This window comes from Hyphobacterium sp. (genome assembly GCF_043584775.1).
Classification (GTDB): Bacteria; Pseudomonadota; Alphaproteobacteria; order Caulobacterales; family Maricaulaceae; genus Hyphobacterium.
The window spans coordinates 1,600,179-1,650,000 of record NZ_CP121327.1 but is presented as its reverse complement, the minus strand read 5'-3'; the positions used below and the strand labels follow the sequence as shown (position 1 = coordinate 1,650,000).

43 protein-coding genes, 3 tRNA genes and 2 rRNA genes (2 of these 48 only partly in view) are annotated in these 49,822 nt (G+C 57.3%); 30 read left to right on the top strand and 18 right to left on the bottom strand.

The window, feature by feature from the left end:
• The 3 genes from P0D52_RS08190 to P0D52_RS08180 form a co-directional block, all read left to right on the top strand.
• Positions 1–2,463, top strand: a 23S ribosomal RNA gene (locus tag P0D52_RS08190) (it extends 41 nt beyond the left edge of the window).
• A gap of 91 nt (positions 2,464–2,554) precedes the next feature.
• Positions 2,555–2,669: ribosomal RNA gene (gene rrf / locus P0D52_RS08185) — 5S ribosomal RNA — on the top strand.
• 237 nt (positions 2,670–2,906) lie between these two features.
• A complete protein-coding gene (locus tag P0D52_RS08180; RefSeq protein WP_394692174.1) occupies positions 2,907–4,049 on the top strand; it encodes a hypothetical protein in 1,143 nt (380 codons plus the stop codon).
• Here P0D52_RS08180 and P0D52_RS08175 read toward each other — a convergent pair.
• Positions 4,046–5,266, bottom strand: a complete 1,221-nt coding sequence (locus tag P0D52_RS08175) for a 2OG-Fe(II) oxygenase (RefSeq protein ID WP_394692173.1) — start codon at positions 5,264–5,266, stop codon at positions 4,046–4,048. The two genes, P0D52_RS08180 and P0D52_RS08175, sit on opposite strands and share 4 nt — an antisense overlap.
• Positions 5,259–6,068 carry an FkbM family methyltransferase gene (locus P0D52_RS08170; RefSeq protein ID WP_394692172.1) on the bottom strand — a complete coding sequence of 270 codons (810 nt, stop codon included), beginning with the start codon at positions 6,066–6,068 and terminating at the stop codon, positions 5,259–5,261. The genes P0D52_RS08175 and P0D52_RS08170 overlap by 8 nt, the downstream gene beginning before the upstream one ends.
• Positions 6,069–6,188: 120 nt before the next feature.
• On the opposite strand from P0D52_RS08170, the gene P0D52_RS08165 reads away from it, so the two are divergent.
• Positions 6,189–6,265: transfer RNA gene (locus P0D52_RS08165), tRNA-Met, on the top strand.
• 48 nt (positions 6,266–6,313) lie between these two features.
• On the opposite strand, the gene P0D52_RS08160 is transcribed toward P0D52_RS08165, so the two are convergent.
• From P0D52_RS08160 to P0D52_RS08150, 3 genes are all read right to left on the bottom strand, one after another.
• Positions 6,314–6,805 carry a hypothetical protein gene (locus tag P0D52_RS08160; protein WP_187167106.1) on the bottom strand — a complete coding sequence of 164 codons (492 nt, stop codon included), beginning with the start codon at positions 6,803–6,805 and terminating at the stop codon, positions 6,314–6,316.
• Positions 6,806–6,879: 74 nt separating this feature from the next.
• Positions 6,880–8,502 carry a phosphoenolpyruvate carboxykinase gene (locus tag P0D52_RS08155; RefSeq protein ID WP_394692171.1) on the bottom strand — a complete coding sequence of 541 codons (1,623 nt, stop codon included), beginning with the start codon at positions 8,500–8,502 and terminating at the stop codon, positions 6,880–6,882.
• 142 nt (positions 8,503–8,644) lie between these two features.
• Complete coding sequence (locus P0D52_RS08150; RefSeq protein ID WP_394692170.1) at positions 8,645–9,532, bottom strand: pirin family protein; 888 nt, start codon at positions 9,530–9,532, stop codon at positions 8,645–8,647.
• A gap of 152 nt (positions 9,533–9,684) precedes the next feature.
• On the opposite strand from P0D52_RS08150, the gene P0D52_RS08145 reads away from it, so the two are divergent.
• The 4 genes from P0D52_RS08145 to P0D52_RS08130 all read left to right on the top strand — a co-directional run bounded on the left by P0D52_RS08145 (position 9,685) and on the right by P0D52_RS08130 (position 16,571).
• On the top strand, positions 9,685–11,166 hold the full coding sequence (locus P0D52_RS08145; RefSeq protein WP_394692169.1) for a M28 family peptidase: 1,482 nt from the start codon (positions 9,685–9,687) through the stop codon (positions 11,164–11,166).
• Positions 11,167–11,347: 181 nt separating this feature from the next.
• Positions 11,348–12,472 (top strand): non-hydrolyzing UDP-N-acetylglucosamine 2-epimerase, encoded by a 1,125-nt coding sequence (gene wecB, locus P0D52_RS08140; RefSeq protein WP_394692168.1) that lies wholly within the window; start codon positions 11,348–11,350, stop codon positions 12,470–12,472.
• The gene (locus P0D52_RS08135; protein WP_394692167.1) at positions 12,472–14,823 is read left to right on the top strand and encodes a glycosyl transferase family protein; all 2,352 of its coding nucleotides are present in this window, start codon (positions 12,472–12,474) and stop codon (positions 14,821–14,823) included. The genes wecB and P0D52_RS08135 overlap by 1 nt, the downstream gene beginning before the upstream one ends.
• Positions 14,823–16,571, top strand: a complete 1,749-nt coding sequence (locus P0D52_RS08130) for a hypothetical protein (RefSeq protein ID WP_394692166.1) — start codon at positions 14,823–14,825, stop codon at positions 16,569–16,571. The genes P0D52_RS08135 and P0D52_RS08130 overlap by 1 nt, the downstream gene beginning before the upstream one ends.
• A gap of 12 nt (positions 16,572–16,583) precedes the next feature.
• Here the strand turns inward: P0D52_RS08130 and P0D52_RS08125 are convergent, their stop codons facing one another.
• Positions 16,584–17,390 (bottom strand): hypothetical protein, encoded by an 807-nt coding sequence (locus P0D52_RS08125; protein ID WP_394692165.1) that lies wholly within the window; start codon positions 17,388–17,390, stop codon positions 16,584–16,586.
• A 22-nt stretch (positions 17,391–17,412) separates the two neighbouring features.
• Positions 17,413–18,342, bottom strand: a complete 930-nt coding sequence (locus tag P0D52_RS08120; RefSeq protein ID WP_394692164.1) for a hypothetical protein — start codon at positions 18,340–18,342, stop codon at positions 17,413–17,415.
• A 164-nt stretch (positions 18,343–18,506) separates the two neighbouring features.
• Here P0D52_RS08120 and P0D52_RS08115 point away from each other — a divergent pair, with 164 nt between their 5' ends.
• The 5 genes from P0D52_RS08115 (at position 18,507) to P0D52_RS08095 (ending at position 25,238) form a co-directional block, all read left to right on the top strand.
• Positions 18,507–20,216 (top strand): amidase, encoded by a 1,710-nt coding sequence (locus P0D52_RS08115; RefSeq protein WP_394692163.1) that lies wholly within the window; start codon positions 18,507–18,509, stop codon positions 20,214–20,216.
• Entirely contained in the window at positions 20,213–20,854 is a 642-nt protein-coding gene (locus P0D52_RS08110; RefSeq protein ID WP_394692162.1) for a glutathione S-transferase family protein, read from the top strand. The genes P0D52_RS08115 and P0D52_RS08110 overlap by 4 nt, the downstream gene beginning before the upstream one ends.
• A gap of 196 nt (positions 20,855–21,050) precedes the next feature.
• Positions 21,051–23,576 (top strand): TonB-dependent receptor, encoded by a 2,526-nt coding sequence (locus tag P0D52_RS08105; RefSeq protein ID WP_394692161.1) that lies wholly within the window; start codon positions 21,051–21,053, stop codon positions 23,574–23,576.
• 123 nt (positions 23,577–23,699) lie between these two features.
• Entirely contained in the window at positions 23,700–24,737 is a 1,038-nt protein-coding gene (locus P0D52_RS08100; protein ID WP_394692160.1) for an OmpA family protein, read from the top strand.
• Complete coding sequence (locus P0D52_RS08095; RefSeq protein WP_394692159.1) at positions 24,738–25,238, top strand: hypothetical protein; 501 nt, start codon at positions 24,738–24,740, stop codon at positions 25,236–25,238.
• Here P0D52_RS08095 and P0D52_RS08090 read toward each other — a convergent pair.
• The 3 genes from P0D52_RS08090 to P0D52_RS08080 are packed head-to-tail and all read right to left on the bottom strand — an operon-like array spanning position 25,235 to position 29,198.
• Positions 25,235–25,705, bottom strand: coding sequence for a CC0125/CC1285 family lipoprotein (locus P0D52_RS08090; protein ID WP_394692158.1), 471 nt, complete (start codon positions 25,703–25,705; stop codon positions 25,235–25,237). The two genes, P0D52_RS08095 and P0D52_RS08090, sit on opposite strands and share 4 nt — an antisense overlap.
• An 11-nt stretch (positions 25,706–25,716) precedes the next feature.
• Positions 25,717–27,849: a methylmalonyl-CoA mutase gene (scpA, locus tag P0D52_RS08085; protein ID WP_394692157.1), complete on the bottom strand. Its 2,133-nt coding sequence runs from the start codon at positions 27,847–27,849 to the stop codon at positions 25,717–25,719.
• Positions 27,846–29,198 carry a methylmalonyl-CoA mutase family protein gene (locus P0D52_RS08080; RefSeq protein WP_394692156.1) on the bottom strand — a complete coding sequence of 451 codons (1,353 nt, stop codon included), beginning with the start codon at positions 29,196–29,198 and terminating at the stop codon, positions 27,846–27,848. Before P0D52_RS08080 ends, scpA begins: the two co-directional genes overlap by 4 nt.
• A gap of 150 nt (positions 29,199–29,348) precedes the next feature.
• Between P0D52_RS08080 and P0D52_RS08075 the strand changes: the two genes are divergently transcribed.
• From P0D52_RS08075 to P0D52_RS08065, 3 genes are read left to right on the top strand one after another with little or no spacing between them, the layout of a single operon-like run.
• Entirely contained in the window at positions 29,349–30,989 is a 1,641-nt protein-coding gene (locus P0D52_RS08075; RefSeq protein WP_394692155.1) for a DUF2793 domain-containing protein, read from the top strand.
• A gap of 7 nt (positions 30,990–30,996) precedes the next feature.
• Positions 30,997–31,194 (top strand): hypothetical protein, encoded by a 198-nt coding sequence (locus P0D52_RS08070; RefSeq protein WP_394692154.1) that lies wholly within the window; start codon positions 30,997–30,999, stop codon positions 31,192–31,194.
• 4 nt (positions 31,195–31,198) lie between these two features.
• Entirely contained in the window at positions 31,199–31,702 is a 504-nt protein-coding gene (locus tag P0D52_RS08065; RefSeq protein ID WP_394692153.1) for a hypothetical protein, read from the top strand.
• Here the strand turns inward: P0D52_RS08065 and P0D52_RS08060 are convergent.
• Positions 31,699–32,616: an alpha/beta fold hydrolase gene (locus P0D52_RS08060; protein ID WP_394692152.1), complete on the bottom strand. Its 918-nt coding sequence runs from the start codon at positions 32,614–32,616 to the stop codon at positions 31,699–31,701. The two genes, P0D52_RS08065 and P0D52_RS08060, sit on opposite strands and share 4 nt — an antisense overlap.
• A 103-nt stretch (positions 32,617–32,719) precedes the next feature.
• A tRNA-Thr gene (locus tag P0D52_RS08055) sits at positions 32,720–32,794 on the bottom strand.
• A 283-nt stretch (positions 32,795–33,077) separates the two neighbouring features.
• On the opposite strand from P0D52_RS08055, the gene murA reads away from it, so the two are divergent.
• The 8 genes from murA (at position 33,078) to P0D52_RS08015 (ending at position 37,608) form a co-directional block, all read left to right on the top strand.
• A complete protein-coding gene (gene murA, locus P0D52_RS08050) occupies positions 33,078–34,337 on the top strand; it encodes a UDP-N-acetylglucosamine 1-carboxyvinyltransferase (protein ID WP_394692151.1) in 1,260 nt (419 codons plus the stop codon).
• A 9-nt stretch (positions 34,338–34,346) separates the two neighbouring features.
• Positions 34,347–34,787 carry a DUF2948 family protein gene (locus P0D52_RS08045; protein WP_394692150.1) on the top strand — a complete coding sequence of 147 codons (441 nt, stop codon included), beginning with the start codon at positions 34,347–34,349 and terminating at the stop codon, positions 34,785–34,787.
• Entirely contained in the window at positions 34,784–35,260 is a 477-nt protein-coding gene (locus P0D52_RS08040; RefSeq protein WP_394692149.1) for a UPF0262 family protein, read from the top strand. The genes P0D52_RS08045 and P0D52_RS08040 overlap by 4 nt, the downstream gene beginning before the upstream one ends.
• Positions 35,261–35,379: 119 nt before the next feature.
• The gene (infA, locus tag P0D52_RS08035) at positions 35,380–35,598 is read left to right on the top strand and encodes a translation initiation factor IF-1 (RefSeq protein WP_019961978.1); all 219 of its coding nucleotides are present in this window, start codon (positions 35,380–35,382) and stop codon (positions 35,596–35,598) included.
• Positions 35,599–35,618: 20 nt separating this feature from the next.
• On the top strand, positions 35,619–36,203 hold the full coding sequence (locus tag P0D52_RS08030) for a Maf family protein (protein WP_394692148.1): 585 nt from the start codon (positions 35,619–35,621) through the stop codon (positions 36,201–36,203).
• On the top strand, positions 36,200–37,276 hold the full coding sequence (locus P0D52_RS08025; protein ID WP_394692147.1) for a ribonuclease E/G: 1,077 nt from the start codon (positions 36,200–36,202) through the stop codon (positions 37,274–37,276). The genes P0D52_RS08030 and P0D52_RS08025 overlap by 4 nt, the downstream gene beginning before the upstream one ends.
• Complete coding sequence (locus tag P0D52_RS08020; RefSeq protein WP_394692146.1) at positions 37,273–37,443, top strand: DNA gyrase inhibitor YacG; 171 nt, start codon at positions 37,273–37,275, stop codon at positions 37,441–37,443. The genes P0D52_RS08025 and P0D52_RS08020 overlap by 4 nt, the downstream gene beginning before the upstream one ends.
• Before the next feature lie 89 nt (positions 37,444–37,532).
• Positions 37,533–37,608, top strand: a tRNA-Phe gene (locus P0D52_RS08015).
• A 14-nt stretch (positions 37,609–37,622) separates the two neighbouring features.
• Here P0D52_RS08015 and P0D52_RS08010 read toward each other — a convergent pair.
• Positions 37,623–37,985 (bottom strand): hypothetical protein, encoded by a 363-nt coding sequence (locus P0D52_RS08010; RefSeq protein ID WP_394692145.1) that lies wholly within the window; start codon positions 37,983–37,985, stop codon positions 37,623–37,625.
• Between the two features lie 103 nt (positions 37,986–38,088).
• Positions 38,089–38,646, bottom strand: a complete 558-nt coding sequence (locus tag P0D52_RS08005) for a DUF5655 domain-containing protein (RefSeq protein WP_394692144.1) — start codon at positions 38,644–38,646, stop codon at positions 38,089–38,091.
• Between the two features lie 146 nt (positions 38,647–38,792).
• Here P0D52_RS08005 and P0D52_RS08000 point away from each other — a divergent pair, with 146 nt between their 5' ends.
• The 4 genes from P0D52_RS08000 to P0D52_RS07985 are packed head-to-tail and all read left to right on the top strand — an operon-like array spanning position 38,793 to position 43,836.
• Positions 38,793–40,238 carry an MBOAT family O-acyltransferase gene (locus tag P0D52_RS08000; RefSeq protein WP_394692143.1) on the top strand — a complete coding sequence of 482 codons (1,446 nt, stop codon included), beginning with the start codon at positions 38,793–38,795 and terminating at the stop codon, positions 40,236–40,238.
• A gap of 34 nt (positions 40,239–40,272) precedes the next feature.
• Entirely contained in the window at positions 40,273–41,541 is a 1,269-nt protein-coding gene (locus P0D52_RS07995; protein WP_394692142.1) for a hypothetical protein, read from the top strand.
• A 28-nt stretch (positions 41,542–41,569) separates the two neighbouring features.
• Complete coding sequence (locus tag P0D52_RS07990) at positions 41,570–42,862, top strand: TAXI family TRAP transporter solute-binding subunit (protein ID WP_394692141.1); 1,293 nt, start codon at positions 41,570–41,572, stop codon at positions 42,860–42,862.
• Positions 42,862–43,836: an NADPH:quinone oxidoreductase family protein gene (locus tag P0D52_RS07985; RefSeq protein ID WP_394692140.1), complete on the top strand. Its 975-nt coding sequence runs from the start codon at positions 42,862–42,864 to the stop codon at positions 43,834–43,836. The genes P0D52_RS07990 and P0D52_RS07985 overlap by 1 nt, the downstream gene beginning before the upstream one ends.
• 2 nt (positions 43,837–43,838) lie before the next feature.
• Here the strand turns inward: P0D52_RS07985 and P0D52_RS07980 are convergent, their stop codons facing one another.
• The 3 genes from P0D52_RS07980 to P0D52_RS07970 form a co-directional block, all read right to left on the bottom strand.
• The gene (locus tag P0D52_RS07980) at positions 43,839–45,080 is read right to left on the bottom strand and encodes a hypothetical protein (protein ID WP_394692139.1); all 1,242 of its coding nucleotides are present in this window, start codon (positions 45,078–45,080) and stop codon (positions 43,839–43,841) included.
• Between the two features lie 741 nt (positions 45,081–45,821).
• Positions 45,822–46,454: a tetratricopeptide repeat protein gene (locus P0D52_RS07975; protein WP_394692138.1), complete on the bottom strand. Its 633-nt coding sequence runs from the start codon at positions 46,452–46,454 to the stop codon at positions 45,822–45,824.
• 690 nt (positions 46,455–47,144) lie between these two features.
• Positions 47,145–47,621 (bottom strand): hypothetical protein, encoded by a 477-nt coding sequence (locus P0D52_RS07970; RefSeq protein ID WP_394692137.1) that lies wholly within the window; start codon positions 47,619–47,621, stop codon positions 47,145–47,147.
• Positions 47,622–47,850: 229 nt separating this feature from the next.
• Between P0D52_RS07970 and P0D52_RS07965 the strand changes: the two genes are divergently transcribed.
• Positions 47,851–48,078, top strand: a complete 228-nt coding sequence (locus P0D52_RS07965) for a hypothetical protein (RefSeq protein WP_394692136.1) — start codon at positions 47,851–47,853, stop codon at positions 48,076–48,078.
• A gap of 114 nt (positions 48,079–48,192) precedes the next feature.
• Here the strand turns inward: P0D52_RS07965 and P0D52_RS07960 are convergent, their stop codons facing one another.
• Positions 48,193–48,930 (bottom strand): DUF3800 domain-containing protein, encoded by a 738-nt coding sequence (locus tag P0D52_RS07960; RefSeq protein WP_394692135.1) that lies wholly within the window; start codon positions 48,928–48,930, stop codon positions 48,193–48,195.
• Positions 48,931–49,108: 178 nt separating this feature from the next.
• Here P0D52_RS07960 and P0D52_RS07955 point away from each other — a divergent pair, with 178 nt between their 5' ends.
• Positions 49,109–49,822 carry the 5' portion of an isoaspartyl peptidase/L-asparaginase family protein gene (locus tag P0D52_RS07955; RefSeq protein ID WP_394692134.1) on the top strand. It continues 369 nt past the right edge of the window, so 714 of the gene's 1,083 nt are visible here — the first part of the coding sequence; its start codon is at positions 49,109–49,111; its stop codon lies off the right edge, out of view.

The window sequence follows — 49,822 nt, the reverse complement described above, 5'->3', positions numbered from 1 at the left end:
TAGAGGCGATGAAGGACGTGGCATGCTGCGTAAAGCTGCGGTGAGGTGCAAGCAACCTTTGACCCGCAGATATCCGAATGGGGAAACCCACCCGCAAGGGTATCTTGCACTGAATACATAGGTGTAAGAGGCGAACCTGGGGAACTGAAACATCTAAGTACCCAGAGGAAAGGACATCAACCGAGACTCCGTTAGTAGTGGCGAGCGAACGCGGACCAGGCCAGTGCTCTCTCTTAGATTATCAGAACCATCTGGAAAGTTGGGCCGTAGCGGGTGATAGCCCCGTATGAAGCGTCGATGAGAGAGACTCGAGTAGGGCGGAACACGTGAAATTCTGTCTGAACGTGGGAGGACCACCCTCCAAGCCTAAGTACTCCTTAGCGACCGATAGTGTACCAGTACCGTGAGGGAAAGGTGAAAAGCACCCCGACAAGGGGAGTGAAAGAGTTCCTGAAACCGGATGCTTACAAACAGTTGGAGGGCGCAAGCCTGACAGCGTACCTTTTGTATAATGGGTCAGCGACTTAATCTGACGAGCAAGCTTAAACCGTTAGGTGTAGGCGTAGCGAAAGCGAGTCTTAATAGGGCGACGAGTTCGAGGGATAAGACCCGAAAGCAGGTGATCTAGCCATGTCCAGGCTGAAGGTGAGGTAACACTCACTGGAGGGCCGAACCCACTTCTGTTGAAAAAGACGGGGATGACGTGTGGCTAGGGGTGAAAGGCCAATCAAACTCGGAGATAGCTGGTTCTCCGCGAAATCTATTTAGGTAGAGCGTCTCGTATTACCTTCGGGGGTAGAGCACTGGATGGGCTAGGGGGTCCCAACGACTTACCAAACCTAACCAAACTCCGAATACCGAAGAGTAGAGCGAGGCAGACACACTGCGGGTGCTAAGGTCCGTAGTGGAGAGGGAAACAGCCCTGACCGCCAGCTAAGGTCCCTAAGTTATCACTAAGTGGGAAACGATGTGGGAGTGCTTAGACAACCAGGAGGTTGGCTTAGAAGCAGCCATCCTTTAAAGAAAGCGTAACAGCTCACTGGTCAAGCGTTCCTGCGCGGAAAATGTAACGGGGCTTAAGTGATACACCGAAGCTGCGGACTCGAAAGAGTGGTAGCGGAGCGTTCTGTAAGCTGATGAAGGGAGACCCGCGAGGGCTCCTGGAGGTATCAGAAGTGAGAATGCTGACATGAGTAGCGACAAAAAGTGTGAGAGACACTTTCGCCGAAAGTCCAAGGGTTCCTGCGCAATGCTAATCCGCCCAGGGTTAGTCGGACCCTAAGGCGAGGCCGAAAGGCGTAGTCGATGGGAATCAGGTTAATATTCCTGAACAGGGGCACAGACCAGGGGGTGGCGACTGTTTATTAAAAACACAGGGCTCTGCGAAGTCGCAAGACGACGTATAGGGTCTGACGCCTGCCCGGTGCCGGAAGGTTAAAGGGAGGAGTGCAAGCTCCGAACTGAAGCCCCGGTAAACGGCGGCCGTAACTATAACGGTCCTAAGGTAGCGAAATTCCTTGTCGGGTAAGTTCCGACCTGCACGAATGGCGTAACGACTTCCCCGCTGTCTCCAGCATAGGCTCAGCGAAATTGAATTCTCCGTGAAGATGCGGAGTTCCCGCGGTCAGACGGAAAGACCCCGTGCACCTTTACTACAGCTTCGCAGTGGCGTTAGCGACAATTTGTGTAGGATAGGCGGGAGACTTTGAAGCCATGGCGCCAGTCATGGTGGAGTCATCCTTGAAATACCGCCCTAATTCTTGTTGACGTCTAACCGCGATCCGTGAACCCGGATCCGGGACCCTGCGTGGTGGGTAGTTTGACTGGGGCGGTCGCCTCCCAAAGAGTAACGGAGGCGCGCGATGGTGGGCTCAGACCGGTCGGAAATCGGTCGTTGAGTGCAATGGCATAAGCCCGCCTGACTGTGAGACTGACAGGTCGAACAGAGTCGAAAGACGGCCATAGTGATCCGGTGGTCCCGAATGGAAGGGCCAGCGCTCAACGGATAAAAGGTACGCCGGGGATAACAGGCTGATGATGCCCAAGAGTCCATATCGACGGCATTGTTTGGCACCTCGATGTCGGCTCATCGCATCCTGGGGCTGGAGCAGGTCCCAAGGGTTTGGCTGTTCGCCAATTAAAGCGGTACGTGAGCTGGGTTTAGAACGTCGTGAGACAGTTCGGTCCCTATCTGCCGTGGGTGTTGAATACTTGAGAGGAGCTGTCCCTAGTACGAGAGGACCGGGATGGACGTATCTCTGGTGGACCTGTTGTCGCGCCAGCGGCATAGCAGGGTAGCTATATACGGAAGGGATAACCGCTGAATGCATCTAAGCGGGAAGCCCCCCTCAAAACCAGGTATTCCTTGAGAGTCGTGGAAGACCACCACGTTGATAGGCCAGGTGTGGAAGTGTGGCGACACATGAAGCTGACTGGTACTAATAGCTCGATTGGCTTGATCTTTTGACGGTTCATGCACGGCGAACGCCTCGTTCGCGCGTGACAGAGCGTCGGAAATCTGGATGTCTCAATGAAACTGAATCAAACGTGCCGACCGGGTGGTTATAGCGAAGGCTCCACACCCGTTCCCATCCCGAACACGGCCGTTAAGACCTTCTGCGCCAATGGTACTATGTCCTAAGGCATGGGAGAGTAGGTCGCCGCCCGGTCTGCACGTTTGATTTAGCCCTGATCTATGCAATTTACAGAAAAGCCCCGTGGTTCGCCGCGGGGCTTTTTCTGTTTCCGCTTTACCCATGTCACTTCAATGTTCTCTACAAACCGCTTTACGAGCGAGAGCGAGTGGCCCGTCCATTAACTTGCGGCTTGGGGTCAAGTCTCACGAAAACTTTCATTGCGGGCTAATTTCGGTTCGTCATGGTATGCCCAGAACCGGGAGAGAGACCATGATAATCGAATGGATGGCCGCGTCCGTATTGACCCTGCAATCGGATCCGGCGCGCGACTGGGATGATGTGCTCGGAACGGAGATCACCGAGGAATGGCAATCGCCCGTTCATCGACAATATGATTTCTGGCTGGGCGAATGGGACGCCAACTGGCGGGGGCGTGAGGAAGACGGTCTCGATCATGTCGAGGATGGCTCGCACACGCATCAATTCGTCATTCCTGTACTCGATGGTAAGGCTGTGATGGAGTTGATGGTCCCGAGTGAGTTGACGTCTGGCGTCGCTCAATGGCGTGGCTTCTCTCTTCGTTACTATGATGAAGAAAATGATCGCTGGATCATGGCTCAGCATTGGCCAGGGCCACAAAACGACGGCGTCGCCTTTCTCGATCAGCTGACCGGAAACGAACGGTTTGGCCGCATAGCTGTATACAGTCCTGACCTTCGGCGCACGACGCCCGACGGCGAGCCGCAGATCCGCCGGTATACCTTCTCGGACATCCGGGAGGATGCATTTCGTTGGGATGGCGCAAACACAGCGGATCGCGGCACCAGCTGGTTTACCTGGATGGCGGTCGACTTCCGCCGGCTTGACGCGGAAGTGGACATGCCGCCGGCCAGTGAGCCATTGCCCGGTTATAATGAGGGCCTGCTTTGCTCGGATGAACCGCACGGAGCATTGGATGGCGTGATCGGGGCCTGGTCCGGCACAGCCACCTCTCCCGACGGAACAGTGGAGGCTTCCCGGATCACGGCGGGGCAGATGCTGGACGGATGCGGAGTTATGGTGGCTTTCGAGCGTCCGGAATCCGGCTATCGCTCTTTGACCTTCTGGTCCTGGAGCCCCCAGTTGGAGCGCTGGTTTGCGCTATACCTCAATAATCAATCGGGGCAGGGGCATCGTTATTACTCCGCCGCGACCGCAAGTGAAGGTGCGTCGTTCAACCTGAATCCCGGCGTCGCGATCGTTGACGCTGAAACGCCTTATATCAACCACGCACAGGATGACCTGACCGACAGTCTTCAGCGTATTGGCTGGCTGGAAATATCGGAGACAGAACTGGTGTTTCGCGTCGACTGGCGCAGCTCAGCAAATACTGAGTGGCAAATGTCACGCGAATACCGTGTCGAGCGTGACTAGTCGGCTTTCCGGGTCCGGATCCACAGACTGGCGAGTGCTTTCCAGCCTGAAATAACCGGCTCGCCCTGATGTAGCGTCAGCGGATTGGGATTGCCGTCATCATCGGTATTCCTGAACGATAGCCCTTCGCCGATTGAACCGGTCCATGCTGTATCAAAGCGCGGGAAGCGGGTTGCGCCGCCCTCGCGGGCTGCATGGAGGCAGACAAGGCTGGTGGCCGCGCGCTGACCCGCACGCTTCAATTCACGGGCGTTGCCGGGGTCGTCCGGTGCAAAATAGTCGACATGCGGCTTGTAGTGTTCTCCCGGACGATAGAAGAGCAGGTTCAAACGCTCGGTGTTTTCTGGCGGAAGTCCGGCCATCGCCGCCATGCGGTGTTCAGCAGCGGCATGGACCAGGTCCTGTAGATTGGGCGCAAATGTCATCGACAAGGACTGCCTGTGTGGATCAGCTGTCTGCTGTCCGGTGTCAGGGTCGACGACCATGGAAGACCGCAATGCTCGCAGGCCCGTGGTCAGGATGTAATCACAGACGGGCGGCGGCAAGGCTTCGGTGTATTGTTGCGCGTGGATCGCCTCGACCAACGTGTTCGCCGCAGCAGGGACCGAAGAGAAATCCGCGCTAAGGAGGTGTTCCAGATTTTTCCAGTCAATGCCGTTGCTTGACGGCAAGGGGCGCTGCGAGGTGGCAAGTAGCTCATCTGCGAGCGGATGCTTTGACCGCTGGAGGCCTTCCGCCGTAGCTGCAGCCCAAGAGTGCGCCGCCCGATCGGCAAAGCCCATTCGCATCAACGCCATGCCGGCAGGAGGGTCGCCTTCCGACGCTGCCATGCTCAGCAATGTGCGTCCGGCTGAAAGGTCGCCGGCAATCAGACACAGCAGGCCAGCCTCACGAATTTCCGCCGGTTGGCCGGCGCGGGCGTCAGCAACCAGGGCGGCTGCGGCTTCGCCCCAGCCTGTTCCGGCGGCCCAGCCAGATGCCAACGCGACGCGATGGAGCTTGCTCGCGGCAGGGCTGGATCTGTGAATCTGCGAAATCAAGTCGGCAGCGCCTGCATGGTCAATGGGACCGCCTTGTCCATAAGCCAGCGCCATGGCATAGGCATAGGCAGCGTTTACGTCGCCAGCATCCGCCGCCTGTCTCAGCAACTGGCGCGCCGCCGCGGCATCACCGCGCGCAAACGCAGCATCTGCCGATTTGATGAGTTCATCACTCATGGCCTGCCGGCCCGAGCGTCAGGATGACATTTCTACCCAGATCCCGCTCGATGCGGTAACCGGCCGCGACCGCCAAAGCGACCGGGTCCGTTGCCGGTGTTGCCAGAAGTTGCTCGACGATCAGGCAGCGTGGCCATCTTGTCCTGGGCGCGTTCTGGAAAAAGGGTGCCAGAATGCGATGCTCCAGACCCTCAACATCAATCTTCATCGCATCAAGCCGCTCAATCGAGCGCTCTGCGAGATAGTCGGCCAATGGCAGGGCCGGAACCGTAATTGTCTCGCCTTCTCCCGCCAGTCCGCTTTCGCCCCTATTGCGGTGATTGATAGTGAAAATGATGTCGCCGCGCTCATCCGATATCGCCAGTTCATCGAGTTGAACTACCGCAGCAAAATGATTGGATGCCAGATTGAAAGCGAATCTTCGCGCCATTTCGGGCTGCGCCTCGATCGCGAACAGGCGCGCACTCTCCGGGGCCTTGGCGGCGAGATGAAGCGTATATCCGCCACAATTGGCACCCAGATCGATAAAGGTGAAACCGTCATCGATCATCGAGGATAGATAGGCCAGCTCAGCAGGGTCAAAACGGCCGGGAGTATAAAGAACCCGCTTTTCCGAGAGATTGTCTTTCGGATGCAATCGCGCGCGAAAGCCAAGCCTTTCGACATCGACCGCGTCGGTTGCAAACCAGCTGGCCAGCCGTGCCCAGACCTTGCTGTCACTGGTGCATGCGCGTTCCAGAAAACGTTCAAACAGGCCGGATGGAGCATCTGCCCCCCAGGGGCGGGGATCGGAATTTGTCATGGCTTCTGCATAGGCGAGAGAAAAGCAGTCGCCAAGCTGTCATGATAGTGTGACGGGCCTTGCATCAGCCTCCGTCATGGCCTAGATACGCCCTCCCGTCCTTGAAGGATGGGGTTTTGACGCGGGATGGAGCAGCCCGGTAGCTCGTCAGGCTCATAACCTGAAGGTCGTAGGTTCAAATCCTACTCCCGCACCCAAAAAAGCCCCTGGCACTTGCCGGGGGCTTTTCCTTTTCTGAGGGCTGGTTAGCCGGCGAATAGGCCGCTGGCGGTTTCGCCAACAACTTCCCATTCGCCCGGCGCGGTCTGACGCAGGCGCGCCGTGATCTCGAAATAGCTCTCGCCGCATTCCATATCCATGCATTCCATGCCGTCGGGGACGATCTCGAACCCGCTAACCGAGAGCATGCAGAACTGTTCCAGCGGGACATCCTCGATTTCGGTGCAATTGGCCGATCCGGACGAAACCTGCGTCACATCGTTTGCTCTCTCGCGCAAAGCCGCGATTTCGCTTTCCGGCGTCAGTTCGACTCCGCTGACAAACATGGACATCGGTCCGTAGTCGGATCCATTCTGATCAATCACAGCGACGCTATCGCCGGCGTCCTGATAGACGCCCAGAAGTTCGTTTGCGTTCGGCGATGTCCAGGACAGAGTGTCTGGGGCGGCAGTGTCTGTCGACCCACCACAACCAGCAAGGCAAACGGTTGTGGCGAGGGTGAAAATGATCCGTTGCATAATCTGTCTCCAAATAAAAAGTCCCGGTAGAGAGGCTACCGGGACTTTGTCAAAACGCTAATCGTGAAGGCGTTCTATTCCGCGACGGCCACGTTGACCTCGGCCAGGGTCGGAGCGGCTGCGCGCACATAGGGGGCAACATGATCCTCGAATTTCGTGAAATTCGAGACAAACATCTCTGCCAGTCTTGCTGCCTGGACGTCATAGGCGTTCGGATTTGTCCAGGTGGACCGCGGGTCGAGAATGCGGCTCTCAACACCCGGAACAGCGGTCGGAACCATAAAGCCGAAATTCGGGTCCTGGCGGAAGGTGGCATTGTTAAGCGAACCATCAAGGGCCGCATTCAACAGAGCGCGCGTGGCCTTGATCGGCATGCGCTGGCCTTCGCCATAGGCACCGCCCGTCCAGCCCGTATTGACCAGCCAGCAATCGACGCCGTGTTCCGCGATCAGTTCACGCAGAAGAGCGCCATACTCGGCCGGGTGGCGCGGCATGAAGGGCGCGCCAAAACAGGCTGAGAAGGTCGCTGTTGGCTCAGTGACGCCTTTTTCGGTGCCGGCGACTTTTGCGGTGTAGCCCGACAGGAAGTGGTACATGGCTTGCGCAGGCGTCAGTTTCGCGATCGGCGGCATGATACCGAAGGCGTCACACGTCAGCATGATCAGGTTTTTGGGCTGACCACAGCGACCGGTGTCGGAAGCGTTTGGAATGGCCTCGATCGGATAGGCGCCCCGGCTGTTTTCAGCCAGTGTCGCGTCGTCCAGATCAAGCTCCCGGGTGACGGGGTCCATGACAACGTTTTCCAGCACAGTGCCCCAGCGTTGTGTAGTGGCGTGAATTTCCGGCTCCGCCGTCGGGCAGAGCCGGATCATTTTTGCGTAGCAGCCACCTTCAAAATTGAAGAGGCCGTTTTCCGACCAGCCGTGCTCATCATCGCCGACCAGCGTACGGCTGGCATCTGCCGAAAGCGTGGTTTTTCCGGTACCGGACAGACCAAAGAAAATCGCTGCATTGTCGCCATCGGTGTTCACCGAGCAGTGCATTGGCATGATGCCCTTGGCCGGCAACAGATAATTGAGAATGGTGAATACCGACTTCTTCGTTTCGCCGGCATAGGACGTACCGCCGATCAATACCATTTTGCGTGCAAAATCGACGGCAATGACGGTTTCGCTGCGGCAACCATGGCGCTCGGGGTCGGCCTGGAAACTGGGAAGATTCACAATGGTGAATTCCGGGTCAAAAGTGGCCAGTTCGCTGGCTTCCGGACGACGCAGCAGGTGGCGAATGAAAAGCGAGTGCCAGGCAAATTCCGTTACCACGCGAACCGGAAGGCGATGGTCAAGGTCGGCGCCGCCAAACAGGTCCTGAACGAACAATTCCTTGTCCGCCATATGGGCCTGGAAGTCCTCCCATATCGCCGTGAACTGGTCAGGCGTAATCGAAGCGTTCGTGTCCCACCAGACCGTGTCTTCGGTGGTCTCATCGCGAACAGTAAATTTGTCTTTTGCAGATCGGCCCGTGTGTTGACCGGTCTTCACAACAAGCGCACCGCCTTTGGCGACTTCGCCTTCGCCACGCTGAACCGCTTCCTGATACAGGGCGGCTTCGTTCCAATTGTGATTTAGCGGCCCGGTTCTGGAAACTCCCAGATATGCCAATACGTTCGCATCGCGGTCATTCGCCTGCTCGAACATGATACCCCCCGGTTGCTGGATGCCGCCCGTAGCGACCGATCCATCCTGTTGCGCGTTTTGCCGGTTAAACGCCCTCACTAAGGGACGAGACGCCCGGCATCAAGTCTATTCTCCCACTGCAAGTGCAGGGCCAGATAACGAATTATGACTCAGGTAGCGGAATGTGTTCGGTTTCGCCCGGTGGCAAAGCAAAGGCGCTGTTCTCGAATTCGGCATCAGCTGACGCTTTCCAGTCGGCCTTGGCTTTCTCAAGGCGGTCCTTGTTGCTGGACACGAAATTCCAGAAAATATGCCGGTCTCCCGCCAGCTTTTCGCCGCCGCATATCATAAGGCAGGCCGTTTTCACTGTGCGTATACCGATCGACGCCTCATCATCCAGCACGATCATCTCGCCTTCACCGAACAAGCGGCCATCAATTTCGATCTCGCCGCTGACGACATACACAGCCCGTTCTTCGTGCTCGTCGGTCAGTTTGAAAACGGAGCCGGATTCAGATTCGACATGCAGATAGAAGATCGGAGAAAACACTTTCACTGGAGATGTTTTACCGTAAGCCGATCCCAGAATCAGGTGCATCTTCACGCCATCCATCTCGATTTCGGGCAATTCTCCGGAGGCATGGTGGCTGAAAAACGGGTCCGTTTCCTCGTCTTCGGTCGGCAAGGCGACCCACGTCTGGATGCCGTGCAGTTTGTGACCAGCGGCGCGCGCCGTTTCACCAGTCCGTTCTGAATGAACGATGCCGCGCCCCGCCGTCATCCAGTTCACATCGCCGGGCTTGATCGTTTTATGAACGCCGAGCGTATCGCGGTGGTCCATTTCACCATCAAAGAGGTATGTCACGGTCGCAAGACCGATATGCGGGTGTGGACGCACATCGATGCCAGTGCCGGGCTCGAATTCAGCGGGTCCGATATGGTCGAAAAATATGAACGGCCCGACGAGGCGTTTTTTGGCGACAGGAATCAGCCGCCGGACGGAAAATCCGCCGAGATCCTTTGCCCGTCCGGAAATCGTCATTTCAATCATACGGCGGTACTCCCGATTACTTTGCCCGAATATAGGGTGCTTTTCATGACTTTGCATACCGGGAGGAGGCCTGCGTCTGAGCGCCTGCCTTGAGGGGCGAGTTGAGCCGGGTTAGCTTCCCGGCGAACACGGGGTTTTGGGAGATAACCAACATGCTTATTCGCGTTGCGAGTGCCGCCTGCCTTTTGCTATCAGCCTCTGCTTTTGCGCAGGACGACGCGCTGATCAGCGAAGACGCCGCGAATACAGCCCGGGAGCTGATGCAGCGGGGGCTGGAGTCCGATACGGGATATGAAGTGGTTCGGTCGCTGACCACGGAAGTCGGGCCCCGCCTCGGAGGCTCCGAGCAGGAAGCGCGGGCTCGCGACTGGGCCGTCCAGATGTTCACTGAACTTGGTTTCGAGAACGTACGCATTGAACCTTTCGACATGCCCTACTGGGACAGAGGTGCTATCCGGGCGTCGATAGTTTCGCCTTTTCCTCAGCCACTCTACGCCTCAGCGCTGGGCGGATCGGCCGCGTCGCCACAGGGCGGAATTGAAGGCGAATTTGTTTTTTTCGACAGTTTTCAGGATCTCTATGATTTTGATGGAAGGCTGGATGGTCGCATAGCCTATGTGAATGATCGTATGGTCCGCCTCCAGAATGGTGGTGGATATAATACCGCCAATGAAAAACGCCGATTCGCTTGGCTTGAAGCTGAAGCGCGCGGTGCTCTTGGTGTCATGATCCGTTCGGTGGGAACAGATTCAAGACGTTTCCCCCATACGGGGATGATGAGCCGACCTCAGCCAAACACTATCGAGACCGGTCGCCACTCCCCGATAGTTGTCGATTATATCGAGAGCGAATATCCGGACTACGCCGAGACCGGAATATCATCTTCCATTCCCGCTGTCGCATTGTCTGCACCAGATGCTGATCAGATCGAGCGGATTCACGATACCGGTGAAACAATCATCGTCAGTCTGTCGGTTGTTGCCGGTTGGCGCGGTCAAAGACAGTCAGGAAATGTGATCGCCGAGATTCCCGGCCGCGAACTGCCAGACGAGATCGTTCTGATCGGCGCCCACCTCGATAGCTGGGACGAAGCAACCGGTGCCGTAGATGATGGTGCCGGGGTTGGAATCGTCACGGGGGCCGCTCATTTGATCAGCCAGCTGCCACGGGCTCCGCGCCGCACGATTCGGGTTGTGTTGTTTGGAGCCGAGGAAGTCGGGCTGCTGGGAGCCTTTGCCTATGCAAGGCAGAATGCTGCCGAAACCGGCAATATCGTGATGGCTTCAGAATCTGATTTCGGTGCCGGACCTGTCCTGTCATTGACATCAGGAGCGAGTGAAGAGGGTACGCTGTTCATGGATGAGGTTCAGGGCATAATTGCACCGCTCGGTATTTTGCGCGGCGACCGGGCATCGCGCGGCGGCGGCCCGGATATTATTCCTCTGGCCGCCCAGGGCGTACCTGTGTTCCGCCTGATGCAGGACGGGACGGACTATTTTGATCTTCATCATACGCCCGACGACACATTCGATAAAATCGATCCGGACGACTTTGCACAGAATGTGGCGGCGTGGGCGGCCGTTGTTTGGCTTGCCGCCGATGCGGAAATCGAATTCCGAATGCAGGATGAATAAGCCTGACACCTGATCGCCCTTATTGGACTTAACCAACACTTAACCGCCCCATTTGGGGCGGTTTTGTCTTTTCTGTCCCGGAATCGCCTTTTAGTGGCGGTTATTACTCCCTGATTCAAAGCGACTTTCCCGGTGCGAGGGATTTCCGGTGGGCGTGCTCACCATCGCACTGGGGGGCGATATGGGAATCGCGATTATAGCGGGAACGCGGCCTGAGATTCTAAAGCTCGCGCCGGTTTACCGGAGTTTGAACACAGCGGCGCTGGAGCCGTTCTGGATCGCCACGGGACAACACGGCGATCTGGCCGAGCAGGCGCTCGAAGCGGTTGGCATTTCGCCCGACATCACGCTTACCGGTGGTTGGGATGCGCGGTCGTTAACAGAGTTATCCGCAGGCTTGCTGTCTCAGCTGGGGCAGTGGGTCGAGGTGAAAAGGCCGCAAGCGGTCCTTGTTCAGGGAGATACGGCAAGTGCCTATTCCGGCGCGCTGGCAGCCCATTTGCACAAAGTGCCTGTGGGACATGTTGAAGCCGGATTGCGCAGCGGCGACACCAATAATCCGTTTCCCGAAGAGAGTTTTCGTCGCCTGATCGCGCCGATCGCCGATTTTCATTTTGCGCCGACCCGACTCGCAGAAAAGAATCTGCGTCTGGACGGCGTGCGCCGGACCCGGATCTGGATCACCGGCAACACTATTATCGATACCGTTCTGCAAATGGCAGATCAGGTCCGTGCGCCGGATGTGCTGGCACAACTCAAGCCGGAAGAACGCCTCATCCTTTTGACGGCGCATCGCCGTGAAAACTGGGGCAACGGCATTTCAGACATTTGCCGTGCCGCAAGGTCACTCGTCGAACGTCATCCTGATATCCGGATAATTTTTCCTGCTCACTCAAATCCCCGCGTTCGTGAAACGGTCGAAGCTGAATTGGGCAGGGTTGACCGCATCCATGTCGTTGCACCGCTGGCCTATCCCGAATTCATCGCTGTTCTGAAAGTCAGCCACCTTGTCTTGTCGGATTCAGGTGGCGTCCAGGAAGAGGCACCCAGTTTTGATGTGCCGGTGCTGGTTCTACGCGAAACAACAGAACGGCAAGAAGCCATAGATGCCGGTGTTGCCAAGCTGGTCGGGACCGATCCCGATGTCATCGTAAGAGAGGCCTCAAGGCTTCTCACCCGAGCCGCTGCACACCGCAAAATGGCCAGTCGCCAGAACCCGTTCGGTGATGGGACGGCGAGCGCTCGCATTACTGACATTTTGACGCGTGAATTGGGCAAGCCGAATAGCTTCAGGCAGGCCAGCTGATGGACGGGTTTGACCCATCCCTGGCGCAAATTGCCACAATAGACCCAGGCTTTCTGGTCTGGGTTGAGGCTACGCTCGGGCGTCTATTGTCCGGCGAGGCCGTTCGTTTCTACTGGGCAGTTCTCAGCGGGCTGACGGTTTATGCGGCCATCGCAATCTTCATCTCGTCTGTCGATGATGCCTTTCTCGATCTCTATTATTGGGTGCTGACCCTTCAGCGTATTGTCACGCGGCCGTTTCGATATGTTCCGACCATGAAGCAGCTCCATGAAATGGAGCAAAAGAAGCTGGCGGTAATGGTGCCCGCCTGGCACGAAGCCGACGTTATCGGCCGCATGCTGGTCAATACGCTTAACACGATAGACTATCGGAATTACGAGATTTTCGTCGGTGTTTATCCGAATGATCAGGAAACGATTGACGAGGTGAACCGGATTGTTCGCCAGAATGAGGGGATTAATATCGCGTTTGTCGGCCAAAACGGCCCGACGTGTAAGGCCGACAATCTAAACTGGATGATCGCCGGAATCGTCAAGCGTGAAAAAGAGCTGGGCGAGCGCTTTGATGGCATCCTGATGCAGGACTCCGAAGACGTTATTCATCCGATGTCCTTCAAAGTGATCAATGCGTATCTGGATCGGGCAGACATGTTGCAACTGCCGGTCCTGTCCATGCCGCGCAAATGGTCATCGCTTACAGCCTGCCACTATATGGACGAGTTTGCCGAGTGGCACGGCAAGGACCTGATTGCGAGGTCACACATGACGGATCTGGTGCCGTCCGCTGGCGTCGCAACGGCGTTCAGTCGCGACGCCATCGAGTTGCTGAGAACCGAGCGTCACAATCAGCCCTTCAACGTGGATTCGCTGACCGAAGACTATGATATCGGCCACCGCTTTTATGAGGCCGGATTGAAATCCATGTTTGTTCGTTACTGGGCGCGCATGCCGTATGGGACGCGAAAGGCCTGGTTTGCGAATCGGGACGTGACAAAATTCCGGCGCGAGCTTGTCAGCACGCGTGAATTCTTTCCCGATAACGCAACGGTTTCCGTGCGCCAGAAATCACGATGGATGCTGGGTATTTCCTATCTGGGTTGGAAGCAGCTGGGGTGGATCGGCCCGGCCTCGCATCGATACTTTCTCTACCGCGACCGGAAGGCAATCTGGACCGCACCTACGGGCATGCTGGCTTATGCAATATTGCTCCAGTGGGCGCTCTACTGGTTGATAGCAACGCTCTTTCCACAAGCTGGCGGCTTACCGCCGCTGATCGACCCGAATTCCTGGGTCTGGACAATCGTGCTCATCAATTTTGTGTTCCTCGTAAATCGCGTTGTGCACCGTTTGATTTTCACAACGGCCGCCCATGGATTGAAATACGCTGTACTCGTTCCGGTTCGAATGGTCTGGGCGAATTATATCGGCTATCTCGCATCCATGCGCGCAGCCCGGCGATATCTCTGGCACGTCATTAGCGGAAACAGGATTACCTGGGACAAGACCGCACACGCCTACCCCTCCATGGCAGAACTGGGACAGGGTGAGGGAGGGCGCCTCGGTGAAGCTCTGATTTATTGGGGTGCGATTGACGAGCGGGCCTTGCAACGCGCCCTGGCCTTGCAGGAAGACGAATATCGTCCGCTGGGCCTGCTGCTTCTCGACCTGGGCGACATCAATGATGATCAATTGGCCGATGGTGTGGCCGAGCATAAAGGGCTGGAGCGCATTCAGCTCAATCCACTCGACACCAAGCCTGATGCGCTGAAGCATTTTCCGCGTGAGCTTGCCGCAAAGTACGGCGCGTTTCCTGTCGCTCGCGACGGCCGCAGCCTGCACCTGGCCGTCGGTGAGCCTCTGAGTGAGACACAATTGTCTGACCTTCGCCACAAGGTAGGCCGGAGTTTGAAAGTTTCGGTCGCACCCTTGAGCGATGTCAGTTTTGGAATCCGCTTTGGTTATGAACCGGGCCTTCTGGAATCCGATATCAGAGCGGCTCGCGTCCTGAAGCGCCTGTCCATACTGGACAACGAGCAGATTGCGACAGTCTGGCGAAGCCTGCGCAAGGACTGGACCCGTCTAGGGGACCACCTTGTTCGTCGCGGCGCACTCAGCCATGCGCAATTGCTCACCGAACAAAAAGGTGTCGACGCGCTGGATGAGGCGGCATTGGGAAATGCCCTTGTCGCGAAACGGTTCATAAAGATGACAGATCTCGATGCGGCGCTGGCCGCTCAACCCAAGCCTCCACTAGGCTTTGTGCAACGCGCGAAAGCGCTGGGCTACCTGACCGATGTGGAATGGAGTGAAATCCAGGAGGCGCATGCTGACCTGGTGAAGGAGGATGCCTGATGTCCCGTTATTATAGTCGCGGCTGGATCACGCCGGCGAAACACAATTTGCGCCCCCGCCTCCTATTGGCGACAACCGCGTCTTTAACGGCGATCAGCTTCGCAGTGTCAGCCGGCGCGGATGACGACCCACGGCCAGTGGAGCAACGCCGGGCGGAGGCTCGCAGCCAGTTAGAACAATCAGGGTGCGCTATCGCCTTGCCTGCGCTGGAGGCCGTCGCCGACGCAAGTCGCACAGCGCTGGATTATATTGCCGCAGCGGAATGCGCGGTCGAAACCGGAAATGCGGCACAGGCCTCGGAAGCCTTCTGGCAGGCCGTTATCTATCGCCATCAGCTCGACTATGCGCAGCGAGCCTATGTTTTCCGCAGCCTGGGCTATCAGGCTGAGGCCGCCGGCGAGTTTTCGCGATCTGCCATAGGCTGGAATGAGGCCGCTGAAATCACCAATGCCCCCTTTGACGAGTTGATGGCGGCTCGGGCAGCAAGGCTGGACGGGCGCCCACAATCGGGCGCAGCTCGCCTCCAGCGGATCGAAATGGCAGAGTTGTCCGGCCCTGATCTGGCGCTTTACTTTGAGGAACGCGCGCTTGTCATGGCCGATACCCAACTCGCCGCGGCGGCCATGTATCTGGCCCGCGCAATCGAAATTGAGGATCGTCCATATCGACGCTTTCAGAGGGGCCTCTTTCTTCAGCAAGCCGGCGACGAACGCGCCGCTCTTGCGGAGTTTGGCAGCGCTTTGCAAAGCGACCCGCGCAATGTGGATATTCTTTTATCCACGGCCTATTCGGCGCAGCGGGGCGGCGACGCGAATCTTGCGGCCGATTTGTTCGAGCGGGTACTCGCTATTGATCCATCTCGTTCAGCCGTGCGTGAGGATCTTGGATACGCGCTGCTGCAGTCAGATCGCGAAGACGAGGCCGCTTCGGCTTTTCGGGCAGCAATCCTGGACCCCGCCATGCGCGAGGGTGAAACCGCGGATGAGCGCGATGCGCGTATTTACCGTCTTCGCCGCCAGGTCGAACAGCTGGAGAGATCGACATACGGTTTCGTCTTTGCGTCTTATCGCGACGGGTCTGCACCAAACTCGATCAACTTGCCGGAGACGGGGCCTAACGAAACCCAGCTCGGCGGTGAGTTTGGCTGGCGACCGGATGCGTTCAATACGTCGAACACTGGACTGACGCTTTTCGGGCGCAGCTATGTTTCTGCCGATCCCGGAACGATCACGTTGAATGAAGACACCTTGCAGTTGGGCCTCGGGGCCCGCTGGAAGCCGCTCGCTGATCATGACTTTTATCTGGCGGCTGAGCGAATGATCGCGGGCGGCGATCAGGCGCGCGATGCTTGGCTGCTACGCGCCAGTTATGGCTGGTCGGGCGGGCTTGACTGGAATCCGAATGAGAGCAGCTGGAATTACACCACGGCTTTCGCTGATCTGGCGTATATCCCCGATGATCCGGAATTCCTGTCCGCCTATGCTTCTATACGTCAGGGACGACGGTTCCGTACCGGTGATCGCTGGACCGTGACGCCTTATCTGACGGGCGTGGCGCAATGGTCGGACGATACCTTCCAGATCCGCGAACGTCTGGAAGTGGGCCCGGGTGTTGTCTTCTCACATTGGTTCGACGAGAGCGAGACGTCTGCCCCACGTCAAAGACTGGATCTGGAAATGGAATACCGCTTCGGCGTCGGCGATACGGACGATGAAGCTTTCATCGCCCGAGCGGTCTGGCACTTCTAAGAGGTTGGTGGTTCAGGAATACGAGTCAGCGGGTAGAATCTGCCAGCTGACGTTGACATCTAGTTGCCTGAACACGTTCGTCCAGTAAGCGCGGAGAGGCCCTGTTTGCTCGGTTTCCCAGCCGGGCCGTTCGATCAGGTGAATTTCCATTGTGACGCCGCCGAGCGCGAAACCGTATTGATCGCGAATGGCCTGGACTGTCTCTTCAACCGGCGGCAGGCGGTCGGGCAGCGCCCCGCGTGACCGGCCGTAGACAGAAAAAATGTCCGAGTTCTGTAACATGTCGCTGACCAGAACGATCCGGCGGCCCGGCACAGTCTGCGCCATGGACTCCTGCTGCGTCAGCTCGGCAAGCGCTTCCAGGATCGGGCTTTGCGGCGCGTCCTTCGCGATCACCAGATCCGCAAGAGCTTGCTGCAGGGGGGCATCGAACAGGGCTTCATAGCGCGCCTGAATGCGATCAGGATTGCGATAAAGCGGATTGACCTGATCTCCGCTGCCGGGATTGCAAAGCGAGAACTGATTTGTGTCGTCAAGGCGCCCGGATTCATCCAGCTCGAACAGGGACAATCGCTCGCCGACGGCCAGCGTGTCACGCTGGGTCAGGATAATCCGCTCGATCGCGGCAGCTTGTTGAGTGGAGTAGAGGTCGGTCTTGTCGATGATGACAACGCGGTGAGGGGGAACGATGCCGGCAATACAGAGCGTGTCCGCATCGTATTCAGCGGGCCGCAGCGTCAGGGCGAAATAACTGACCGCTGCCACCACTCCGGCCACGAGTAACAGGTTGAATATACCAAGCAGGTCGCGTCCGGACATCAATCACCCCCCAAAGGCGGGATCAGCGCGGGCGCGCTGATCCGAAATCTTCTGCCATATCCATAAGCAGAATCTGGGCTTCGGCAATTTGCTCTTCCGGCGAATTACGGCCACCCGCGGCTTTCTTGACCACCCGATTGAGTTCACGGGCCGAGCGCTCGGCGCGGCGTTGCACCACACCAAAGCCCGGGATCGCATCATCAAACGTGCGGCCTTTATAGGCAGCAATGATGCCAAAGGTCAGGCCCAGTGTCAGCAAGAGATACGCTTCGAGGGTCTGGAATGAGAATGGAGCGGCAATGAGATGCTGGATGGGAGCGATCAGCTCGCCGGTGACGTCCGTCCCGCCTAGGGCTAGTGACGCCGCATGGATTTCCAGGAGGTCGCGATAGTGGGCAGCCGCGAGATTGAGCACAATGATGAACGCGATCGCAATCGGCAGGCCGAGCGCGGCCGCCGCAAACGACCAGCGCTTTTGCGGATTGGTCAAGTGACGCAGGCAGAGATAGCCAATGACAAAAAAGGCCGTGATGACATTCACGAACGAAACGGTAATGGCTTGCAGCCAACCGCCGAGCAGTCCCAGGTCAGAGCTGCCGGCAAAGAAGTAGGCATTGGCCAGTCCCTCGAACAGGACAAGAGCGGCCAGAACAGAAAATGTCAGCAGATGCGAATCCGGATAAATGGCAGAGCGCTCAATCGGCTTGCCGGCGTTGCCGCTTTTTTCCTTGCCGATCGGATCATCGAAGGCCCAGCCGGACGTGCGGCGAAAGGCTCGCAAATTCTCGAAGTCGCGCCGGGCGCGGGACAGCGCAAATTGCAGGTCAAAGTCCTGAATATGAGCGCCATTGGAAAAATGTTCGCTGGCCAGAGCCCGCGACCGCTGATCGCGTTCATTTTCCGGCTTGTAAAACTGCCGCGTAGCGGTTTCGTTCAGATCATTAAGTGCCATTTTCTCCCCCAGAATTTCTTTAGACAGCCCACGTCGGGAGCGACGCAATTGATTTATTAACCATGAAATGTGGCAGATTGCGGCGGCAATGCGGGCTGAATTAGGGTGATTTGATGGGAAACGGGATCAATCCGTTTATGTTGGGTTCATAAAAGGAGGTGGGCATGGCGACGACACGACGCGAATTGCTGCATGGTCTGGCGGTAGGAGGGGGCGCTTTTGCCCTTGGCTCACAGGCAAATGCGCAGGAACGGCTGACCGGCGATATGATCCGCTGTTCCGAAGGACTTTTCGGCATTGATTATACTGACACCGAAGTCGAGCAGATGATTGTGGGTCTGGATGACTGGGCTGAAAATGCGGCGCGCTTGCGGGCCATCGACCAGCCGAATTCGCTCCAACCGGCGACGACATTTGATCCACGCCTCCCCGGCGTTTCATACAATTTGCCCCAAGGGGGCTCGAACACTGTTCCTGACATTACGCCTGGCTCTGTTCCGTCTCGGGACGTTGATATTGCGTTTTCATCCGCATGGAAGCAGTCGAAATGGCTTCGCGCCGGACAAATTTCATCTGAACGGCTGACGCGAATCTATCTCGACCGAATTGAACAGTTTGGAGGTGAGCTGGAGTGCTTTGTCACGGTCACGCCCGAACTGGCCATTGAGCAGGCAAGGGCGGCTGATGCTGCTCTGGCGCGGGGCGAGCATGCTGGTCCCATTCAAGGGGTGCCCTATGCGCTCAAGGACATTATTGACGTTGCCGGCATACGCAGCACCTGGGGCGCTACGCCTTATCAGGACCGAATCGCGGAAGATGATGCGGCGGTTTATCAAAGGCTGCGTGATGCTGGCGCCGTTCTGCTCGGGAAATCAACCAGTGGAGCCATCGCCTATAATGATCTCTGGTTTGGCGGCCTCACGCGCAACCCCTGGAATCCGAATGAAGGCTCCTCCGGGTCCAGCGCGGGATCGGCATCCGCTGTTGGCGCAGGGCTGGCGAGTTTTGCGATCGGAACCGAGACGCTGGGGTCGATTGTTTCACCATCGCACCGTTGCGGGACGACCGGTCTTCGTCCGACCTTCGGAAGGGTGTCGCGCGCCGGGGCCATGGCGCTTTGCTGGTCGCTCGATAAAATCGGTCCGATAACACGCGAAGTGGCGGACGCCGCGCTGATCCTTGACGTCCTCAACGGTTATGACGTCGCGGATGCATCCTCACTCGACACGTCTTTCAACGTCGACTGGCGTGCGGATACATCATCATTGAGAGTGGGATACTTGCCCGGCGATTTTGAGAATGCAGCGGCACCGGACCAGGCCGCCTTGCAGGCCGTCAGGGGTATTGGCTGTGAGCTGGTTGAAATCAGCCTGCCGGATTTGCCTTATGGCGCGCTGGGCACGGTCGTCGAGGTGGAAGCCGCCGCCGCGTTTGAAGAGCTGACCTTGTCCGGCGAAGATGATTCATTGCGTTGGCAGGAACCGAATGCCTGGCCAAATACGTGGCGACGTGCGCGCCTGCGCTCTGCCGTGGACTACGTTAATGTGGACCGCTTTCGACGAGATGTCTGTGAAGTCATGGCGAACATTTTCGACCGGTGTGATGTGGTAATCGGGCCCAACTTCGCGTCGAATATGTTGCTGATCACCAATTTCACGGGCCATCCGAGTCTGATTTTCAGATCGGGCTTTGTCGAGCGGACACTGAATCCGCTGACGGCAAGTGGCGCAGCGCGGCAGGAGCAAACATATCGGCTTCCTCACGGCACGTCGCTCTGGGGACCATTGTTTGGCGAAGATCAGTTGTTGCTGCTGGGACGGGAAATTGAATCCCGGCTCCATGTAGCGGGCGAAAGACCGGGACAATTCTCATGATGGAAGATCACATATTTTATGACTGCGCGACGGCCCCCAGTCCGCGCAGGGCGCGAATTTTCATCGCTGAAAAAGGGCTGGATATTCCAACTGTTCAGGTTGATTTGCGTAACAAGGAGCAATTGGGTGAGGCCTACAGGGCCATTAATCCAAGATGCACCGTGCCCGCATTGAAATTGCCCGGCGGGCAGGTACTCGGCGACAATGCGTCGATTGCCAGATATCTCGAGGAAATCCGCCCTGATCCGCCGTTAATGGGGCGCGATCCCGTTGAAAAGGCCGTGATTGCGGAATGGAACGCCATTGCGGAAAGTGACGGCCTTTTGGCTATGGCGGAAATCATTCGGAATTCTCTGCCCGGAATGAAAGGCAGGGCACTGACGGGGCCCAAGGATTACGATCAAATTCCCGAGCTTGCTGAACGCGGAAAGGCGCGGATCGGCCATTTCTTCGATCTGTTGAATGACCGGTTGTCCAAGCAGGCCTATCTGGGAGGCGAGGCTTTCTCTGTCGCGGACATCACAGCGTATGTTGTGATTGATTTTGCCGGTTGGGTGAAGCTTGTCCCCGGCGAGAATCATGAGGCGCTCAATCGCTGGTATGATGCCGTTGCCGCGCGGCCGAGTGCGAAGGTTTAGAACGCGTCTAATGTGACATCAGTGCAACGATGCCGTCGAAAAGGCAAAGGATACTTGGCTTTCAGGCCTTATGCGGCATTTCCGTAAGCGGATTGTCCTTTTTCCTTTGACGGAAATAAGACAGAATTACGATATCAATAACGGCAAAAATGCCGAGATAAGCACAACTGGCTCGTCCAGGACCGGGAGAAACAGAATGAAAATGATCAGTCGCGCAGCTCTTATGGCTGCCGTATCCGCCGCGGCGTTTACCGCGCCAGCTTTTGCTCAGGAACGTCAGACGGTCGATGTCATCACCGTCACAGCCCAAAAACGCGAACAGGGCATTCAGGATGTCCCGGTTGCCGTGACCGCTTATACAGCCGAACTGCTTCAAAATGCAGGTATTCGCGATATTCGCGATCTGGCAGTGATCGCGCCGGGACTGAATATTACATCGACATCCAGCGAATATTCCACGACCGCACGTATCCGCGGCGTTGGCACGGTGGGGGATAACCCGGGCCTGGAATCATCTGTGGGTATCGTGATTGACGGTGTTCCGCGGGCGCGTAACGGCGTCAGCTTCGGCGATCTCGGCGAAATCGAGCGCATTGAGGTGCTGCGCGGCCCTCAGGGCACTCTGTTCGGCGCGAACACCTCTGCCGGTATCATCAATATTGTAACCGCAGGGCCTGAATTCGAATTCGGCGCTAATGCCGAAGCGACGTATCTGACAGGCGGCGCGGATGGTTTCCGCATTGCAGGCAGTGTAACCGGCCCGATCGCAGAAGATCAGGCTGCTTTCCGGATTTACGCAGCGCGGGGCGAACGCGATGGCTTCCAGTCGGTTCAGACCTTTGGCGGTCCCCGCACAATCAATGAAGATAACAATCAGGACTTCTACACCATTCGCGGTCAGCTGCTGTTCAACATCGGCGATCGTGGTGAGCTGACCCTGCAGGGCGACTTTACCAGTCGTGACGAGAATTGTTGTGGCGCGCCGAGCATTGTGTCGGGTCCGACCGCCGCAGCCGTGAATGGATTGCAACCGGGCGGCCGTCCGCTGCCGGGTTCAGAAGACCCATTCAGCCGCGTAATTCAGTCCAACCGCGACACGACGCAGGACATCGAAGATGGCGGCTTCCAATTCCAATACGAGTATGAATTCGAAAATTTCTCGCTGACAGCGATCGGCTCGACTCGCCAGTATGAAATTGTCACGGGTCAGGACACGGATTTCACGGGCGCCGATATCGTCTACCGTGATCCGTCTTTGAACTCGTTTGAATTCGGAAACTCGACGTTTGAACTCCGTGCTCAGGGGCAACGCGAGAATCTTGACTGGATGGTTGGTGCATTCGTCTCGACCGAAGATCTGGTTCGTCGCGATGCTATTCAGTACGGCTCAGACTTTGAAGCCTATCTGGGGCTCATCGGTGGCGGAAATCCCGTTCTGGTGACAACGCTGGCTAACGGTCTTGGCGGTGCCTTCATTCCGGGCTTCACGCCATTGGCACCCGGCCAGGGCTTCCCGGCAGGTAGTGCGAATAGCGGCGGCGACCGGTATGAGCAGGATGGCCAGACGTTTGGCATCTTTACCCACAACACGTTCGCACTGACGGAAAATACCGATCTCACATTTGGTCTGCGCTGGAACTCGACCGAGAAAGACGCCACGGCGCAATTCTCGCCGGGCAATGCGCCAGCGTGTGATGTCTGGGAAACCGTCTTTGGTGAAGCGCTCGATTTCTCGACCGCACAGAACCAGGCAATCCTCGCCGGCTTCTCGCAAGCATCTCAGGTGTCTGTCGCCGGCCTCATCCAGTTCGGCACGTTCACCTGCTTGCCGAGCGCCCGGGATGTGTATTCGAACATCAACTTCAATGAATCTCTGTCGGAAGATGAGTTCACCGGGCTGGTGTCATTGTCGCATCGCTTCAACGATGACTTCCTGATGTATGGTACCTATTCGCGCGGCTACAAGGCCGGCGGCTTCAACCTCGACCGCTTCACACAAGCTGGTTCCAACGCTGTGAACTTCACCAATGTTCTGGCTGGAACGAGCCCGTATCCGGCCCAGTTCGATCCGGAAATTGTGAACTCCTTCGAGGTCGGTTTTAAAACCGAGGCGCTCAACGACACACTGTTGGCCAACCTCTACCTCTTCCATTCCGACTTTGAATCGTTCCAGCTGAACACGTTCAACGGTTTGGCCTTCTTCGTGACGTCGTTGAATGAAGGCGCAGTTACACAAGGAGCCGAGCTTGAGGTGCTCTGGTTCCCGGAAGAAGTTCAGGGCCTGACCATTCAGGGTGGCATCACTTACGCCGACGCCACGTATAACTCGTTCGCTGCGACGGGCACGCCGGATGTTGACCGTCTTTCCGGTCAGAACTTCTCGCTGGCCCCGGAATGGTACACATCTGCGTCAATCAGCTATGTGCGCCCATTCGGGAATGGCATGGAATGGCTGGCACACCTGAGCGGTCGTTACATGTCAGAGCAAAATACCGGCTCTGACCTCGACCCGGAAAAAATCCAGGAAGGTTATTCGGTCTTCAATGCGCGTGTAGGCATTGGCGCTGATGATCAGAGCTGGGCACTTGAATTGTTCGCCAACAACCTTCTGGATGAGGATTACATCCAGGTCGGTTTTGACGGTCCGTTCCAGCCGGGCTCGTTCAATGCCTTCCTTGGCCAGCCGCGTATGTGGGGCGTCACGCTCCGCGCTCGCCGCTAGACAGTCTGGCTTTTAGAAATGAGGGCCGGAGCCATGCTCCGGCCCTTTTTTATTGCGATAGAATCACCGATCCTGTGGAAGCGCCTTTTTTGCGTTATGATGTTGTCGGGAAGTGAGTGCTGAATGTCATCGGAACGCCGCACATTATTGATCGGACTGGCCGTCTTTCTGGCCTTCTCGGTGTATACGTCGGTTTTCAGCCCGATAGCGCCACGTCAGTTGGAAACCTACCTCCAGTCAGCGGCAGATGACGCTTTGTCGGCTCGGCGTTTTCGCTGGGCGAGCGTTTCGGTTGATGGGCAGGTCGCAACCCTCTCCGGTCGCTGGCCCAATGAGACAGAGCACAGCGCGGCTCTAGAGGCCCTCTGGTCGGCAGAATGGTCTGGTGGATGGCTTGCGGGGGGTATTACGCGCATTATTGACAACAGCATCCCCCAGCCGGGAGAGGCAGAAAGCCGAATTGTTGCGGTATACAACTCCGATGGTGTGACGTTATCCGGTATTGCGCCGGGAGATGCCGCCAGAACCGGATTGATCGAACAAGTGAGCTCGCTTTTCCGGGGGCGTATAGAGCCGCGCCTGGCGGCTCGATCCGGCAATAATAATCCGGATGACTGGCTGGAATCCGCCATGACATTGCTGACCGGTCTGGAGCGGCTGGAGCGGGGCGCCGTAATTCTGGATACCGATTCCGCTGTTCTTTATGGCGTATCCTCCAGCAGTGAGGATGCCCGGCAGATTCTTGAGTCAATCGGGAATATTGCTGGGACAATACAGCCGGTCGCGCTCATCTTGGCCGATGATGAAGTGCTCGGGCGCATCGATTCCGCGCGGGATTGCGAAATGCTGCTTGATGCCGCTTTCGCCATGGGAAGATTGAGATTCAACCCGGGAAGTGCTTCCTTGTCGCCGGGGGCTCGCGCCGGCCTGGAACACGTCGCAGCCGTATTCGCCGTATGCCCGTCCGGTGCATTGGGCGTCAGTGTCCGCCCGGTCGTAAGCGGAAATAGCGAAGCCGAAACACTGGCCCGATCGCGCGCCGAATCCGTGCGCAATGCTTTGGTGACCTTCGGCATAGACGAAAATCGCGTCAGCGCTCTTGTCAGCGCGGATCAGGATCAACTTGTCCGGATTGTTCTGGACGGTGAAGGAGAAGGCTGAATGCTCTGGTTAATCTGGCAGATGTGGTTTTTTCTGCTCATGGCCTTTCTGATTGGCTTGGGGCTCGGCTGGCGTCTCTGGTCAGCCTCGGGCGAGGCCGGCAAAGCCCTGCAGGCCGCAAAGGACGAGATCGGTCGCCTGCAGCGCGAGAATGATAGCCTGTCCAGCGTGGCCGCGCGCCATCAAGCCGCGCTTGAGGTCAGCCAGTCGTCGGCAAAGCCGGAATCCGCAGATTCAAAGCCAGTGGCCAAACCCGCAAAAAAGAAAGCCGCAGCCAGTCCCAAGACGCCATCAAGACCGATTGAGGTCAATGATTTGACGGAGCTGAAAGGTCTGGGGCCGAAAGCCGCTGAAGCGTTGAATGCAGAAGGGGTGACGTCTTTTCAGCAGATCGCCACATGGACCAAGACGGATATCGCCAAATGGGATGAGACACTCACTGCGCGGGGGCGGATTGAGCGGGACGACTGGGTCGGTCAGGCCAAAGGGAAACTCGCCTAGCCGAGCCGCTGGACAATCTGCCGGGCATCATAGGCATCGGGACGATCGGGCAGAGGGCCGGATCGGATGAGAATTTCCAGGAAGATCGTCTTGTCGCCGGCGCCGGGATCAAACCGGATGCCAATGCCAACGCCCGACCCGGAATAGCGGCGCGATCCAAACGTCTGACTAACAGACCCACCCACGCGTACCGGCCGCTCATCATCGCCATCGCTGGACCGGGAAACAATTTCAAACCAGTCGCCACCCCGCTCCAGAGTCAGGTCTGCAGCGCGGAGCAAGGCGAGGTCCTCCAGCTCTTCAAAGCTGACATCCGATCCGCCGTCAAAACGGATTCTGAAGCGGTCGGATTCAATTTGCCGTTCGGAATAGCCGCGATTGGACCCGGCAGAGGGCGCATAGGTTGTCGGTGCAGAGGCGCACGCCGTTAGTCCGGCGAACAAACCCAGAAGTATAAACTTTCGCATCCTTTACCTCCTTAAGCCTTGACCGTGACCTCCATCCGCTCGAGCAGATTCAGAGCGCTATCGGCAATGACCGTGCCGGGCGGGAAAACCGCCGCCGCGCCCATCTGGCGCAATACCGGCTCATCGTCAGGCGGGATAACACCGCCGACGATCACCAGCATGTCCTCCCGGCCCCGATCACGCAAGGCATTCCGCAATTCCGGCAAGAGGGTCAGGTGGCCCGCGGCCAGCGACGACATCGCTGCGGCATGCACATTCTCTGTGTCGGCCAGTTCGGCGGCTTCCTCCGGTGTCTGGAAAAGGGGGCCGATCACGACTTCCCATCCCATATCGGCAAAGGCCGATGCGACGACTTTCTGGCCGCGATCATGGCCGTCCTGACCCAGCTTCGCGATCAGGATCTTGGGTTTGCGTCCGGTGCGGGCTTCAAAATCAGCAGCAGCTCTGAGTGCTGCGGCGACTTTTGGATCTTTCCCGGCCTCTTCCGCGTAGACGCCTTTGATGACTTTGATGTCGGCTTCATGACGATTGAAAACGCGTTCCATAGCGGCGGACATTTCGTCCACCGTGGCTTTCGCGCGGGCCGCCTCGACGCAAAGCGCGAGCAAATTGCCGCCCTCTGACGCGGCCCGTGTCAAAGCGGTCAGTTTTTCCTGAACAAGATCATCATCGCGTTCTGCCTTCAGGCGCTTCAGCTTTTCTTCCTGTTCCTTTCGAACCTGATAATTGTCGACCTTCAGAACCGGGACGTCCTCGTCTTCGTCGAGAATGAACTTGTTGATCCCGACAATCGTCTGCTGGCCACTATCAATCCGGGCCTGGGTTCGCGCGGCCGCTTCCTCAATCCGTAGTTTGGGCGTGCCCTCGGCAATGGCATTCGCCATGCCGCCCAGCGCGTCGATTTCGCGAATATGCTCCAGGGCGCGCGCAGCAAGATCCTGGGTCAGGCTTTCGACATAATAGGACCCGCCCCAGGGATCGATCGAGTCGATGAGGCGGCTTTCCTCCGCGAGCGCCAGCTGCGTATTTCGCGCGATCCGCGCTGAAAAGTCCGTGGGCAAGGCGAGTGCTTCATCCAGCGAGTTTGTATGCAGCGACTGGGTATGGCCATCAATTGCAGCGATGGCTTCCAGCGCCGTGCGGCCGACATTGTTGAACACGTCCTGTGCCGTCAGGGACCAGCCGGATGTCTGGCAATGGGTCCTAAGGCAGATGGATTTATCTGATTTGGGCGAGAACCGCTCCTGCACCAGACCGGCCCACAACAGGCGGGCCGCCCGCAGCTTGGCGATTTCCATGAACACATTCATGCCGATGCCGAAGAAGAACGACAGGCGGGGGGCAAACCGGTCTACATCCAGCCCGGCATCAACGCCGGTTTTGATGTATTCCAGCCCGTCGGCAATCGTGTAGGCGAGTTCGATATCAGCAGGCGCTCCGGCCTCTTGCATGTGATAGCCGGAAATCGAAATGGAATTAAATTTCGGCATATTTTCAGCGGTATAAGCGAAGATATCCGAGATGATCCGCATTGATGGCTGGGGCGGATAGATATAGGTGTTCCGCACCATAAATTCTTTCAGGATGTCGTTCTGGATGGTTCCTGAAAGTTGTTCCGGCTTCACACCCTGTTCTTCGGCGGCGGCAATAAAGAGCGCCAGAATCGGCAATACGGCACCATTCATCGTCATCGACACACTCATCTCGTCGAGCGGTATCCCGTCGAATAATTCGCGCATGTCGTAGATGGAATCGATGGCAACCCCCGCCATACCCACATCGCCGGCCACGCGAGGATGGTCGCTGTCATAGCCTCGGTGAGTTGCCAGATCGAAGGCGACCGACAAGCCTTTCTGACCTGCAGCCAGATTCCTGCGGTAGAATGCGTTGGAGTCCTTTGCCGTTGAAAAACCGGCATATTGACGGATGGTCCAGGCACGCTGCAGGAACATGGTCGGATAGGGGCCACGAATAAAGGGCGCTGCTCCCGGAATCGTCTGGCGAAGGCGCTCATCGCTGTCGGCGGCGTCATAGTGTGCCTTGATGTCGATATTTTCGGGCGAGCGCCAAGGTGCTGTATCCCCGGCTACACTGCTGGCGACCGAACGAAAGTCCCGACGGCTGAAGTCGATGCGCTGGCTCATGAGTTCGCTCCTGCCATGGCGGCGTCTTCGAGGCGTATGGCCGGAAACAGGGAGAGGCTCGAGGGCGGCAACTGACCGGCATCGAATTTCATTTCGCGCAAATCCGGCGCGGCATAGCGATTAATTCCGAATAGCACCCGTTCACCGCTTTCGTATTGCTTTTGCAAGGCCTGCCGCGCTGCCGTCACGTCTTGGGTGAATGTGCTACTTTCGGAGAGGGCGCTGTAGCCGCCATCGCTTTCAATTGACTGGAACAGGCGCCAGGCCCGTTCTGCCAGTGCTTGCGTCAGGTGTTCATGCAGATTGGATCCAGCCGCCGGGTCCGCAACGGCCCCGATATGGGCCTCTTCCTGCAACAGGATTTGCAGATTGCGCGCAGCGCGTCGCGCCAACCGGTCAGGCCGCCCCAGGGCATAAGTGGCGGGCAGAACGGTAAGGACAGAAACGCCGGCCGCTGCGGCGGCAAATCCGGCCGCCGAGGTCCGGATCATGTTTGTCCACGGGTCTTGCCGCGTCATCATTCTGCCGGACGTTACCGCGCGCAATTGCGGCTTGGCTTTCGTCGCGCCGTAGGCCTCAAGAATATTCAGTGCCAGCAGATAGCCGGCCCGGATCTTCGAGATTGTCAGATGAATATCCGCATCGGCAGCAAGTATGATTTCCACTTGGGCGGTGGCTTGTTCGACCGTTACGTCGGCTTCCATAAGCCTGCCGATGGCTTCTGCATACCCGGCAGCCGCCAAGGCCAACTCCTGGGCCTCGGTGCCGCCAGTTTCGTGGATAGCGCGCGCATCTACGCTGGCGATGCGGTACGACGGATGGGCTTTCGCCAGTTCCGCCAGACTAGGATCGGCAGCATCAAGGGCCAAGCCAGCGACAGGCGCTCCAGAAGCCTTCATCCAGGCCGCAAAACCTTCAGCGTCGAAATCATGGCCCGGTTCCAGAAAGGCTGGCGCGATGGTGGTATCCACGCCATCCAATACGGCGGCGAGATCATCGACCTCATTGATTGCAATTCCGCTCGCGCCATCGGAATCAATGCGCAAGCCAATTTCCGAGACACCGCCCATCAGATCAGCCAGTATCGCCGCATTTGCGATCGATGGATTGGCCTCGGTGAAGATTTGCCGAATTTGCCAGGGCAAATGTGCATCCGCGCGTTGCGGAGCAGCATTTCCGGTACGTTCAGCGGAGAAAAAAACGGGCCCGCGCGCGATTCCATCGGCCGTTTTCCGAATGAGCGTTGCGTCAAAATCTGCACCGCGGAGCGCTTTGTCAGCCAGAGCGCGCCAGTCATCTGCCTGCGCGGCGGGTAATCCATCAATCAGGGCGTGGAGCGTTTCGGTCATCAAAAAATCCTGCTGGCCGTGGTTCTGGCAAGAAAAAGGCGTGTGCCCGGCCCGAGGTCAAGCCGGAAGGGCATGGATAGCATAAATGCTTATCCGCACGGGCCTTTCCTGCATCTAGCCTGCAGGCCGGATGAAGGAGTTTTGCGGCACATGACCACAGAAACGTCCCCGCGCCTGGGGCTTGAATACGTAATGGCCGCTCAGGCCCAGAAACATGTCACGGTGAATGAGAGTTTTCGGATTCTGGATGCCCTTGTTCAGCCTTGCGTTCAAAGCCGTCTCACCGACGATCAACCGGTCAGCCCCAGCGAAGGCGACCTGTACATTCTGACGGCAACGCACTCGGGCGACCAGTGGTCCTTGATGGCCGAGCATAATCTTGCGGCGTACCGTGATGGCGAATGGACAGAAATCCCGGCATTCGAAGGGCTGATCGTCTGGATCAGCGACGAAGCCAGATTTGGCTTTTTCGACGGATTTGGGTGGGTCGATGTAGAGGAAACGCTTGATAGCCTGCAGAATCTCGGCCTGCTGGGGCTTGGGACCACGGCCGATATGGCCAATCCCTTTTCCGCCAAACTCAATGCCTCGCTCTGGACGGCTCGCACAACTGGCGAAGGCGGGACCGGCGACCTTCGATATACGTTGAATAAGGAGAGCGAAGGCGATGTCCTGTCGCTGATCTTTCAGAGCGGATTTTCCGGACGCGCGGAGCTGGGGTTGATTGGTGACGACGATCTCCTGCTCAAAATGAGCGCGGATGGCGCGACTTGGTCCGAGTTATTGCGGATATCGCCCACGCGGCTGTCGGTTCCGGCCAGCGAGGGCATGAGCGTCGCGGCTATCAATGGAACAGCACCCGGGCAACGGCGCAATCTGATCATCAATGGGGACTTCTCAATTGCCCAGCGCGGCTTGAACTTCAACAGCGTGCCGGCCGGAACCTACACACTGGACCGGTGGCTTTTTGTCTCCGGTGGCGGCATGTCGGCTGACATATCGCAGGAGGACTTCACGCCAGGGCAGGCCGACATCTCCGGTGCGCCGTCGCACTTTATGCGATGGGCCCTGACCGGTACGGCCAGCGGGAATCCATGGATCGAGCAACGGATTGAGAATGTCCGCGCGCTTCCGGAAGGCGATGCCACATTAAGCTTCTATGCACGGGCTTCCCGCAGCATCGGAATCATTTCGCGGCTGCGCCGCTATTTCGGGGCCGGCGGATCAACGACGGATCAGATCGCTCAGGATTCCATTGCGCTCGCTACGGGCTGGAAAAGATTTGTTGTGCCCGTCACCGTGACCAGTCTGACAGGCAAGACGCTCGGCCCGGGCCACTATCTCAGCCTCGAATTCTATCTTCTGGGTGGCGAGACATCGGTCGACATAGATATTGCAGATGTTCAGTTGGAATGCGGCCCGATTGCCAGCCGGTTTGAACGCGTGGGTGAGGCCGAAAATCTACGCCTGTGCCAGCGCTATTTCGTCAAAACCTGGCCTCAGGGAACCGAGCCGGGCAGCTCGACGACAAACGGTAGCCTTACGAGTACAACGAGCGGCCCATCGACGACTGCGGTGTTTGACTGGCGGTTTCCGGTCGAAATGCGCGGAAGCCCATCGCTTGCGCTTTACTCTCCTGCGACCGGAGCAAGCGGAAAAATTGATGCGTCCGGAACTGACCTTTCCGGAACGCCTCTCTCCATCGCGTCAAGCGGCGTGAGTTTTCAGTCCGCAACCCACTCCGGCCTGGTTGTCGCACGCGCCCATGCAACAGCAAGCGCTGAGCTCTAGGAGGCCCATGATGGAATACAGATTTGAAACCGCAGCGAGAGAAGTCGTTCGGGTAACGAATGGCTCTGATATTCGCTTCATTCCCGCTGCAGCCGACAATGCCGAATACCAGCTTTTATGCGCCGCCCGCCCGGCTGATGCAGCATCGGGGCTGCCAGTCATTGAGCCCGTTGTCATTCTCGAACCATTGAGTCAGGAGGAATAGAATTATGGACATTGCCGAATTGGGCGCGTCGGCCCTGTCAGGCGGGCTGCTTGGAACGCTCGGAACTGCATTGGGACGAGTTACGGGATATTTTGAACGAAGGGCTGAGCTGGGTCAGGAACGCGAACGCTGGACGCATGAATTGCAACTGGAAGAAATGCGGGCACGCAATGCTGTCTCCGCCGCTGACAGCCAGCGCGCAACGGCCTTGCAGTCGTCGCGATTCGAAGCGCTTGAGGAAAGTTTACGCGGCGATGCGGCCCTGGAATCCGGATATGCTTGGGTATCCGCCGTTCGCGCGCTTGTTCGTCCGGTGCTGACGCCGCTTTTATGGTTGCTCTACCTAATCGTGTTCTTCGCTGTCATGAACGGCACGGCCGATCATTTTATTGCTGATGAATTGGAAGCGGAGTTCGTGGGCTATTTTATCGGAAATATTGCCTTCACGGCCAGTGCCGCCACCTTGTGGTGGTTTGGAGACCGTGCGCGTCCATTGCCACGTCACTAGCTGGCTGAACTGGCCAGTCTGGCCAAGGCTTCCAACACGGCGGGATAAACCGCCTCGGTCATCGCGTGACCATTTCGCGTGATCATGGTCAGCCGGGCATGTGGGCAGGCCTGCTTGAGCCGATAGCCAGCGTCTGGCGGACAAACGACGTCATATCGGCTCTGGACAATTTCCATGGGAATTTCGCCGAGGCGATGAGCATCGCGGATCAATTGACCCGGCTCAAGAAAACACCCATTGGCAAAGTAGTGAGCCTCGATCAACGAGTGGCAAGCCACAAAATCCGCTCCCCTTGAGGCAAGGCTTTCGCGGACATGTTGGGGCGAAGCATCCAGCCAGGAAATGCGGTCTTCGTATTCGGTCCAGCGATAGAGCAGGGATGTACGCAATTCGTCGAGAGAAGCATTTGTGTCTGACATGCGCGCCAGCACAGGCATTCCGCTCTCGATTTCGGCCGTCATAGCGTTGCATGCAGATTGGAAAAACGCGCTGATTTTGGCTCTTTCGGGCCTTTCCTCCTGAGCCATGAAGACTTCGAAAGCATCGGGAAAGAGGCTGGGGGCACCGGGTTCAGTATGCCACCACGCAAATTCGGACTCCGTGGCCAGAAAAACACCTTCGACCAGAATGCCGGATACCGATTCGGGATGGGCTTGCGCATAAGCGAGAGTCAGGGTGGAGCCCCATGACGGCCCCATCACGATCCATTTTTTGAAACCGAATAATTTTCTGAGCGATTCAAGATCAGCAATCTGGTTTTGCGTCGTATTTCCATCGAGGGCGAATAAAGGCCTGGAGCGCCCACAACCGCGTTGATCAAAAAGAACAACGTCGAAAACATCCGGGTCAAAATAACGCCGATGGGAAGGCGTGCAGCCAGATCCGGGGCCACCGTGGAGAAAGACGATCGGCACGCCGCCGCGTTTTCCGCATCTCTCCCAATACAATTCATGGCCATCACCGGTCGGGTGGTGGCCAATTTGGAATGGGACGATTTCGTTAAAAAGGGTCATAGAATGGTGCCGCAAGGCAGGATTGAACTGCCGACCTCATCATTACCAATGATGCGCTCTACCACTGAGCTACTGCGGCCAAAGCCATGGATCGCGGCGTATAACCTATGCTGTCGCGCTCGCCAAGTGCGGCTTGACGAGAAGGTGCAGCGGCGTCACATCAAGGCCTATGAGTATCAAAGATTCAAAAGGCGAGGGGGCCAAGGCCGCCCCGCCAAAAAACAAGCGCGAAGACCGTCTCGCAGAGGCGCTTCGGAAAAACCTGCGTCGCCGAAAGGCAGCTGTAAAGGCTGCCAAATCGCCTTGAAATGGTCATTGGCCGCATTTGAACTGATACCGGATTTTCTCGAAGGCAGGTTTTTATGGATTCAATAAAAGTGCGAGGCGGTCACCCTTTGAAGGGCGAGGTGATCATATCCGGGGCCAAGAACTCGGCGCTCAAGCTTATGGTCGCGACGTTGCTGACCGATGAAAAGCTGACGCTGACGCGTATGCCGGACTTGGCTGACACGCGGTTTCTTTCCGGGCTTCTGAATCATCTCGGCGCAACTGTCGAGCGCGATGCGGCAAGCATGACGCTCCACACCGCTCGATTGGCCAGCGCGGAAGCGCCCTACGATCTCGTCCGGAAAATGCGCGCGAGCTTCAACGTCCTTGGACCGCTTTTGGCGCGAAACGGTCAGGCGCGTGTCTCCCTGCCGGGCGGCTGCGCAATCGGCGCGCGGCCGGTCGACCTTCACCTTAAAGCGCTCGAAGCGCTGGGCGCAAAAATTGAGCTGTCGGATGGCTATGTGGAAGCCAAAGCCGAAAAAGGCTTGATTGGCGCACAGATCGATTTTCCTTTTGTATCCGTCGGCGCAACTGAACACGCTATGCTCGCAGCGGTTCTCGCGAAGGGTGACACTGTTCTTGAGAATGCGGCGCGCGAACCGGAAATTCAGGACCTCGCCGATTGCCTGAATGCCATGGGAGCCAAGGTGTCGGGGGCGGGGAGCTCCACGATACTCATTGAAGGCGTTGATCGGCTACGCGGCGCTGAGCATGCGGTTGTGCCGGATCGTATCGAAACCGGAACTTATGCCCTGGCGGTTGCCACAGCCGGCGGCGAAGTGCTGCTGCGTGACGCAGTCTGGAAACATAATACGGCCCTTTGGGATCGAATGAGCGCAGCGGGCGCGGCCCTGAAAGCGGAAAAGGACGGTGTCCGCGTGATTGCCAGTGGCGATCGACTGGCAGCCACCGATATGGAAACGCGCCCATACCCGGGCTTTCCAACCGATGAGCAGGCCCAGTTCATGGCGGCTATGTGTGTGGCCGATGGACGGTCCGTGATCCGCGAGACGATCTTCGAAAACAGGTTCATGCACGCGCCCGAACTGATGCGCATGGGCGCAAAAATCGACTTGCGCGGCAATGAGGCCATCGTCACCGGTGTCGAGTCGCTTCGCGGAGCGCCTGTGATGGCAACAGATTTGAGGGCATCCGTGTCACTGGTCATAGCGGGACTGGTTGCCGCAGGTGAAACCACAATCGGGCGAGTCTATCATCTCGATCGGGGATTCGAGCATCTGGAAGCCAAGCTGGCCGGCTGTGGCGCAGATATCGAGCGGATAAAGGAATAGGACCGGGCTGTGGCACGACGCCAACCAATCAGGCTTGCGGCAGAAGATGCTGACGACCTGTCCGTGATTTCGGCGGCCCTCCAGGATGCCGTCGCGCAGCTGGGTGATTTCAGTGCCGATCGGAGGGCGCGCCGGTTCACGGCCGTGTTCAATCGTTTTCGCTGGGAAGACGGCAAGGGAGCGCAGGGTTGGCGAACGCGCTCGGCGCTGGATGTTTCCGGTGTTTTGAAGGTTCAGTCCAAGCGATTGAAACAGGATTCGCCTGAAGCGATTGTGTCTCTGCTATCCTTGTCATTCCAACCCGGCGAAGCGCCGGGCGGCGAAATCCTGTTTGCCTTTTCCGGAGGAGGCGAACTGCGCCTCGAAGTGGAGTGCATTGATGCCTTGCTCGTAGATGTGTCCGAGCCTTGGCCTGCGAAAAGCCGGCCGAAACACGAGACCGGCAAATGAGCGCTTCAGAATATATTGTCTCGATTGATTTGCTCGGACTGCCGGGCGGCGACACGACTGCAGATCGAGAGCGGCGCGTTGCCATATCAGATTTGCTCGACTCGAATTTCTTTTCCCCGGACGGTGAAAATCTGGGGCCTTATGCGGTCAATTTGTCGATAGATGATGGCAAGCTCGCGATAGAGGTTAAAACCGAAGACGGTGAGCCGGTTCACGCATTCATGTTTTCACTCGGACCATTCCGGGGAATTTTCAAAGACTATTTCATGATCTGCGAGAGCTATCACGAAGCGGTTCGGGACTCTTCTTTGGCGCAGATCGAGGCCATCGATATGGGGCGCCGCGGTGTGCACAATGAAGGGGCCGAGCTGTTGCGGGAACGCTTCCTTGGCAAAATCGACGTTGATTTTGAAACGGCTCGCCGACTGTTTACGCTGATCGGGGCCTTGCACCACCGCGCCGGCAGCAGCTGATCCCCGCATGAATTAACAGGATTTGGGCTCGACTTGTTGCATCGCCCACGTCTATATACCGCGCCGCTGGGCCATTTGTGATATGGTCGAGCGTTGATTCACCGCCAGATGAGGAGCCTATGGCGAAAGAAGAACTATTGGAGTTTCCCGGCGAGGTGACGGAATTGCTTCCGAATGCCACCTTCCGCGTGAAACTGGAAAACGACCACGAAATCATTGCCCACACGGCGGGCAAGATGCGCAAGAACCGTATTCGCGTTCTGGCGGGCGACAAGGTGCTTGTCGAGATGACGCCGTATGATCTGACCAAAGGCCGGATCACTTATCGCTTCAAGTAATTCCTGGACGTGTTGCTGGCATGACTGAGCCCTTGCGCCTTGTGCTGGCCAGCGCGTCTCCGCGGCGTTTGGAGCTCTTGCGCCGTATTGGCGTCGAGCCGGATGAAATCCGCCCCGCGGATATTGATGAATCCGAAATTCCCGGAGAAACTCCGCGGCAATTGGCAGAACGTCTGGCGCGGTCGAAGGCGGGCGCGGTCGTATCTGATACGGCGCTTGTTTTGGGTTCCGATACTGTCGTGGGCGTTGGCCGGCGCATTCTTCCCAAAACGGAAGACGAAAAGAGCGCGCGAACCTGTCTAGAATTATTGTCCGGCCGCAATCACCGGGTCTGGACCGGCGTTGCACTGATCGCGCCGGATGGCCGCACCGCTTCGCGGCTTGTGGAAACCCGTGTTTCGTTCAAACGCCTCTCATTTGAAGAAATTGATGCCTACATCGCCAGCGGCGAATGGAAAGGAAAGGCGGGTGGTTACGGCATACAGGGTATGGCCGAAGCTTTCGTCATGCGCCTTGCCGGGTCCTATTCGGGTGTAATGGGCCTACCGCTCTATGAAACAGCCAACATGCTTCGCGGGTTTGGCTATCCGGTGATGGTCTCATGAAACGCCAGATCGCCGTTGAGGAATGGGTCGGCGAAACCCGCGCCGCCGTCATCGAAAACGGACAGATCGTTGAACTCCATTTTGATCGATGGAGCGAGCAGGGCCGTCGCGCCTATACAGGCGAGCTCTATCTGGGGCGTGTGCGGAAGGTAGAGGGTGCGCTCAATGCCGCCTTTGTCGAACTGGGTCGCGGCGAGCCGGGGTTTCTCCCATTTGGCAAAGCGGGGCGACCCGTGGGTCTGCATGAAGGTGCTGCGGTCTCTGTGAGGGTCACGCGCGAGGCCTTCGCCGAAAAGGGCCCGACATTGGCAATGGCTGATTTCGAAAGCAGCGAAGATGCGCCTTGCCTGCTAGAGGCGGATGCCAACCTTGCCGAGCGCTTGTTGCGCCGCTTTCCCGAAGCTGATGCCGTCTGGGCGGACGAAGTCGGCATTGATATTTCCGGCGCGATTGACGCGGCGATAGCGACCAGAGTGCCTGTGCCCGGGGGCGGTGCATTGGCCATCGAGCCGACGTCAGCGCTGACCGCAATTGATATCGACAGCGCCGGTCGGACGGCAAATGCCGGGCGGAAGCTGGCGCTGGACCTCAATCTGGCAGCTATGCCTGAAATCGCGCGGCAACTCCGCCTGCGCGGCATTGGCGGCAATGTCGTGATTGATTGTCTGCATTTGCGCGCTCAGCCGGACCGCAAGTCGGTCGAGGGCGCTTTGAAACGTGCGCTCAAGCCGGATGCGGCGCGCATAGATGTTTTGCCCATGTCGCCTTTCGGATTGATCGAATTGGTTCGCCAGCGTACCGGACGGTCTGTGGCGGAAGTTCTGCATAACGAAACCGGACAGGAAACGGGCGAAACACTGGCACTGAAAGCGCTACGGCTGCTGGAAACCGAAGCGCAAAGCAATCGGTCGGCCAGGCTGGTGTTGCGCGCCTCATCTGTTATCTCGGCATGGCTGGAAGCCGGGCAAATCGATTGGCGCGCCGCTTTGACCGACCGCGTAGGTCCTCGCTTTTCGCTCGAATCGCGGCAGGACGCCGCAAGGGATTATGCGGAGGTTGTCGCGGTAAAATGACCAAGGTGAAGTGTCCGATCTGTAAAAAGCCGGCTGAGGCCAAATGGCTGCCTTTCTGCTCAAAACGCTGTGCGGATGCGGATCTGGGCAATTGGCTGGCGGATGACTACGCCATACCGGGAGAGCCCGCGCCTGCAGGCGCAATCGACTCCTCTGCAGAAGACTGACCTTTGAGCGCAAGAGGGCGTGGACAGGCCGCAATCTGCCGCCTATAAACCCGCCTCTCCGAAGGCCTTTTACGCGAAGGCCATCGAGCGCCCGGGTAGCTCAGTTGGTAGAGCAGCGGATTGAAAATCCGCGTGTCGGCAGTTCAATTCTGTCCCCGGGCACCATTTCATCCAGCAAGCTATCTCCCGGTTCGCCGCATCGCGACAAGCAGAATAAAGAGCATGACGAGCGTAAACGCTCCGGAGATCCACAACGCCTGGTCAGGCGATCCGGTCATCATCGGGCTTGCGGCCGCGACACCATCAATGTCGCCGTTTTCAACCGACTGACTCCGCACGCTCATTTCCGCGTCGGGCGCGCCAAAAACCGCGACGGCGGTCTCGTCCACGAAAAGCCCGAAGCGGAAGAACAGGCCTGAAATAATATCCGGAAGTCCCGAGAGCCATTGATTGACCGGAACGCCGAAACGTTCGAGCAGGTCCAGCCCGCCGGTAACAAAGCCCAGCATGGACCCAATGGTAATCAGAAAACGAAACAGCATGGCAAGCCTCCCCGTGAGTACATCAGTTTCATCCAGCCAGCATCACTCTGGCAAGCTGAATGTCGACTGAAACAGGGAATGCCCCGCGGTTCATTCGACCGGGCTACCCTGCAGCATCATAAGCCCGCTTTGCGATGGCGATGATGCCATCATCAATCTCGTCGACGGAATGCAATGAAACAATGTACTGGCACATGCCGCCCGGCTTGACTGGTTTCATCAACGGATGGTCTGCATCCTCTTTCAGATTAATGCCCATTTCAAAGCGGTCCTTCGTCTTCGGGCCAAGCATGGCAAATTGCTTCTGGCGACGCAGCGCAACATAGTTCTTCTTTGGCGCAGTTTCGAAGTCACCAAATTCTTTGATGCGCTCCATCAGCGCGTCATGAATGGCGCGTTGATGGGCTTTTGGACCGACATAAATTTCATCAAGCGGATCATTGCTTGCCGGCCTGGTCTCAACTGACCGCCGGGCGACATGAACGATTGTGTTGGCGTCGCCATGTCCCAGCCCCCAATTGTCCTTCACCCAGCTGACCATTTCGCCATGCTTGGTGAGGCCCTGGCGGAGTATGTCCTTGGCCAACTCAGCACGCGGTTTGCCGGTCTTGTTTTCAATATTGGACAGCTGTGTTTCCAGTGCCTTGTCGATAACGCTCATTCTTGTCTCCCCAAAATCAATGGTCAGGGATCATGAGATGAAAGCTGAATGAATGGAAGCATTCAGTGCTGAATGTATGGCTGCGGGCCCGAATTGACCCTATGTGTGAAACACCGTCTATTTGCGATCGCGCGTGGGGCGGATGAATGCTTTTCAATTCCTTTGAATTTCTGTTTCTTTTCCTGCCCGCGACGCTTGGCATTTATTACGTCTTGCGCCGCTGGGTGGCGCACCATGCCGCATTGGTCGCGCTAACCGTTGCCAGCTTCATATTCTATGCGTGGTGGGATGTGCGGTATCTGCCGCTTTTGCTCGGATCCATCATCGTCAATCACATACTGGGGTTGATCATCGCCAAGCGCGGGGCACAGCCTTGGCTGGCGATTGGCGTGGTGGTAAACCTCGCCAGTATAGGTCTGTTCAAGTACGCGGATTTTTTTCTGAGCAATATCAATACCGTTGCAGGTACTGATTTCCCGCTACCTGGTTTCGCTCTGCCTCTCGCAATTTCGTTTTTCACATTCCAGCAAATCAGTTTTCTGGTGGATGTTGCCCGGCGGGAAAGCCAACCCTCTGGCTGGCTCGGCCATGGGTTGTTTGTGGCGTTCTTTCCGCAGCTGATCGCGGGTCCGATTGTCCGCCATGATCAGATCGCGCCGCAGTATGAAGACAAGGACCGGGTGGATGACTGGGCTGCGAATATCGGCATCGGATTGTCGATATTTGCAATCGGTATTTCCAAGAAAGTTCTGCTCGCCGATAATTTTGAACCTTTTGCGGCCAGCGCATTTGGTGCCGCTGCACGGGGCGATGAAGTCGGTCTGCTGGAAGCCTGGACCGGCGCACTTTGTTACACCTTCCAGATTTTCTTCGACTTCTCCGGTTACTCCGATATGGCCATCGGTCTGGCGCGCATGTTTGGGTACAAGCTACCCATCAATTTTAATGCTCCATACCGCGCCCGGTCGATTATTGATTTCTGGCGCCGTTGGCACATTACGTTATCCCAATTCCTGCGCGATTATCTCTATATTCCGCTGGGCGGTAATCGCCACGGTCAGGCGCGGCGAGCGATCAATCTGGCCGTGGTCATGTTACTCGGCGGGCTTTGGCATGGCGCGGCCTGGACGTTTGTTTTCTGGGGCGCGCTGCATGGCCTCGCGCTGGGTTGGTGCAACTGGCTGAACAAGGTTCGGCCGAATGGTTTGTTGCCATCGGCGCCCTGGGTGTCGGTAATTTGTACCTTCCTGTTTGTGGTTGTCGCCTGGGTTTTCTTCCGCGCAACGTCTTTTGATGCGGCCATCGAAATGCTGCGGGGCATGGCCGGACTGAACGGTATCGGGCCGGGTGTCGGTGACGAGCCCTTTATCGCTATTGCGATCGGCCTTGCCATTGTCTGGGGATTGCCAGACACAGCGTCGATCTTCATCAACTGGTTCGATGACGTCACCATCAAAACCGCAGGATTGGTGCCACAAAAGGGCCTGCGTTTCACGACTCGCCCCTGGATTTCCGGGACGCTCGCCTTTCTTCTCTTTCTGTCCATCGTAAACGCTTGGAACACTGCGGAGTTTATCTATTACAACTTCTAGGCCGAAACCGCCCCTGACGATGAAGGGATATGCCGTGCGTCTCGTTTTGACGCTGGCCGCGTGGCTGATTCTTTTTGGCGGATTTACGTTTATCGTCGATCCCTATCACGTCTCCGAATGGAGTGAGATTCCAGGGATCAACGAGCGCCGGACGCGGGCACATGCAGATGGGTATCGCGTCGCGGTCGGTCATGGCCTCGTGGAGACGCAGGCAGGAACCTTGTTGTTTGGCTCGTCTCGTTCGCATGACGGCTTTCCGTACGAAATCCCCGATTGGCCGGGTGGTTTCGAGAATATGGCCATGGGCGGGACGAATGCGTTCGAAATTGCCAATGCAGCCGTTCTCGCCGCCGAGAATGAGCACGTTGACTGTGCTGTCATCGGCCTTGATCTTCGCGAGTTCGGAGATTATCCGCGCGCTGATGCAACCTACTGGCTGACGCCATTGGCCGGTGGGTCGCAATTGCAATCGCATATCCAGACGTCCCTCTCGCTGGATGCGTTCGCGCGGGCGCTGCAAACCGTGATCGATAATGCGACTGGCGGCTCTGATGTCGACTGGGAAACAGCGTATGCGCCTGAGAATTCTCGCGAACGCTTTGATACCGAGCTGGCAAAGCGTTACCGCAGCTATCTTGGTTTTGTTTACGATCCCGAGCGCCCCGAATTCGTTTTCCACGGTATTGATGCCTTGCTGGCCCGCGGCGTTCAGGTTCGGGTATTTATCCATCCGATCCATTCCCGCATTGAAGAGGCGCGCTGGCGGACAAGCATAGACGATATCGAGCTTCAGTTGCGGCGTGATCTCGTCACGCTGGCAGCTGCTCGCCATCCGTCGCAATCGCGCGCGCCGTGTTTTCCTGGCGCTCCGTTGGAAGTCTGGGACTTTGCAGGCTTCTCCGAAGTTTCACAGAGCGCGCCGCCCGCCCACTCCGGTGATCCGGTCAATCCCTGGTATTATGAGCCATCGCATTATCGCCCGGCGCTGGGCCTGACTATTCTGGACAGATTGCTGGGCGAAGAGACGGCTCCGCCCGTTTCGCCAGATCAATTTGGTGTCCGTATAACGACAGAGAATGTCGACCAACACTGGGCTGAAGTCGCAGCGCGCCGCGCCGAATGGCTGGAAAATGACGATTGGGCCGCCTGGGTAAGCGAGCAGTATGACGCGATGGACGCCGATCCGCCGCGCGTCGAAGAGCGGCCCCATGTTTTCCTCAATCGGGACGATTTCAATTCCCTGGAGCGCCGCGTCTCGCGTATAGAAGCGCGGGCAAATGGGGGCAGGGGCAATGATGAGTAAAATTCTGGCGCGTTGGAGAAGCCTGAGTTTGAGTGAGAAAACGTTCTGGTTCGGCGGTGTCGCCGTTTCATTGAGCGTGACATTTATCCTGCTCTGGATTGCCTTGTCTTTGGACCCGGCGCCACCCCGTTCTATAACGCTGGCGACCGGCGCAGACGGGGGTGCCTATAGCGCGGCTGGGCGCCGGATTGCGTCTTTTCTCGAAAGTGAAGGCGTTACGGTTGAATTGATTACAACGGCAGGCTCTGCGGAAAACATCAACCGTTTGATGGCGGGTAGCGCAGACGTTGCGATCATACAAGGCGGGGTCGGTGCTGAACTGGCCCCAATGGGGCGGCTCGAATCGCTGGGCGCTCTTTTTTACGAGCCGCTCTGGATATTTACAGCCGCCGGGCCCCCCGTCAGCGATATTCGCGACCTTGCGGGATTGCGGATAGCTGCGGGAGATGTGGGGTCGGGAACGCGTGTTTTGCTTGCTGCCTTGTTCGAGTTGAACGGCGTTGAAGACATCATTTGGGTGGAAGAGGCCGGCAGCGCCGCTGCTGCAGCGTTGCGCGCTGGAAACGCAGATGTGGCCGCTTTCATGACCTCGCCGGATCGGGCCTACATTCGCGATCTTGTCGCTGACCCGGCGATCTCTGTGATGCAGATGGAGCGCGGTCCGGCTTATGTGCGGTTGTTACCGTATCTGTCGACCGTAACGCTGTACGAAGGCGTGCTTGATCCGGCCGCGAATATTCCTGAATTGGATGTTAGCCTCATCGCCGCTGCAGCCGTCGTCGTTGTGCAGGAAGACTTGCATCCGGCCATTCAGTCCCTGCTCCTGCAGGCAATGCACGCTGATTTCACGGACGGCACGGTATTGTCAGCGCCGGCTGAATTCCCGAACCGGCATCTGGTTACTTTCGATCTTTCGGACGAGGCTGCGCGATATTTTGATCGCGGCGGGCCGGCCTTCCTTCAGCGCTATTTGCCGTTCTGGGCGGCCAATCTTGTGGATCGCATCTGGATTCTGGCCATACCGATTCTCACCTTGCTCTTCCCATTGTTCAAATCCGCGCCGCCGATCTACCTCTGGCAAATACATCGGCGGATCAAGCGCTATTACCGGGATCTGCGACTTCTGGAGCAGAGCGCTTTTCGCGAGGATGAAGCACCGGACTTTCCGGATTTGCTTGCCCGGCTTTCGGCCATGGAATCTGACGTGCGGAAAATGAATGTGCCCTGGACCTTTTTTGACGAGGTCTATGTGCTTCAGACCCATATCGTCTATGTTGAGCAACTGATTTTGAACGAAGCGAAAGCAAAGAGAGAGAGTTGATGAAAGCCGTTGTTTGCAAGGAATTTGCGCCCTACCAGCAACTCACCGTCGAGGACGTCGAAGACCCGGTTGCCGAGGCCGGGCATATTGTCATTGATGTGAAGGCGGCGGGGGTGAATTTCCCTGACATCCTTCTGGTCGAAGGCAAATACCAGATGAAACCGCCTTTGCCTTTCATTCCCGGCGGCGAAGTCTCGGGCACGGTTTCGGCCATCGGCGAGGGCGTGCAAGGCTTCAGGATCGGCGATCGCGTGGTTGCGGCGACCCTGCTCAACGGCTTTGCTGAAAAGGTTTCCACGGCGGCAGTTCAGGCCGCGCCGATCCCGGATGCGATGCCGTTTGACGAAGCGGCGGCACTGATCACGACTTACGCCACCACGATCCATGCGCTGAAGCAGCGCGCCGATTTGAAGGCGGGCGAAACGCTGGTCGTGCTGGGCGCGGGCGGCGGGGTTGGCACGGCGGCCTGCCAGCTGGGCAAGGCGTATGGCGCGCGGGTGATTGCCTGCGCGCGCGGTGAGGACAAGCTTGCGGCGGCAAAGCAGGCGGGGGCGGACGAACTCGTTGATTATGAAAGCGAAGATCTGAAAGCCCGCCTCAAGGAGCTAACCGGCGGCAAGGGCGCCGATGTGGTTTATGATGCCGTGGGCGGTCCCTTCTCGGAACCGGCCATGCGCGGCCTTGGTTGGGGCGGGCGCTTCCTGGTGGTCGGATTTGCCGCTGGCGACATTCCGAAGATGCCGCTGAACCTGGCCTTGCTGAACAGCCGCGATATCCGCGGCGTGTTCTGGGGCGCCTGGGCCGGGCAATTCCCCAAAGAGAACGGCAAGAACATGGCCGAGCTTTTCGAGCTCTATTCGAAAGGCCAGATCAAGCCCATGGTCTCGGCGAGCTACCCGCTGGAAGACGTCACCAAGGCCTTTGACGATCTGATCGAGCGCCGCGTCAAGGGCAAGGTCGTCCTCACCGCCTGACGCTAGAAGTTCTCGTTTTTCAACCGGTTGCGATAATGGAGGATTTCTCCCTTATCGCGCCGGATCTGATCCTCCAGCCCCTTGTCGATGCCGGAGGTGTGAAACCGCGCCCACTCGCTCGCATACATTTTGCGCTCCACCAGAGAGGCGGGATCGGCGCAGATATGGAAAATGTAGAAATAGGGCAGCACGGCAAACCAGACATTCGCAGCGATCGAAATCGTCAGCGCCTCATGCCATTCCAGACCGAAGGAAAAACTGGCGGCGACAAAGCCGGCATTTGCGGCCAGCAGAATGAGAAAGCTGCCCCATTTATAAAGATCGGTATTGCGCCGGATCTGGAAGAGAATATTGCGGATTCCCTGCTCGTTCAGGAAGGACCGCCAGATCATCCAGTGATAGCAGAGCATCCAGTCGACCGCCGAGGTCAGCACTTCGGCCTCGTTGGATTTTTCCTTCTCCGCATTGGCGGATTCCTTCAGCGCATCGGCGCGGATCGTATTGATCCGGTTCAGCCGCGTTTCGATATAGCCGTTGAAATTCTGCGTGTTGCGGATCTGCTGGTTCTTGTAGCTCACATAATAGGAAAAGGTCGCAAAACCGAGCCCCAGGACCGGCCCGATCAGGCTGAGCAGCATCCATTGATCCTGGAAGATCTGCAGCCCGGCAAACACGTCGCGCCCGCGCGCATGATCGATGAAGGCGGCAAAAAACGGCGCAAAGCCCAGCACCATGCCGGCGGTCAGCAGCCACAGGAAATAGGTCGCCGTATTCTGATTGGTCGTATGCCGCATCCGCGTCAGCGTGCCGACATAATAGCGGTCTTCCTCCTCGATGGTTTTCAGCTTCTCGTTCGGCGCATCTTCCTCGCCCGACAGAGCCGAGCTTTTCGCCTCATTGCCATAGATGGACTCGATATATCCCGCTTCCGATTCCTCATAGAAGACATTGCTCTGATTGAAGAGATTGATCGGGTGGGCAAAGAAACGCCGGGCTTTCTCGGCATAGGCCTGGGCGGCCTCGTGATCGACTTCGGAGGCGCGCAGGGCAATGATTTTCGGGCGCGGAAAGCTTTTGAAGAAGAGGGCTTTTTCAACATCGCGCGCATCCTCGGAGACTTCCGCATGCGCGCCCGGCGAATGCGTACCGGCCGCTTTCACCGCGCTGGCTTGCGCGGCGCGTTTGCCGGCGGCGGCCATGCCCCCGCCTGATCGCCTGAAGAGTCCCATTATCGCCTTGATCACGCTGTCACCTCCTGTCGGGACGGACTATGGCGCATGTGCGCGGGGATTGTAATCGGGATTCCCCTCCCGCGAGTCCTGCCTCCGGTCCGGTACGGATTGTGCAGATGAAACCGGGCCAATTTCAGGCCGGCCCGGCCGGTCTTCACGCCGGGCGTGGATAAGGGGCGTGGATAGCGATTTTCGTCTCCTACTACGACTACGATTATGGCGCCGGCGCGCCGGACGGGCTCGGGCGCAAAATGTGTGTGGCACAAGGTGTTTCGGGGCGTTTTCATCTTCTCCGGCCTCTCCCGCGAGTCTCCAGTCCGTCTCCAACGGTCTCCGACAGTCTCCGACTGTTTTCAGCGCGTGTCCGGCGGGTTTTGCAGCCCGGCCCGAACGCGCGAGGCGCGCAAGGTCACGACCGGAGACGGCTATCAGCCGCAGAGTCTAGGCGGTGACGGCGGGCAGGGGATAAGGCGGTTGCCTCAGCCTCACGCGAACGGAGGCGATCCGCGCCTCAGGAGCGCCCATCCGGCACTTTCCAGTCCCGCCAGTTCTATCATTTCAATGTATTAGCACAGTGAAACAGCAAAGAGACAATAGTGACGACCGGGTGGGGAAGGTGGGACGGTGGATCAAAGCCAGGCGAAGAAGGCCCCGGCAGGGGCGAAACCATCACCCCACACACCGGACGCGATGGATTGCAGGGTATCAATTATGTTCGTAAATCAGTGAGGATACCGCCAATACTTGTGCTGGCTAGCAATCCAAGTACCAGCTAGTTCGACAAATTTCCGCGCGATACTGGGCTTCCCGAACCTCACTCTCTGACATGATTTGCGTCAGTGCATTTGTTCGATCTACTCCAAGTCGTTCTGGGCCGTCCTGTGAAAGGACATACCACATGAAAGCAGTTTCAGTATCGACGCGAAAGCCTTGTCCATGTTCATGCATCCAGCCTAAGGCGAACATTGCTTCGAAAGAGCCATGTTCTGCAGCAGACTGGAAATATGTCGCTGCTAGCGCGTGATCCAACTCAACCAATCGGCCATCGGAATACACAGCCCCCAGTGTGTAGTGCGCTGGCCCATAATTACAGGCAACCAGCCTCTCAAGAGTAGAAATCGCGGCAGCGGAGTCCTCCGCCGACTCTGAATCCTGCAATAAAATTAGACTTTGTTGGTATTGTTCGGCAGCAAATTCATAGACCGAGCTGTCACCTTCATATTCAGTACCTTGTTGTTGTCCAAGACTTGCGAAGGGACGTTCAACAATCTCGCACAATGAAGCATTGGAATCCGGCGCACCTATGTTGTTTTGTATACCGTTACAGCCGCTCACGAGTAACCCGACAGAAATTGTCGGCCAAATTATTCCTAACACCTTCCGCATTGATCTAATCTCCAGCCCTTGTACCGTTGAACATTAGCTTCGTTTTCAAGCAGTGGGACTATGATGTTCAGTGAAATCATTTAAGGGCTTGTCGAGCCTCGGATATATCGAAACTCGACCACAGCGTGGGACGGTCGAAGGCTTAGATTCACAAAAAACAGGGCACACCATTTTTCGGCGTGGTCGGCCGCGTGAGGGGGCCAATTAATTGGTGTGTGCCCCTGCTTTTCTCGGTCGAGGCCGTACAACTCAGGCGGAGCGGCATCCGCGCCTCTCAACCGCCCATCCGGCACTTTCCACGCCCGCCAGCTCTACCATTTCAATGTATTAGCACAGTATAACAGCAAAAGGACCAAAATGGCGGCCGGGTGGGGAGGCCATGAGGAGTGGGGGCCAGGGTGTGTGTTCCTATTTATTAGACCGACCCCATCAAGTGTTTTCATCCCGCTCGACGGCCTTCCAAACCAATCTTAGCCCCCAAGCACCAAAACAAAGAACTAACCACAGGAGCGGATACCAATGCGGCCCAAAAATCACGCCAACAACCGATATTGTAAAAATCGTCAGAGGAAGAAACGCAATAGTCAAAATAGAGGCAATTTTCCTACTCATTTTCCTGCTTTTCTCCACCATCCAAATCAACCTTGCTAACGCGGGCGCTTCCACACACGACAACGCTGCCACACACACCTAATCCTGGCGTAAATGCCAATCGCTGATGGTATAATCCCACGACAAGGAACCGAGCGGAACATGACGATCCGCTGATAATGTGCCGCAAACAACCGCAATTTCTGGAAATGAGCGGCCCGTAAACGGATCGAATTCAGCTATCCGGACCCTCGGATTGAGAGAAGAAATCCAATAATTTAGTGACTGTTCTTGATCGACACGAAGAGATTGCGAATAGCTCTCGCGTCCAAATAATATCTCATTGCGCTCGTTGAGTATTGCAAAGTCTCTGAAGCCATCGGGGCCCATAAAAACCATATCATGCCCAAGCGCTCTGAGATCATATATCGTCCCTCGGACGCATGCTGGAGTAGGCAACTCGATGTCCCCATTGCCGATTTCGGCAATGGCTATGTAATTCAAAGGGCGCATGTCGCTCGACGCAAATGAGCATCCTGCAGCCATAATCGAACAAAGAAGGATTAGCGTTCGCATTTGCTCTTTCCAAAAGAGCAAAAAGACTAACGCGAAGTGGACACGATGTGCCAGCCTATATTGAGCGAGAGGCGCGCGGCTCAAAAAACGGGGACACACTTCCGCTTTTTCGTGGCAAAGCCCGCTTGATCCGGAGGCGAAGTAGGCCCGGCACCTCACACTGCGCCCGCGTGGCCGGCCGCTTGAGGGGGAGTCAGGTGGTGTGTGTTCCTGTTTTTTCTGTTGGAAATTGCCCTATTTCACCGCTTTCCGCGCCGAGGAGAAGAAGGCCTTCAAGACCGACATACCGCTTTCCGAGCGGTCCGACTGGGAAGACTGGATGACGCGCGACCGTGCCGAAATCTTGCGGCTAGAGGCCGGGATCAGGGCCAGAGAGGCCGAGATCGACGCCATTGTCTACAAATTGTTCGATTTCAGAGAGGAAGAAATCGCCCTTCTGGAAGCGGCGATCAGCTAATGCGCCATCATTGCAAAATGAGGAATATTACCTATATTGTGGGCAAATGGACTGGAGTTTTTCGGTCGGCGATGGGCTTCTGGGGTAACTCGGGGGCCCTTTTGCTTTCCGGTTTTATGGAAAGTGTTTTGTTCCGGGAAAGACCAGTTTTTCACGCAACAGCTCTGCAGCCCGGTTCGGTTGGTCAGGCCTCAAACGGCTTAGCCCAATGGGGCGTGCGGTCAGGTCGGCTAGCTGCAGACCAGCCGAGTTCGATTTCTTGTCGATAAAAAGAGGCGTCCAGTCGAACTTTTTGAAGTTAGTCTGCTTCCATCCCCATCTGGCATCGTTGTCGACAATTCTACGGAAATCCAGCTCCAGCTTGCGGTCCTCGGCGTTCCCACGGCTTTCAAACACAACATGGACATGACGGTTCTGCTGACCCAACTCCATCATGCGGGCAACGAGCCGTTCGAGACAGAATTGAAGAGCCAAGGCATATGGATCAAATGGATTGGCGTATCTGGCCTTTAATTCATCCTTGTGGACGGTGGCGGCGATCAGATCAAAGCTTGAATTCTCAACAATGGAATTGATCCGCTCGATGAAGGCCTCCCGAATATCCTCAGAGGTCTGCAGGAAGGCAAAGGCACCGGACTGACGGCGGATATCTCTTTCATGCAATATCAGCTGGTCGTGGCCGACAAAATCAAATTTGAGCCTCTGAATTTGTGGAACAACCCTGTCAGCGTAGTCGTCCTTTCTGACCATAATAAATGACAAAACGAATATTGGGTATTGGGGATCTCCACCCTCAAGAACGGCTGAACCACTCTCGTCGGCAAAAACCAGAAAATCAGAAAAGTCCGTCATCTAAAGATACAATCAAAAATGGAGCGGATTCGCAATCAGATGAAGTGCCCGAAAGAAAGAATCTGCGAATGGCGATCTATAAAAATCCGCGAATATCGCCCTCCGAACCCCACCCACCCCCCTTGCATTCCCGCCATAATCAGGCGGAATGTCGCGCAGCAATTTCGGGGAGGCGGATATGCGGATATTCACAGCGACACTGACAGCAACATTACTGGCGGGGCTCGCCGCGTCGGCCAGCCTGGCTCAGGACGATGCCCGCTGGGCCATTGTCGTCCATGGCGGGGCCGGCGTGATCGAGCGCGAGTCGATGACTGCCGAGACCGAGGCCGCCTATCGCGCCGCGCTGGACGCCGCGCTGGAAACCGGTGGTGCCATATTGTCGAGGGGCGGATCGGCGCTGGATGCCATCGAAGCCGTCATCCGCGATATGGAAGATGATCCGCTGTTCAATGCCGGGCGCGGCGCGGTCTTCACCGCCGAGGGCCGCAATGAGCTGGATGCCTCCATCATGGATGGATCGAGCCTGAATGCGGGCGCCGTGGCGGGCGTCACCGGCATCCGCCACCCGATCACGGCCGCGCGCGCCGTGATGGAAAATTCCCGCCATGTCATGCTGGCCGGTGAGGGGGCCGAGATCTTTGCCCGCGAGCAGGAGCTGGAATTTGTCGATCCGGCATATTTCTTCACCGAGCGCCGCTGGCGCTCCATGGAGCGCGCCGTCGGCGATATGGGCCTGCCCCTGCCGGAACGCCCCGCCGGCGCACCGGAGCCGGAAGAAATTCAGGAAGGCCATCTCGATCTGATGGAGCGCGAGCACCGCTTTGGCACGGTCGGCGTGGTGGCGCTGGATCAATCCGGCCATATCGCGGCGGGCACGTCCACCGGCGGC

What these genes read in the sequence shown, in the direction of transcription:
- P0D52_RS08090 (WP_394692158.1), bottom strand. Translation starts at nt 25,705, where the DNA reads ATGCGAAAGTTTATACTTCTGGGTTTGTTCGCCGGACTAACGGCGTGC.
- P0D52_RS08180 (WP_394692174.1), top strand. Translation starts at nt 2,907, where the DNA reads ATGATAATCGAATGGATGGCCGCGTCCGTATTGACCCTGCAATCGGAT.
- P0D52_RS07970 (WP_394692137.1), bottom strand. Translation starts at nt 47,621, where the DNA reads ATGCGAACGCTAATCCTTCTTTGTTCGATTATGGCTGCAGGATGCTCA.
- P0D52_RS08175 (WP_394692173.1), bottom strand. Translation starts at nt 5,266, where the DNA reads ATGAGTGATGAACTCATCAAATCGGCAGATGCTGCGTTTGCGCGCGGT.
- P0D52_RS07985 (WP_394692140.1), top strand. Translation starts at nt 42,862, where the DNA reads ATGAAAGCCGTTGTTTGCAAGGAATTTGCGCCCTACCAGCAACTCACC.
- P0D52_RS08110 (WP_394692162.1), top strand. Translation starts at nt 20,213, where the DNA reads ATGATGGAAGATCACATATTTTATGACTGCGCGACGGCCCCCAGTCCG.
- P0D52_RS08160 (WP_187167106.1), bottom strand. Translation starts at nt 6,805, where the DNA reads ATGCAACGGATCATTTTCACCCTCGCCACAACCGTTTGCCTTGCTGGT.
- P0D52_RS08145 (WP_394692169.1), top strand. Translation starts at nt 9,685, where the DNA reads ATGCTTATTCGCGTTGCGAGTGCCGCCTGCCTTTTGCTATCAGCCTCT.
- P0D52_RS08095 (WP_394692159.1), top strand. Translation starts at nt 24,738, where the DNA reads ATGCTCTGGTTAATCTGGCAGATGTGGTTTTTTCTGCTCATGGCCTTT.
- P0D52_RS07960 (WP_394692135.1), bottom strand. Translation starts at nt 48,930, where the DNA reads ATGACGGACTTTTCTGATTTTCTGGTTTTTGCCGACGAGAGTGGTTCA.
- P0D52_RS08105 (WP_394692161.1), top strand. Translation starts at nt 21,051, where the DNA reads ATGAAAATGATCAGTCGCGCAGCTCTTATGGCTGCCGTATCCGCCGCG.
- P0D52_RS08020 (WP_394692146.1), top strand. Translation starts at nt 37,273, where the DNA reads ATGACCAAGGTGAAGTGTCCGATCTGTAAAAAGCCGGCTGAGGCCAAA.
- P0D52_RS08115 (WP_394692163.1), top strand. Translation starts at nt 18,507, where the DNA reads ATGGCGACGACACGACGCGAATTGCTGCATGGTCTGGCGGTAGGAGGG.
- P0D52_RS08030 (WP_394692148.1), top strand. Translation starts at nt 35,619, where the DNA reads ATGACTGAGCCCTTGCGCCTTGTGCTGGCCAGCGCGTCTCCGCGGCGT.
- P0D52_RS08135 (WP_394692167.1), top strand. Translation starts at nt 12,472, where the DNA reads ATGGACGGGTTTGACCCATCCCTGGCGCAAATTGCCACAATAGACCCA.
- P0D52_RS08040 (WP_394692149.1), top strand. Translation starts at nt 34,784, where the DNA reads ATGAGCGCTTCAGAATATATTGTCTCGATTGATTTGCTCGGACTGCCG.
- P0D52_RS08070 (WP_394692154.1), top strand. Translation starts at nt 30,997, where the DNA reads ATGATGGAATACAGATTTGAAACCGCAGCGAGAGAAGTCGTTCGGGTA.
- P0D52_RS08000 (WP_394692143.1), top strand. Translation starts at nt 38,793, where the DNA reads ATGCTTTTCAATTCCTTTGAATTTCTGTTTCTTTTCCTGCCCGCGACG.
- P0D52_RS08005 (WP_394692144.1), bottom strand. Translation starts at nt 38,646, where the DNA reads ATGAGCGTTATCGACAAGGCACTGGAAACACAGCTGTCCAATATTGAA.
- infA (WP_019961978.1), top strand. Translation starts at nt 35,380, where the DNA reads ATGGCGAAAGAAGAACTATTGGAGTTTCCCGGCGAGGTGACGGAATTG.
- P0D52_RS08155 (WP_394692171.1), bottom strand. Translation starts at nt 8,502, where the DNA reads ATGTTCGAGCAGGCGAATGACCGCGATGCGAACGTATTGGCATATCTG.
- P0D52_RS08010 (WP_394692145.1), bottom strand. Translation starts at nt 37,985, where the DNA reads ATGCTGTTTCGTTTTCTGATTACCATTGGGTCCATGCTGGGCTTTGTT.
- P0D52_RS08150 (WP_394692170.1), bottom strand. Translation starts at nt 9,532, where the DNA reads ATGATTGAAATGACGATTTCCGGACGGGCAAAGGATCTCGGCGGATTT.
- P0D52_RS08065 (WP_394692153.1), top strand. Translation starts at nt 31,199, where the DNA reads ATGGACATTGCCGAATTGGGCGCGTCGGCCCTGTCAGGCGGGCTGCTT.
- P0D52_RS08170 (WP_394692172.1), bottom strand. Translation starts at nt 6,068, where the DNA reads ATGACAAATTCCGATCCCCGCCCCTGGGGGGCAGATGCTCCATCCGGC.
- scpA (WP_394692157.1), bottom strand. Translation starts at nt 27,849, where the DNA reads ATGAGCCAGCGCATCGACTTCAGCCGTCGGGACTTTCGTTCGGTCGCC.
- P0D52_RS08100 (WP_394692160.1), top strand. Translation starts at nt 23,700, where the DNA reads ATGTCATCGGAACGCCGCACATTATTGATCGGACTGGCCGTCTTTCTG.
- P0D52_RS08075 (WP_394692155.1), top strand. Translation starts at nt 29,349, where the DNA reads ATGACCACAGAAACGTCCCCGCGCCTGGGGCTTGAATACGTAATGGCC.
- P0D52_RS08025 (WP_394692147.1), top strand. Translation starts at nt 36,200, where the DNA reads ATGAAACGCCAGATCGCCGTTGAGGAATGGGTCGGCGAAACCCGCGCC.
- P0D52_RS08120 (WP_394692164.1), bottom strand. Translation starts at nt 18,342, where the DNA reads ATGGCACTTAATGATCTGAACGAAACCGCTACGCGGCAGTTTTACAAG.
- wecB (WP_394692168.1), top strand. Translation starts at nt 11,348, where the DNA reads ATGGGAATCGCGATTATAGCGGGAACGCGGCCTGAGATTCTAAAGCTC.
- P0D52_RS07975 (WP_394692138.1), bottom strand. Translation starts at nt 46,454, where the DNA reads ATGCGGAAGGTGTTAGGAATAATTTGGCCGACAATTTCTGTCGGGTTA.
- P0D52_RS08130 (WP_394692166.1), top strand. Translation starts at nt 14,823, where the DNA reads ATGTCCCGTTATTATAGTCGCGGCTGGATCACGCCGGCGAAACACAAT.
- P0D52_RS08125 (WP_394692165.1), bottom strand. Translation starts at nt 17,390, where the DNA reads ATGTCCGGACGCGACCTGCTTGGTATATTCAACCTGTTACTCGTGGCC.
- P0D52_RS08080 (WP_394692156.1), bottom strand. Translation starts at nt 29,198, where the DNA reads ATGACCGAAACGCTCCACGCCCTGATTGATGGATTACCCGCCGCGCAG.
- murA (WP_394692151.1), top strand. Translation starts at nt 33,078, where the DNA reads ATGGATTCAATAAAAGTGCGAGGCGGTCACCCTTTGAAGGGCGAGGTG.